General features: G+C 65.0%; 61 protein-coding genes and 1 tRNA gene (1 of these 62 running past the window's edge). 34 read left to right on the plus strand and 28 right to left on the minus strand.

Annotation, left to right across the window (positions count from 1 at the left end; genetic code table 11):
- The 6 genes from nadD to AB0L70_RS36355 all read left to right on the plus strand — a co-directional run.
- On the plus strand, positions 1 to 531 hold a 531-nt coding region (gene nadD, locus AB0L70_RS36330; RefSeq protein WP_363691380.1), incomplete at its 5' end, for a nicotinate-nucleotide adenylyltransferase.
- A gap of 7 nt (positions 532 to 538) precedes the next feature.
- A complete protein-coding gene (gene rsfS, locus AB0L70_RS36335) occupies positions 539 to 916 on the plus strand; it encodes a ribosome silencing factor (protein ID WP_360377414.1) in 378 nt (125 codons plus the stop codon).
- Positions 913 to 1,557, plus strand: a complete 645-nt coding sequence (locus AB0L70_RS36340) for a histidine phosphatase family protein (protein ID WP_363691381.1) — start codon at positions 913 to 915, stop codon at positions 1,555 to 1,557. Before rsfS ends, AB0L70_RS36340 begins: the two co-directional genes overlap by 4 nt.
- Positions 1,558 to 1,933: 376 nt before the next feature.
- Positions 1,934 to 2,009 (plus strand) — tRNA-Ala (locus AB0L70_RS36345).
- Positions 2,010 to 3,055: 1,046 nt separating this feature from the next.
- Positions 3,056 to 3,403, plus strand: a complete 348-nt coding sequence (locus tag AB0L70_RS36350; protein ID WP_363691382.1) for a hypothetical protein — start codon at positions 3,056 to 3,058, stop codon at positions 3,401 to 3,403.
- Positions 3,404 to 5,442: 2,039 nt separating this feature from the next.
- Positions 5,443 to 5,868 (plus strand): Lsr2 family protein, encoded by a 426-nt coding sequence (locus tag AB0L70_RS36355; protein ID WP_363691383.1) that lies wholly within the window; start codon positions 5,443 to 5,445, stop codon positions 5,866 to 5,868.
- A 191-nt stretch (positions 5,869 to 6,059) separates the two neighbouring features.
- On the opposite strand, the gene tgmC is transcribed toward AB0L70_RS36355, so the two are convergent.
- From tgmC to AB0L70_RS36375, 4 genes are all read right to left on the minus strand, one after another.
- Positions 6,060 to 7,190: an ATP-grasp peptide maturase system methyltransferase gene (gene tgmC, locus AB0L70_RS36360; RefSeq protein ID WP_363691384.1), complete on the minus strand. Its 1,131-nt coding sequence runs from the start codon at positions 7,188 to 7,190 to the stop codon at positions 6,060 to 6,062.
- A gap of 44 nt (positions 7,191 to 7,234) precedes the next feature.
- A complete protein-coding gene (tgmB, locus tag AB0L70_RS36365) occupies positions 7,235 to 8,185 on the minus strand; it encodes an ATP-grasp ribosomal peptide maturase (RefSeq protein ID WP_363691385.1) in 951 nt (316 codons plus the stop codon).
- A gap of 26 nt (positions 8,186 to 8,211) precedes the next feature.
- Positions 8,212 to 8,481 (minus strand): putative ATP-grasp-modified RiPP, encoded by a 270-nt coding sequence (tgmA, locus tag AB0L70_RS36370; protein WP_363691386.1) that lies wholly within the window; start codon positions 8,479 to 8,481, stop codon positions 8,212 to 8,214.
- Between the two features lie 324 nt (positions 8,482 to 8,805).
- Complete coding sequence (locus AB0L70_RS36375; RefSeq protein ID WP_363691387.1) at positions 8,806 to 9,129, minus strand: hypothetical protein; 324 nt, start codon at positions 9,127 to 9,129, stop codon at positions 8,806 to 8,808.
- A 512-nt stretch (positions 9,130 to 9,641) separates the two neighbouring features.
- On the opposite strand from AB0L70_RS36375, the gene AB0L70_RS36380 reads away from it, so the two are divergent.
- On the plus strand, positions 9,642 to 10,964 hold the full coding sequence (locus AB0L70_RS36380; RefSeq protein ID WP_363691389.1) for a helix-turn-helix transcriptional regulator: 1,323 nt from the start codon (positions 9,642 to 9,644) through the stop codon (positions 10,962 to 10,964).
- Between the two features lie 49 nt (positions 10,965 to 11,013).
- A complete protein-coding gene (locus tag AB0L70_RS36385) occupies positions 11,014 to 11,571 on the plus strand; it encodes a GNAT family N-acetyltransferase (RefSeq protein ID WP_363691390.1) in 558 nt (185 codons plus the stop codon).
- Here the strand turns inward: AB0L70_RS36385 and AB0L70_RS36390 are convergent.
- Positions 11,552 to 12,298 carry a DUF6338 family protein gene (locus tag AB0L70_RS36390; protein ID WP_363691391.1) on the minus strand — a complete coding sequence of 249 codons (747 nt, stop codon included), beginning with the start codon at positions 12,296 to 12,298 and terminating at the stop codon, positions 11,552 to 11,554. The genes AB0L70_RS36385 and AB0L70_RS36390 overlap by 20 nt on opposite strands.
- A 536-nt stretch (positions 12,299 to 12,834) precedes the next feature.
- On the opposite strand from AB0L70_RS36390, the gene AB0L70_RS36395 reads away from it, so the two are divergent.
- From AB0L70_RS36395 to AB0L70_RS36415, 5 genes are all read left to right on the plus strand, one after another.
- The gene (locus AB0L70_RS36395; protein WP_363691392.1) at positions 12,835 to 13,350 is read left to right on the plus strand and encodes a TIR domain-containing protein; all 516 of its coding nucleotides are present in this window, start codon (positions 12,835 to 12,837) and stop codon (positions 13,348 to 13,350) included.
- A complete protein-coding gene (locus AB0L70_RS36400) occupies positions 13,347 to 14,207 on the plus strand; it encodes a macro domain-containing protein (protein WP_363691393.1) in 861 nt (286 codons plus the stop codon). Before AB0L70_RS36395 ends, AB0L70_RS36400 begins: the two co-directional genes overlap by 4 nt.
- On the plus strand, positions 14,207 to 14,647 hold the full coding sequence (locus AB0L70_RS36405) for an HIT domain-containing protein (protein ID WP_363691394.1): 441 nt from the start codon (positions 14,207 to 14,209) through the stop codon (positions 14,645 to 14,647). Before AB0L70_RS36400 ends, AB0L70_RS36405 begins: the two co-directional genes overlap by 1 nt.
- Positions 14,648 to 14,736: 89 nt before the next feature.
- A complete protein-coding gene (locus AB0L70_RS36410) occupies positions 14,737 to 15,693 on the plus strand; it encodes a toll/interleukin-1 receptor domain-containing protein (protein WP_363691395.1) in 957 nt (318 codons plus the stop codon).
- 54 nt (positions 15,694 to 15,747) lie between these two features.
- Entirely contained in the window at positions 15,748 to 16,746 is a 999-nt protein-coding gene (locus tag AB0L70_RS36415; RefSeq protein ID WP_363691396.1) for a hypothetical protein, read from the plus strand.
- 12 nt (positions 16,747 to 16,758) lie between these two features.
- Here AB0L70_RS36415 and AB0L70_RS36420 read toward each other — a convergent pair whose 3' ends face one another.
- The 3 genes from AB0L70_RS36420 to AB0L70_RS36430 form a co-directional block, all read right to left on the minus strand.
- Complete coding sequence (locus AB0L70_RS36420) at positions 16,759 to 16,914, minus strand: helix-turn-helix domain-containing protein (protein ID WP_363691459.1); 156 nt, start codon at positions 16,912 to 16,914, stop codon at positions 16,759 to 16,761.
- 919 nt (positions 16,915 to 17,833) lie between these two features.
- Positions 17,834 to 18,415 (minus strand): dihydrofolate reductase family protein, encoded by a 582-nt coding sequence (locus AB0L70_RS36425; RefSeq protein ID WP_363691397.1) that lies wholly within the window; start codon positions 18,413 to 18,415, stop codon positions 17,834 to 17,836.
- A gap of 66 nt (positions 18,416 to 18,481) precedes the next feature.
- The gene (locus AB0L70_RS36430; RefSeq protein ID WP_363691398.1) at positions 18,482 to 19,321 is read right to left on the minus strand and encodes a helix-turn-helix domain-containing protein; all 840 of its coding nucleotides are present in this window, start codon (positions 19,319 to 19,321) and stop codon (positions 18,482 to 18,484) included.
- An 89-nt stretch (positions 19,322 to 19,410) separates the two neighbouring features.
- Here AB0L70_RS36430 and AB0L70_RS36435 point away from each other — a divergent pair, with 89 nt between their 5' ends.
- Both AB0L70_RS36435 and AB0L70_RS36440 read left to right on the plus strand, forming a co-directional pair.
- A complete protein-coding gene (locus tag AB0L70_RS36435) occupies positions 19,411 to 20,058 on the plus strand; it encodes an AAA family ATPase (protein ID WP_363691399.1) in 648 nt (215 codons plus the stop codon).
- 20 nt (positions 20,059 to 20,078) lie between these two features.
- Positions 20,079 to 20,543, plus strand: a complete 465-nt coding sequence (locus AB0L70_RS36440; RefSeq protein WP_363691401.1) for a hypothetical protein — start codon at positions 20,079 to 20,081, stop codon at positions 20,541 to 20,543.
- 79 nt (positions 20,544 to 20,622) lie between these two features.
- Here the strand turns inward: AB0L70_RS36440 and AB0L70_RS36445 are convergent, their stop codons facing one another.
- On the minus strand, positions 20,623 to 21,150 hold the full coding sequence (locus AB0L70_RS36445; RefSeq protein ID WP_363691402.1) for a DinB family protein: 528 nt from the start codon (positions 21,148 to 21,150) through the stop codon (positions 20,623 to 20,625).
- Between the two features lie 640 nt (positions 21,151 to 21,790).
- Positions 21,791 to 22,387 (minus strand): macro domain-containing protein, encoded by a 597-nt coding sequence (locus AB0L70_RS36450; RefSeq protein WP_363691403.1) that lies wholly within the window; start codon positions 22,385 to 22,387, stop codon positions 21,791 to 21,793.
- Positions 22,388 to 22,450: 63 nt separating this feature from the next.
- Between AB0L70_RS36450 and AB0L70_RS36455 the strand changes: the two genes are divergently transcribed.
- The gene (locus tag AB0L70_RS36455; RefSeq protein ID WP_363691404.1) at positions 22,451 to 22,831 is read left to right on the plus strand and encodes a MerR family transcriptional regulator; all 381 of its coding nucleotides are present in this window, start codon (positions 22,451 to 22,453) and stop codon (positions 22,829 to 22,831) included.
- A gap of 30 nt (positions 22,832 to 22,861) precedes the next feature.
- Here the strand turns inward: AB0L70_RS36455 and AB0L70_RS36460 are convergent, their stop codons facing one another.
- The 3 genes from AB0L70_RS36460 to AB0L70_RS36470 all read right to left on the minus strand — a co-directional run bounded on the left by AB0L70_RS36460 (position 22,862) and on the right by AB0L70_RS36470 (position 25,475).
- The gene (locus AB0L70_RS36460; protein WP_363691405.1) at positions 22,862 to 23,800 is read right to left on the minus strand and encodes an aldo/keto reductase; all 939 of its coding nucleotides are present in this window, start codon (positions 23,798 to 23,800) and stop codon (positions 22,862 to 22,864) included.
- A gap of 69 nt (positions 23,801 to 23,869) precedes the next feature.
- A complete protein-coding gene (locus tag AB0L70_RS36465; protein WP_363691406.1) occupies positions 23,870 to 24,448 on the minus strand; it encodes an AAA family ATPase in 579 nt (192 codons plus the stop codon).
- A 40-nt stretch (positions 24,449 to 24,488) separates the two neighbouring features.
- Positions 24,489 to 25,475 (minus strand): aminoglycoside phosphotransferase family protein, encoded by a 987-nt coding sequence (locus AB0L70_RS36470; protein ID WP_363691407.1) that lies wholly within the window; start codon positions 25,473 to 25,475, stop codon positions 24,489 to 24,491.
- Between the two features lie 51 nt (positions 25,476 to 25,526).
- On the opposite strand from AB0L70_RS36470, the gene AB0L70_RS36475 reads away from it, so the two are divergent.
- Positions 25,527 to 26,993 (plus strand): serine hydrolase domain-containing protein, encoded by a 1,467-nt coding sequence (locus AB0L70_RS36475; protein ID WP_363691408.1) that lies wholly within the window; start codon positions 25,527 to 25,529, stop codon positions 26,991 to 26,993.
- A 32-nt stretch (positions 26,994 to 27,025) separates the two neighbouring features.
- Here AB0L70_RS36475 and AB0L70_RS36480 read toward each other — a convergent pair whose 3' ends face one another.
- From AB0L70_RS36480 to AB0L70_RS36505, 6 genes are all read right to left on the minus strand, one after another.
- Positions 27,026 to 27,796 (minus strand): MerR family transcriptional regulator, encoded by a 771-nt coding sequence (locus AB0L70_RS36480; RefSeq protein WP_363691409.1) that lies wholly within the window; start codon positions 27,794 to 27,796, stop codon positions 27,026 to 27,028.
- 15 nt (positions 27,797 to 27,811) lie between these two features.
- The gene (locus AB0L70_RS36485; protein WP_363691410.1) at positions 27,812 to 28,573 is read right to left on the minus strand and encodes an ABC transporter permease; all 762 of its coding nucleotides are present in this window, start codon (positions 28,571 to 28,573) and stop codon (positions 27,812 to 27,814) included.
- The gene (locus AB0L70_RS36490; protein WP_363691411.1) at positions 28,570 to 29,328 is read right to left on the minus strand and encodes an ATP-binding cassette domain-containing protein; all 759 of its coding nucleotides are present in this window, start codon (positions 29,326 to 29,328) and stop codon (positions 28,570 to 28,572) included. The genes AB0L70_RS36485 and AB0L70_RS36490 overlap by 4 nt, the downstream gene beginning before the upstream one ends.
- A gap of 87 nt (positions 29,329 to 29,415) precedes the next feature.
- Positions 29,416 to 29,868, minus strand: coding sequence for a hypothetical protein (locus AB0L70_RS36495; RefSeq protein WP_363691412.1), 453 nt, complete (start codon positions 29,866 to 29,868; stop codon positions 29,416 to 29,418).
- Positions 29,869 to 29,964: 96 nt separating this feature from the next.
- Positions 29,965 to 30,540 (minus strand): dihydrofolate reductase family protein, encoded by a 576-nt coding sequence (locus AB0L70_RS36500; protein WP_363691413.1) that lies wholly within the window; start codon positions 30,538 to 30,540, stop codon positions 29,965 to 29,967.
- A gap of 106 nt (positions 30,541 to 30,646) precedes the next feature.
- Entirely contained in the window at positions 30,647 to 31,228 is a 582-nt protein-coding gene (locus AB0L70_RS36505) for a CGNR zinc finger domain-containing protein (protein WP_363691414.1), read from the minus strand.
- Positions 31,229 to 31,344: 116 nt separating this feature from the next.
- Between AB0L70_RS36505 and AB0L70_RS36510 the strand changes: the two genes are divergently transcribed.
- From AB0L70_RS36510 to AB0L70_RS36535, 6 genes are all read left to right on the plus strand, one after another.
- Positions 31,345 to 32,649, plus strand: coding sequence for an ATP-grasp domain-containing protein (locus tag AB0L70_RS36510; protein ID WP_363691415.1), 1,305 nt, complete (start codon positions 31,345 to 31,347; stop codon positions 32,647 to 32,649).
- Between the two features lie 83 nt (positions 32,650 to 32,732).
- Positions 32,733 to 33,875, plus strand: a complete 1,143-nt coding sequence (locus tag AB0L70_RS36515) for an MFS transporter (RefSeq protein ID WP_363691416.1) — start codon at positions 32,733 to 32,735, stop codon at positions 33,873 to 33,875.
- Complete coding sequence (locus AB0L70_RS36520; protein ID WP_363691417.1) at positions 33,865 to 34,374, plus strand: DUF402 domain-containing protein; 510 nt, start codon at positions 33,865 to 33,867, stop codon at positions 34,372 to 34,374. The genes AB0L70_RS36515 and AB0L70_RS36520 overlap by 11 nt, the downstream gene beginning before the upstream one ends.
- Positions 34,375 to 34,461: 87 nt before the next feature.
- A complete protein-coding gene (locus tag AB0L70_RS36525; protein WP_363691418.1) occupies positions 34,462 to 35,391 on the plus strand; it encodes an ATP-binding cassette domain-containing protein in 930 nt (309 codons plus the stop codon).
- Positions 35,388 to 36,137 carry an ABC transporter permease gene (locus tag AB0L70_RS36530; protein WP_363691419.1) on the plus strand — a complete coding sequence of 250 codons (750 nt, stop codon included), beginning with the start codon at positions 35,388 to 35,390 and terminating at the stop codon, positions 36,135 to 36,137. The genes AB0L70_RS36525 and AB0L70_RS36530 overlap by 4 nt, the downstream gene beginning before the upstream one ends.
- Positions 36,138 to 36,166: 29 nt before the next feature.
- Positions 36,167 to 36,997, plus strand: coding sequence for a DUF4097 family beta strand repeat-containing protein (locus AB0L70_RS36535; RefSeq protein ID WP_363691420.1), 831 nt, complete (start codon positions 36,167 to 36,169; stop codon positions 36,995 to 36,997).
- Positions 36,998 to 37,001: 4 nt separating this feature from the next.
- Here AB0L70_RS36535 and AB0L70_RS36540 read toward each other — a convergent pair whose 3' ends face one another.
- The 3 genes from AB0L70_RS36540 to AB0L70_RS36550 are packed head-to-tail and all read right to left on the minus strand — an operon-like array spanning position 37,002 to position 41,389.
- Positions 37,002 to 40,133 (minus strand): BTAD domain-containing putative transcriptional regulator, encoded by a 3,132-nt coding sequence (locus tag AB0L70_RS36540; RefSeq protein ID WP_363691421.1) that lies wholly within the window; start codon positions 40,131 to 40,133, stop codon positions 37,002 to 37,004.
- Between the two features lie 49 nt (positions 40,134 to 40,182).
- Complete coding sequence (locus AB0L70_RS36545) at positions 40,183 to 40,926, minus strand: DinB family protein (protein ID WP_363691422.1); 744 nt, start codon at positions 40,924 to 40,926, stop codon at positions 40,183 to 40,185.
- Between the two features lie 49 nt (positions 40,927 to 40,975).
- Positions 40,976 to 41,389, minus strand: coding sequence for a GNAT family N-acetyltransferase (locus AB0L70_RS36550; protein ID WP_363691423.1), 414 nt, complete (start codon positions 41,387 to 41,389; stop codon positions 40,976 to 40,978).
- A gap of 57 nt (positions 41,390 to 41,446) precedes the next feature.
- Here AB0L70_RS36550 and AB0L70_RS36555 point away from each other — a divergent pair, with 57 nt between their 5' ends.
- Entirely contained in the window at positions 41,447 to 41,827 is a 381-nt protein-coding gene (locus AB0L70_RS36555; protein ID WP_363691424.1) for a DoxX family protein, read from the plus strand.
- On the opposite strand, the gene AB0L70_RS36560 is transcribed toward AB0L70_RS36555, so the two are convergent.
- Positions 41,824 to 42,273, minus strand: coding sequence for a DUF1801 domain-containing protein (locus tag AB0L70_RS36560; RefSeq protein ID WP_363691425.1), 450 nt, complete (start codon positions 42,271 to 42,273; stop codon positions 41,824 to 41,826). The genes AB0L70_RS36555 and AB0L70_RS36560 overlap by 4 nt on opposite strands.
- Positions 42,274 to 42,368: 95 nt before the next feature.
- Positions 42,369 to 42,725, minus strand: a complete 357-nt coding sequence (locus AB0L70_RS36565) for a hypothetical protein (RefSeq protein ID WP_363691426.1) — start codon at positions 42,723 to 42,725, stop codon at positions 42,369 to 42,371.
- Between the two features lie 106 nt (positions 42,726 to 42,831).
- Here AB0L70_RS36565 and AB0L70_RS36570 point away from each other — a divergent pair, with 106 nt between their 5' ends.
- The 4 genes from AB0L70_RS36570 to AB0L70_RS36585 all read left to right on the plus strand — a co-directional run bounded on the left by AB0L70_RS36570 (position 42,832) and on the right by AB0L70_RS36585 (position 45,280).
- On the plus strand, positions 42,832 to 43,365 hold the full coding sequence (locus AB0L70_RS36570) for a GNAT family N-acetyltransferase (protein WP_363691427.1): 534 nt from the start codon (positions 42,832 to 42,834) through the stop codon (positions 43,363 to 43,365).
- Between the two features lie 20 nt (positions 43,366 to 43,385).
- On the plus strand, positions 43,386 to 43,895 hold the full coding sequence (locus tag AB0L70_RS36575; protein WP_363691428.1) for an NUDIX hydrolase: 510 nt from the start codon (positions 43,386 to 43,388) through the stop codon (positions 43,893 to 43,895).
- A gap of 70 nt (positions 43,896 to 43,965) precedes the next feature.
- Positions 43,966 to 44,412, plus strand: coding sequence for a MarR family transcriptional regulator (locus tag AB0L70_RS36580; protein WP_363691429.1), 447 nt, complete (start codon positions 43,966 to 43,968; stop codon positions 44,410 to 44,412).
- Between the two features lie 10 nt (positions 44,413 to 44,422).
- Positions 44,423 to 45,280: a haloalkane dehalogenase gene (locus AB0L70_RS36585; RefSeq protein ID WP_363691430.1), complete on the plus strand. Its 858-nt coding sequence runs from the start codon at positions 44,423 to 44,425 to the stop codon at positions 45,278 to 45,280.
- A gap of 48 nt (positions 45,281 to 45,328) precedes the next feature.
- Here AB0L70_RS36585 and AB0L70_RS36590 read toward each other — a convergent pair whose 3' ends face one another.
- From AB0L70_RS36590 to AB0L70_RS36600, 3 genes are read right to left on the minus strand one after another with little or no spacing between them, the layout of a single operon-like run.
- Positions 45,329 to 46,150, minus strand: a complete 822-nt coding sequence (locus AB0L70_RS36590; RefSeq protein WP_363691431.1) for a MauE/DoxX family redox-associated membrane protein — start codon at positions 46,148 to 46,150, stop codon at positions 45,329 to 45,331.
- A gap of 1 nt (position 46,151) precedes the next feature.
- Positions 46,152 to 46,754 (minus strand): cell wall protein, encoded by a 603-nt coding sequence (locus AB0L70_RS36595; RefSeq protein ID WP_363691432.1) that lies wholly within the window; start codon positions 46,752 to 46,754, stop codon positions 46,152 to 46,154.
- A gap of 13 nt (positions 46,755 to 46,767) precedes the next feature.
- Entirely contained in the window at positions 46,768 to 47,001 is a 234-nt protein-coding gene (locus tag AB0L70_RS36600; RefSeq protein WP_363691433.1) for a hypothetical protein, read from the minus strand.
- Positions 47,002 to 47,602: 601 nt separating this feature from the next.
- Here AB0L70_RS36600 and AB0L70_RS36605 point away from each other — a divergent pair.
- A complete protein-coding gene (locus AB0L70_RS36605; RefSeq protein WP_363691434.1) occupies positions 47,603 to 48,583 on the plus strand; it encodes a TerC/Alx family metal homeostasis membrane protein in 981 nt (326 codons plus the stop codon).
- On the opposite strand, the gene AB0L70_RS36610 is transcribed toward AB0L70_RS36605, so the two are convergent.
- Positions 48,567 to 49,835, minus strand: a complete 1,269-nt coding sequence (locus AB0L70_RS36610; protein ID WP_363691435.1) for an MFS transporter — start codon at positions 49,833 to 49,835, stop codon at positions 48,567 to 48,569. The genes AB0L70_RS36605 and AB0L70_RS36610 overlap by 17 nt on opposite strands.
- Before the next feature lie 333 nt (positions 49,836 to 50,168).
- Between AB0L70_RS36610 and AB0L70_RS36615 the strand changes: the two genes are divergently transcribed.
- The 5 genes from AB0L70_RS36615 to AB0L70_RS36635 all read left to right on the plus strand — a co-directional run.
- Positions 50,169 to 50,474: a metalloregulator ArsR/SmtB family transcription factor gene (locus tag AB0L70_RS36615; RefSeq protein WP_363691436.1), complete on the plus strand. Its 306-nt coding sequence runs from the start codon at positions 50,169 to 50,171 to the stop codon at positions 50,472 to 50,474.
- A gap of 12 nt (positions 50,475 to 50,486) precedes the next feature.
- Positions 50,487 to 51,023, plus strand: a complete 537-nt coding sequence (locus AB0L70_RS36620; RefSeq protein WP_363691437.1) for a phosphotransferase — start codon at positions 50,487 to 50,489, stop codon at positions 51,021 to 51,023.
- Between the two features lie 343 nt (positions 51,024 to 51,366).
- On the plus strand, positions 51,367 to 52,368 hold the full coding sequence (locus AB0L70_RS36625) for an ABC transporter permease subunit (RefSeq protein ID WP_363691438.1): 1,002 nt from the start codon (positions 51,367 to 51,369) through the stop codon (positions 52,366 to 52,368).
- On the plus strand, positions 52,365 to 53,309 hold the full coding sequence (locus AB0L70_RS36630; protein WP_363691439.1) for a carbohydrate ABC transporter permease: 945 nt from the start codon (positions 52,365 to 52,367) through the stop codon (positions 53,307 to 53,309). The genes AB0L70_RS36625 and AB0L70_RS36630 overlap by 4 nt, the downstream gene beginning before the upstream one ends.
- Positions 53,310 to 53,366: 57 nt before the next feature.
- A protein-coding gene (locus tag AB0L70_RS36635) for an ABC transporter substrate-binding protein (RefSeq protein WP_363691440.1) crosses the window boundary here: on the plus strand, positions 53,367 to 54,539 show its 5' portion. 486 nt of this gene lie beyond the right edge of the window; the window shows 1,173 of its 1,659 coding nt (coding positions 1–1,173); it begins with the start codon at positions 53,367 to 53,369; its stop codon lies beyond the right edge, outside the window.

A 54,539-nucleotide genomic window follows, 5' to 3' on the forward strand; every position in this document is an offset into this window, starting at 1 on the left:
GCCAGCGAGGTCCAGGCGTACTTCGATCTGGACGAGGTGATCTTCGTCCCGACCGGCCAGCCGTGGCAGAAGTCGGACAAGAAGGTGTCGGCGCCCGAGGACCGGTACCTGATGACCGTGATCGCCACCGCGTCGAACCCGCGGTTCTCGGTCAGCAGGGTGGACATCGACCGACCGGGACCGACGTACACGATCGACACCTTGCGCGATCTGTCCAAGCTGTATCCGGACGCCGAGCTGTTCTTCATCACCGGTGCGGACGCGCTCGCCCAGATACTCACTTGGCGAGACGTGGACGAGATGTTCAAACTGGCACAGTTCGTCGGCTGCACGCGGCCCGGGACGGAGAGTCTCGAGCTGCCACTGGACCAGCTGCCGATGGATCGGATCACCCTGCTCGAGGTGCCGGCGCTGGCGATCTCGTCGACCGAGTGCCGGGCCCGGGTCGCCAAGGGCAACCCGACCTGGTATCTCGTGCCCGACGGCATCGTCCAGTACATCGCCAAGCGTGAGCTCTACACCAACCGTTAGGAACCAAATGCCAGCCAGCGAACGCGCCATCGAGCTGCTCACCGCGGCCGCCGAAGCGGCCCACGACAAGAAGGCGGAGAACGTCCTCGCCTTCGACGTGTCCGAACAGCTCGCGATCACCGACGCGTTCCTGGTCGCGTCCGCCTCGAACGATCGCCAGGTGCGCGCGATCGTCGACGCCGTCGAGGAGAAGCTCCGGGTCGACTTCGACGCCAAACCGGTCCGCCGCGAAGGCGCCCGGGAGGGCCGCTGGGTGCTGCTCGACTACCTCGAGATCGTCATCCACGTCCAGCACGACGAGGAGCGCAGCTTCTACTCCCTCGAGCGTCTCTGGCGCGACTGCCCGGTGATCCCGCTGCCGTCCCCGATCCCTTCGGCTGAATGACCGCGGGGCGACTGATCGTCTGGCGCCACGGCCGGACCGAGTGGAACCTGCAGGACAAGATCCAGGGCCAAGCCGACATCCCGCTGGACTCGGTCGGCGTTGAGCAGGCCCGCGCCGCCGCCGCGCGGCTCGCGGCGCTGGCGCCGACCCGTCTCTTCGCCAGCGACCTCCAGCGCGCCGTCGCTACCGCCGGTGAGCTCGCCACGCTCACCGGCCTCAAAATCGAGTACGACGAAGCCCTGCGCGAGATCAACGTCGACGACTGGGCCGGCCTGACCATGGCCGAACTGGCCGACATCAACCCCGAAGCCGCCGCCCGCATCCGTTCCGGCGAACCCCAACGCCGCGGCACCGCGGGCGAGACGATCGAAGAGGTCGCCGTACGCTTCAGCGCCGCCCTGTCCCGCATCTGCGAACAAGGCACCGCCGAAGACACGATCGTCATCGCCACACACGGGCTGGCCGCTCGCGTGGGTATCTGCCTGTTCCTCGGGATCCCGCAAGCCAACTGGCCCGCGTTCGGCGGGCTGTCCAACTGCAACTGGGTCTCGCTGCTACCCGGCCGCAGCGGCTGGCGAATCGAAGAATGGAACGCCGGCTCCCTCCCAGAACCAGTAATGAGCGACGACCCCCAACGCTGAACCGGGGGAGTGGTCAGGGAGAGCGAAGGGGAAGGCCCAAGGACACCGCTTCGCGGCGACAGTTTTGTCAGCCGCCTCCGGCGGCGCCGCGAACTGGTGTCCCGGGGGCCGCACTCGGCGAGATGACTGAGTAGGGAGCGAAGCGGTCACCGCTGCGCGGCGGCTGCTCTTTACCGCCTTCGGCGGTTGTCGCGGACCAGTGTGAGGGTGTGCTGTGCCCGGCGAGTGTGCTGTGGTCTGTGTGACGTGTGAGGTCTGCAACACGCGTAAGAGCGGCGAGCTACGACCACCGCGTGGTCGCTCATCGACGGTGCGGTATCCGATTTTTCTTTGCTGCCGGGTATCCGCTAAACTTCCGGAGTCCGCAAGACACCGCGGGGCTTTGGCGCAGTTGGTAGCGCGCTTCCATGGCATGGAAGAGGTCAGGGGTTCGAATCCCCTAAGCTCCACCAGCAGTGACAGCAGGTCAGGAGGCACTTTCGCCCCTGACCTGTTCTCGTTAGAAGGGTCCGTGGGAGCGGTTTGAGAGCGAAAGTCCACTCCCACCAGCTTTGATGCGAGTCGCTCGGCCTCGCGCTGAGCCTCTTCGACGGCGTCCGAGATCACGGGCACCCACGTGAGCAGCTTCTCGCGCTCGTCGTCGTCCAGAGCCAGTACCGAAGTCAGGAAGCGTTCCTCCAGGGTCTCCAGGATCTGGCGTTCCATCTCGGGCGTTACGTGGTCGTACACGCGGTCCATGCCCTTCATCTTGTGTCCGAGCCGAGCTCGCCGCGCGACTTCCACAATGCCGTCCTCGGTCAGCCAAGTGGCGTGCGTATGCCGGCCTTCGTGGAAGGTGAAGCCGGACAGGATCGCTGGACGATGACGCTTCGAGGATGGGTTGTCCGTATCGACTCCGTGCCAGGCGGGTCGCCAGAACCGCTGCCGGAAGTTCGAGCGATACCACGGCTTGCCCTGCAACGAAGTGAATGCGAACGCGGTTCCTGACGGCCTGGTCGCCAAGAGCAGTTCGTACATCAAGACGGGCCCTCCAGGGCCCGAAAGCGCGCCGCCACACAGGGCTGGCCGCCTGCCTGCCGCTCCGCTTCGCTCTGGGCGCGTCCCTTGGCTTGGCGCGCACGTGCCAACAGAGTGCCGGGTCGAAGACAGCAGAACTCGCCATCAACGGTTGATACGGCCGGTTGCACCACTGCCCGAAAGGCCGGCCACTCAGCTGCGGCCGCTGGTCTGTACCGCCGGCTGATCCGTGTGTTCCCGCATCGCCCGCTAGCAATCGTGGAAGGGACGGTCCGGCACGCCACGCGTCAAGGGCGCCTACGGCGTCCCTCCGGGATCACGACCCTTGACCCGCACCGCATCTAAGGTCGGCAGCTATCGGGGCGATGCGGGAGGACTGCCCGGGTCCTTGACACGTAACCGTCAAGTGCAGAGGCCTGACTCGTAGGGGAGTGGGCGCTGGTCTGGTGCCAGCGCCGCCGAGGGCTCGACATGGGAATACATGCTCACGAAGCTCTGGCTTTCCTCGGTTTTCGCCCTCTCCATCGCGTCCAAAGTCGGGCTCGTTACCTCGCGGGCGATCAACGCGGCCCCAAGTATTCTCCGACGCCTCACGCATTTTCCTGAAGCCATCGCGGAGCAACCAGGGAGGCACGACCAGGAGCGCCAGCGCAAAGGGCGTCCAGGCGAATGCCAACATCACGGACAGAATCGACCACGGCCAAAAGATCGCCAGACGCATCTCGCCTTCGACCCTCAACCGGTCGATCTCAGCGTAAACCTCAGGAAAGCGCATCTTGATACGAACCTCAATCTGAGATTGTTCTCCTTTGATCTGGCTGACGAATAGGTCAGCCAGCTCATCGCGGAGATCTTCTTGCTCGCCAGCCGCAATTGGAAGCATCGACTCCGTTGAGAAGAACGCACGAAATCCGGTCGGGGCATTGCAGCCTCCACGGAATGACCGCATTACGGGCACTCGACCATCCGACATCAGACTCTGAAATTCGTTGTGCAACCAGGAATCGACGGCACCCAGTCTGCCGGTGCCGTTCTCTCCCAGACCACGCACCGCCCGAGCCAGTCGCGAGCACCGCCTGTGATGCCACAGCCGCCAAATAGGCCGGAAGCGCACGCGCTTGGGTCGGACGTCCATATCGAGCCGATCGGTGACTCTCGTGATGTTTGGTCTGATCCATGCCACCGGAGAACTGCGAACCACGAGCAGGCTTCCGATCAGATACACCATTAGCGCGCCGGCACCGAACCAGGCGGCGGACGGCAACGCGTCAAGGTGCAGGCGATGCACGAATGTGACCGTCGACTTGCTGTCGACGATCTTTGCGCCCAGGAAGATCCACGCGCACGCGAACCAGAGCGCCCCAGTAATCAGAGGCGTCCGGAACTCACGGACGCCCGGCAGGAGAGCGGCAAACACATCCTGAGCGTAGCGCCGACTGCCGACAAACTTTGGTTGACGCTTACGGGTCACTGGCTGCTCGTAGATGACTCGCGACGCACAGTCACTGAGACTGGCAGACTGATCGACGGATCCGGCGCGGCTAGCGACCCAGACCTTCGCCCGAGCCACAACGAGCAGCGGGATGAAAGGCGTCGGTAGGCCACCGGACCGTATGCCGTCATGGGAGGATTTTGCGAGCCGACCATGCGTAACAACGGTCTCGAAGAGGGTCCAACTCGCACCAACCAGGAACGCGAGAACCCCTTGCAGATAAGGCGATGAGCGCCATGCGGTGTGGCTGATCATTGCGACCCCCGCCCATGGCATGGAAGAGGTCAGGGGTTCGAATCTCCTAAGCTCCACCGCAGCTCAGAGGCTCCTTCCTGGATAGGGAAGGGGCCTCTTTTCATGACCTGAGGGTCGAACTGAGTGACTACCGGTTCTGAGTCCGTCCATCGTTTCGGCCCCCTCGGTCAGCACCGGCCGAAGCTCGTGCCGATGGACGATCTCCGTCACCTGCGTGCTCTTGTAACCAACCCTGCAGCGAGATCTTCTCGATGCTCACTCCGCTCTCACTGAGCAAGGACACGAAAGCTGTGCCGCATCTCGTGAGGCGTCCAGTCGGCACTGCTCAGGCCGGGCGTCCTGTCGACCACACGGCGGAAGTCTCGCCGGATATTGGACGCATTCAGTCCCGTCCCGAGCGAGGTACAGCAGACAACCTCCTTGGCCCGCTCGCACTGACGCCGCTGATGGCTTCGTACGTCGACACCATCGAACGATGCAGCAGAACGCCAGCGGCGCTGTCCCCGACAGACTCCTGCCGGTCGGTGCCAGCTATGCCGAGTTCACCGGCTGGTTACACCAAGACACTGGTGACTTGCGGGGCGCAACGGCTTGGGCGGCTCGTGCCCTGGAGTGGGCGCAAGGCGGCATGGACGATCGAATGACTTCGTTCGTGATGATGCGCAGAGCCGCTGCTGCCCTCACGGCCCGCCATGGGCCATACGCAGTTCGCTTCGCTCAGGGCCGCGCAACGCTTCGACTCGCCTGAGACCGGAAGAGTTCGGGTCATCGCTGCAGTGACTGAGCACACGGTCACGCCATCGCTGGCGACGGCGGGGAGTCCGACCATGCGCTAGATACAGCGACCGGCCTGCTGGAGCCGTACAACGGAGAAATCATTGATGGCAACCCCGCGGCCGATCGCTACTGCGAGCTCGGCCTGGCCCCGCTATTCCGCCGGAATGCTTTTGTCACCGAACCTGCGCTGACTGTTATGAACCGTTCCATCGCCTGAGGTATACCTGCAAGGGCCGTGTGCTTGAGGAATCGAGGTGACGGGAATTGCGAAACATTCGGGTTTGGCGGACTTGGAAGTAGATTCCGCGTTTAGCAGGTATCCAACTCCGAGAGGTTGTAGACAGATGGCTCAGCGCACTCAAACTTTCCTTACGGACGACATCGATGGCACCGACATCCCAACCGGCAAGGGCGAGACAGTCACCTTCGCCCTCGATGGCAACACCTACGAGATCGACCTCACGAACAAGAACGCTGGAGCACTTCGTAAGGCGTTCTTGCCGTACGTCGATGCTGGCCGGCGTGTGACTACTTCCCGAGGTGCCAAGGTCAAGCGCAGTCAGGTCGGGCCCGACGCTCGGACCGTCAAGGAGTGGGCGCGAGCCAACGGCTATGAGGTGGCCGACCGCGGCAGGGTACCGAAGGAAGTCCGCGAGGCCTTTGAAGCCCGCCAACTAGCTTCGCGGCCGGCGTTTCCGTCTCGACGGCTTGGTGCTCGCCGAGCTGATGATCCGATCGAGCAGCTCGTCATCCTGTGCGATCAGATCTGAACCTCCGTCGAAGGGCCGCGACAGCGCGTGCCACAGCGCCAACCATCGCGCCATAATCGCCTGGTCGACGTCGACCACCTGCGACGACTGCCGAGCCCGTTCCGCATAACGACACCGCATCGACTCGAAACCTCCCCCTCGACTGACTATCGGTGAGGGGGAGGAGATCGTTTCAGTGGTGCCGCGAGGGCCTAGCCGGTAGGAAGACTCCAGCTCGTCCCGCCGTGAATGTCTACTCGTTGTTCTTGCGGCGTCACCGTGACGCGGAAGTTCTCGATGCCCGGCTCGCCGGCCGCGCGCCACTCTGCGACAGCACGCTCCACCTCATCCCACAGTTGTCTGGGACCGCCTTGCTCAACGGTCCAGGTGCCCGCGGCGCCTCTGAGCGCGGCATACGACTCGTCCGGCTGTACGAGCAGATGCTCAGGTAGATCGCCGCCAGGACCGAAGGTGATGTGCTGGGCTTCGGGAACGGCCAGCTGCGCCACGAGTTGCGCCGGTCCGTAGGTCGTCAACACCTCCGGTCCGAGCGACGTCGATCGAGACGACGCAGCCTCAGACAACTCGGGGATGACCGCGGGCTCTGGGTTGTGCGCCCGAGACGGCATGAAGCTGACGTATCCCGGCAGGAACCGGCCTTCGGCTGTCCCGTCCCCGGTGACGGTCAGCTTGACCAGGCCCGTTCCGCCGAGCCATCCGAACAACGTGACCAGGATGATGGTGCCCGGCTTGGACTGCTCCAGCCACGCTTTCGGCACGTACCGGAAGGAGCACGTCGCGATGATCCGGTCGTACGGCGCGGTGCCCGGTGCACCTGCCTCGCCGTCACCGACCACCAGGTGGGGGCGGAAGCCGGCGCGGCCGAGAGCTCGACCCGCGCGAGCGGCCACCTGAGGATCGAACTCGACCGACGTGAGGTTGTCCTCTCCGAGTCGGTAGCAGCCGAGGGCCGCCGAATACCCCGTCCCCGTGCCGATCTCCAGGACGCGGTTACCGTCCTCCACCTCGAGGTCTTCCCACATCCTTGCCACGAGGCTTGGCATGGTCGACGACGAGGTGGGGTTGCCGTCGATCGCTTCGGGGACATCCGCCGCGGTGATCTCGCCATTGAGCTGGGTGACGTGCGAGATGTCTTCGTAGACGGCTCGAAGCCAGCCGTCGTTGCCGGACCGCGCGGGGGTCGGGTCCCACAGCGTCGGCCCGTCGGCGCGGTCCACCTTGGTGAAGAACTCCGGAATGAACTCTTCCCGCGGCACGCTCTCGATGGCCGCTCGCCACTCCTTCGAGCGGATATGGCCGGCGGCGGCCAGATCCGCGGCCATCTGAGAGCGCAGCTCTGCAGCATGCCAGCGGGGGTGGTCCGGCGTCACAAGTTTCCTTCCAAGGCATCTGCAAAGGCGGCGGTCATGGGGAGTCCGGTCGGTAGTTCCATCCATGCCCATTGCCCGTTGGGGTTGCACTCCAGAAAGTACGGCACGCCGCGGGAGTCGACGGCGAAGTCGAAGCAGCCGAACATGAGTCCGAATCGCCTCAGGTAGTGCTGCATCTGCTCGACCATCTTGGCGGAGAGCTCGACCATCTTGTAAGACAAGGTGTCGTAGTCCGAGCGCCAGTCCAGTCGCGCAACGGACGACTCGATGCGCACACAGAACACCTCGTCTCCGACAACCGTCACTCGCAGGTCGGCCACCTTTTCGGCAACCTCGGCTTGGAACAGGTGGGCCGTGCCGGCGATCGAGTCATCGAGTTCGTCGGGCTCGACGCGCTGTGTCCAGATCGCCTGCGGCCGCCCGTCGCGCATGAGGGCGGTCACCCGCAGCGGCTTGTAGATGATCGGGGCGTGCTTGTCGGCGAACGCCCGTGCCGCGGCCGGGTCGGCTGTGATGAGCGTCGGTGGCACGTCGAAGCCGAGCTCGGCGGCGACGCTGAGCTGACTTGGCTTGTACTCCGCGGCCCAGTTGCGGTGCGGGTGGTTGACGTAGCGAGCATTGGGCAGCGCAGATAGTACGCCGCCGAAACCTTCACGCGCCTGGGCCTTTGCGAACTCGGCGGCTTCATCGTCCAGGCCAGGGAACATGCTCGGCGTCGGCCGACGCCAGTAGACCGACCTGACATCGGCGAGGTCGAATTGCCGGCCGGGGGTCGTGATCGGTCCCGTCCACCGGCCCGACTCCGGATCGAATGAGGCTGACATACCGACGTCACGCGGGAAGCCGCCCGGGTTGACCCGGGCGACCTCACAGCGTCCACGTCGATTCAGTTCAGCGATGACGGCGTCTGCCGTGACGTCATCGGTCCCGGTGACGACCAGGACCACGGGCCGACGAGCGTGGATTGGAGTCATCAGTCGCGATCGCTGTCGTACCCGTTGTCGCTGTCGGGAGCCGGGCCGCCGCCACCGTCCTGACCGGTCGCCGTCCGAGGGTTGGTGGTGGTGCCGGAACCGTGCTTCGGGGAGGCCATCATCGGGTCAACGACCACGCCGTTCGAATCGAGAAAGCGGCCCTGCTGGGTCTCAGGGTCGATCTCGACGCTGGTGTAGCCGAGCGGTGCGGTGGTGGCGAAGTCGCTGGCGCGGCTCATGCCCCACGGCTTGATCACAGTCTCACTCATCAACATCACTCCTCAATCGGGATGTACTCAATATCGCTACGCATCCACGCTGATGCGGAGCGTGATCGTGCGTTTGCGCGTCGACCTTTCGGACGGCCTGCGATCCGAAGCCCTCGCCTCCGAGCTTCGGAAGTGGAACGGCTGCCCCGGCGCTGACTCGCTCTCAAGCGCCGGGGCAGCCGGCTCAGGGGATCTCCGGTCGAGCCCTCCACAGCGAAGGGGAAGGCTCGGCCGCAGACCAGTAGTGACGGGATCGGTGGGTGTGCAGACGACCCGCTGCACGTGAGGGGCTGAGGACGACGACTCCCCGCCGATCCCGCCAGATCATGGGGCGTCGTAGAGCATGAAGCGAGCCCCCGTGACCCGCTCGAACTCTCGTTTGACGCGTTCGGGATCGCCGATCAGAGCCAGATGCCGCCAGTCCGGGATGACGACGGCAGTGGGCTCGTAGCGGTTCAACGACTCCACGAGCGCGTTGAAGGCCGCCGGAGCCGTCTCTCGGTGCTCGACGTACGTCGAGCCCATGGCGAAGCCTTCGACGGCCGCGAACTTCGTCAGCTCGGCTTTCATTCGCTCGACGTGCTGATTGGACAAGTACAGATCGCGCCGGGCGTAGCCGAGGAGAAGCGGCCTGGTGTAGTCCGTCACCGCTCTTCGTCCACACACCGGCGGAACTTGGCGATGAGCCGATCCCAGAATCGGGCCCACCAACCACGGCGATGCTGGCCGTCCACGAGTTCGCAGCATCTTGGTTCACCACCGGATTGTCCGGCTCGATCGTCACCCGCAGGCCGTAGAAGCGCCGCGTCATAGCTGCCTGGTACCGGATCGCCTTGGCGGGCTCCGCCGTGTAGTCCGCGATGACATGCTCTCCGAACCAGACGCGCACGCGCCGCTCGGTCGGCTGTGGGGGCTCTGCGAGCGCCGTCATTCGCCGCGCACATCCTTTGCGATGTCGCGGACCATCAGGGCCGCGACGACGAGGGTTGCGACGATCAAGATCCAGCTGTAGACGTTCATTCGGTCAGATCCCCCTGTGGGTCGCTGATCACGGACAGTGAAACCATGTCTCACCTTGCCGTCACGATTTGTGTCGTGGAAGATGCGGAGTGTCCGGAGAGTGTCCATGGACACGCGGACGTCCAGAGAGGAATCGACGAATGCACGGGGAAACGTTCGGCGCCGGACTCCTGTTTTGGCGTACCAAACGCGAGTTATCCCTGCGTGGGCTGGCGAATCTCGCTCACTACAGCAAGTCGCAGATCTCCGACCTCGAGCGCGGTGTCCGTGCCCCTCGCCCAGACATGGCAGATCATCTGGATAGGGTGTTAGAGGCCGAAGGTGAGCTTCGGGCGCTGGCGGATCTGATGCCGCCTCCAAGCGCCGAGCCGCCCTTGTTGGATGCGCGCAGTTACACCGCTCTCGCGGTACAACTGCTGGCAGCCGAAGGAGACGCTGACATGCTTGATCGCCGCCAATTTCTTGGCCTCGGAAGTGCCACCTCACTCGGTGCGATTGCACCAGGTCTCGCGCTCGAAGCAACTCGTCATGGTCTGGCACTCAGTCTTGCCGAGGAGCGCGCCGACAGCGCTGCCGATGAGTGGCGCGAGATCGTCTGGGAGTACGGCTACAGCTACATCAGTATGCCGCCGCAGGAGCTGTTGCAGTCCTTAATGGTCGACATGCTGGGCCTCCAGGTCGCAATCGAGCGCGGCAGTCGGTCGACGCCGATGAACGAGCTCCGCCAGTACGGCGCAACTCTCGCCTCCTTGATGGCGATGACGATTGCCAACGTCGGCGACGTCCGCCAGGCGCGTCGTTGGTGGCGCACTGCGCGCAACCTTGCCGAGGAGTCCGGCGACCCGAGCACCATAATGTGGATCCGCGGGCGTGAGGTCGTTCGCGGCCTCTACGAAGCACGGCCAACCGCGGCCATCTTGCAGATGATCGAGCAGGCCGAGTCGTTCGCCAACGGCTCGAGCCCCACCGATCGTGCCGAGCTGATGTCGGGCAAAGCCCAGACGTTCGCCCTCGCCGGCCGCCGCGCCGAAGCTGAAGCCGCCCTGCACGAGGTCCGAGCGATCTACGACAGCCTGCCGCCCGAGACCATTGACAACCGGGACTCGATCTACGGATGGCCAGAGGACCGGCTCAGGTTCACCGAAAGCTACGTCTTCACCTACCTCGGAGACGCCAGCGAGGCGACCGCTGCCCAGGACCGGGCGATCAAGGCCTACCCGTCGACGTACCGGCGTGGTCCGGCGCAAATCGAACTTCAGCGGGCACTGTGGATGGTCAACACGGGTGATGTCGCTACCGGTGTGCAGCACGCCTCGGCCGCTCTTCATAGCTTGCCGAGTAAGGATCAGATCAGGCCGATCGTTGCTCTCGCCAAGGAAGTGCTCGGTGCTGTGCCAGCACCTCAGATCTCGAAGCCGGCCGTTGTCGAGTTCCGTGAGTGCCTTGAACTTAGCGCCGGTTGATTTCGGCTCCGAGAAGGGTAGTCAGAGCAGCATGAGCGACACTGACGGCTTGGTCATCGAGCGGCACGACGCAATCTCGACGGCGAAACTGCGGGACGACATCCTGCCGGTGTATGCCGCATCGCACGAGGACCAGATGCACGATTCATGGTTCCACCCGGACCAGTTCTGGGACCGTCTGATCGAGCTGTACCTCCCCAGCCGCGATTTCAAGCTGGTCGGCGCACGAATCGCCGGCACGATGGTTAGCTACGCCTTCGGCAGTCCGCGGGACCAGCACGGAGCGATCTGGGATGACCTGCACGCGACTTACCCGGACTGGGGCGTATCGGTGGAGTCCGTCCCGATGTACATGTTCCGCGAGTTCGCAACTCACCCCGATCACCAGCGGAAAGGTGTCGGGCGCCGAGTCCACGATGCGCTACTTGAAGGGCGCCCCGAACCGGTCGCGGAGCTGCTGGTGCGCAAGGACAACGCGCCGGCGCAGGCGGCGTATCGGTCATGGGGCTGGGTGCAGCTAGGGGAGAAGCAACCGTTCCAGGACTCACCGGTGTTCGATCGGCTAGTGCTGAAGCTCCCTTCCCCCTCTACCAAAGCAGCGCAATGAGGAGAAGAGCTGCGATCGCTAGGACGCTCGACAGCAGCGGCAGCATTCGCACCTGAACGAAGGACCGGACCATGCCGCTTCGGTCGTTCATCTGCTTCTCCTTCAGTAGAAGGACGCTGACGTGTTCAACTTCTCGATACGGAACGACGAGGCGGTCGAGTTGAACCTGTCCTGTCTGCCCATGTTCCGTGACTCGGATTGTGCCCGTGAGCGCGATCTCCCGATCATCGCCTAGGTCTTCGAGGCTAATCGAATGCAGCGCACCTTCCACAAGCTTGCCGCTCTTCATTTGGAGTCCGACGTACGGAATATGCCCCTTCGGTCGGTCGCTGATGGCGTATACCCATAGGCCACCCTCAGGGTGGAACTCGGGTGAGCGACGCAGTCGTTGGACGCCGTGAAGCAGTCCCGCGATCAGAACAGCCAAAACAAGCACTAGTACAACTGTCCGTGCAACAGTATCGAGGCTGTGCTCGATCCGCACTTTGCCAGCGATGAGTCCGTCGACGTCGACTATGAAAGGCCGGAGTGGCCGGCGAAGCGATATGACCGCCCACGTCGCTAGCCCGGTGGTGAAGAGACCGACCGCCACGGCCTCAAGTAACTCACTGAGAGCTGTGCTGCGCGCCCGCGGCCGAAGGCGCCGCAGGAGTTGCAAATACACCCACCCCGGCGTCAGCGCCAGGAGCAGGAGGAGCGGGCCAAGCTCTTTGGGCAGATCCGCCAACTACTCGCCACCACTGCTTGCGCCGCCCTGACCCGCGGCGCCATCCGGGGGCGTGGGTGGCGTGGCGCTGACAGCCGTAGAGGGCGGCTCGTAGCCATCAGGCAAGCCGGGAGAGATGATCACCCGCGCACCTTCTCGGATCTCCGTGGGTCCAGGAGCGATCATTGTCTGGCGATCAGCGGCGGCGGGGTGCGCCTTGTTGTCAGTCATAGCTAGCAGTATGACTCTGATGTCCGACAGTTCTCGGGAGGAAGAGCCAGACGACGAAGAACGCGTCGCAACGATCGTATGCTTCAACATGTTTACGGGTCGAGCTCATGCAGATACTTTCTGTCACGTCTAGCCTCCCGCCCCCCAAGAAGCGAAGCCTCCTCTCCGTCTAGGTCACGACACGCTCTCAGTGATTACTATGTGCGACCAGGGTCTTGGCAACAGAGCGTGATTGGGTGCATAGTCCTCTCTTGTAATGGGGTCGGGGATTTTCTTACCATCTGGCGCCAAGGATGGTAAAATTAATACAACATGGGGGAAGTTCCGTGGGTTATCGCAATAAGACATATGTCGCCTTCGCCAGCGAAGACATCGATCACTACTACATGATGAAGGCTTGGCGAGCGAACAAGAACATTGAGTTCGATTTCTACAACGCTCACGATCTGTATCCTGCTCGCGACGCGAGCCTAGATGAGTCGATCAAAGCGCAACTCCGCGAGCGCATGAAGAATGCGAAGCAGTTCGTTCTTCTTGGCAGTTCGTCCGGCAAGAAGAAAGGCGGGAACGGCACCTCGTTCCTCGCCTACGAAGTTAAGACGATGGTGAACCTCGGTCTGCCTGTCGTGGTGGCGAACATCGAAGGCAATCGGCGACGGGAGATCGACAGGAGCCTGATCCCGACACCCTTGCTTGACGCCGATTACTACACTCTCTCAGTTTCATTCCAGCCGGCAATCATCAAGTTTGCACTTGATAAGTACGCGCCGCAATTTGTTGGCAGTAAAAAAACGGGCCCGCACTACTACGAATCCGACATTTACGAAAAACTTGGCCTATGAGTCGGGCGCTCCTGCATGATTTGAGACGTTGGCGATTCTGGCGGCACTTTGCGATCCACGCGCTGTCGGCAATCGGGTTGGTCGCTCTCGTTGCGGGGCTGCTTGATGTCTTCTTCCCCGACATCGCTGAAGGGGCGGGAAGGTGGTTGACGATCGGCACGATCGTGCTCGCCCTGGTCTATGCGTTCGTGCGGTCTTGGCCGCGGCCGATCGAGCAGCAGTATGAGACGCCGAACGTGAAGATCACACTCGTGCGAGGTGACATCCTGACGCAGGACGCGGATCACCTGGTCATTGGCATGCAGACAACATTCGACACCGAAACGCCGAAGATCATCGAACGCAAGAGCCTTCAAGGACAGTTCGTTGAGAAGGTCTACGGCGGTGATGTCAAGCGGCTCGACACTGATCTCGAACAAGTGCTCAGTGGTATCACGCCGACGACCACCATCTTGAAGCCGGGCAAGACGAAGGTCTACGAAGTGGGTACGGTTGCCGTCTTGGAGCACCCAACCCGGTGCTTCTTTTGTGTGGCGTACTCGGAGATGGATGACAAGAACGTGGCGCGTAGTTCTATCGAGAACGTCTGGCGGGGTCTTGATCGACTGTGGCGCGAAGTGACTGACCACGCCAACGGTGGGACAGTGGCTGTGCCAGTGCTTGGTGGTGGCCTGGCGCGACTGTCGCAGATTCTGCCCGCCCAGGACTCGATTCGGTTCATCATCTTGTCCTTCATGTTCGCCTGCCGCCATGAGCGGGTGTGCGATGAGCTCAAGATCGTCGTACAGCCGGCGCAGTACGATCGACTCGATCGCCTAGAGATCCAGGCCTTTCTCATGTCGCTGAGGGCATCGTGATGTCAGAGTCGCTGCAACTCCCAGACGACGGCTCGTGCGCCTTCTGCGCCTACCTCAGCGGAACGCGCCCATATACGATCCTCGGTCGTGACGACGTGACGGCAACCTTGGTGACCCGAGAGCAACGAGGCATCGCCCATCTCTTGGTGATCCCGGTCCGCCACGTCGAGACCATCCTCGACCTCGAGGACGAGGAATCCGGCGGGCTGATGATCGCTGTGCGGGAAGCCGCTCGGTTCATCGACCGTGCAGAAGGTCGCCCAGGCATCGCGGTCTGGCAGAACAACGGCGTCCCCGCAGGGCAGTCGATCAGCCACATTCACTTTCACGTGGCTGGCACGCTGCCGGGTGGGCGCACAGAGTGGGGTGATGTTCCGGAGCTGTCAGTTGACGAGACGGACCGGCTTGCCAAGAGACTGCTTGGGGGATTTCGCTCGTGATACGACTGGGCACATAGGGTGAACTGAGAACTGTGAGCCCTAGCGCGTTAGGTTACTAGACTGAGGCCGCCCGGGAGAGATGAGCATTGATGACACACGACCTCTTTATTGCGTATTCTCGCCGGAACACTCGCTTCGTCAATCGGCTAGTAGAAGACTTGAAAAGCCACCACATTGATGTTTGGCTTGACACGATTGAGCTAGAGGTCGGCGATCTCTTCAACTTGAAGATCGAAGAGGCGATCGAGAACAGCCGCTACTTTTGCCTTGCGATTTCACCAGGAGCGCTTGCGTCGTACTACGTCCGTCAAGTTGAGTTTGAATCAGCATTTGCCATATTGGTTCGGGATAAGCGTGAGTCGTTCATCCTTCCTATACTGGTACAGCCAGTTACTTCGCCGCTCCCTGCGCGACTTCGCGGCCGACAATATCTCGATTTTACGAAGCGTAATTGCTATAGTGAGAATATGCGAAAGTTAGCTAGAAAAGTCGGTCTGCCCTCCGACTCATTCAGTGGCAGTCGGTGGTACAAATCACTTGAGATCTCGCCGCTCGGGCAGCCAACCGGCATCGGGTCGCTTACGCAGATAGCGCCGACCGGCTCGTCGTACTGCATATACTGGGAGGAAGGCGTCGTTCAGCGAGTCGACGTACTTCAGAACGCGAAGCTGATCAACTTCAAAGAATTCATCTACGACGCCAAAGGTCGGGTCGTCGAAAACCGTATGTACTCGCCAGATGGCAGCGGCGGGTGGCACATCGAAGAAGATGTGTGGTACTACACCTACGATCCAAAAACCGGCCGCCGATCCAAAAAGTATATGAAGTATCAAGGAGCGCGGAGCGGTCGCGAACTGACCTATAACCAAGACGGTCGCCAGATCGAAGAGAACATCATCACTGAGAGCGGCGAGCCGGACGCATCGTACGGGTACGCTCGCAAACTGTTTGAGTATACCGACAACGATGCCGTGATTGAACGCTGGTACGACTACGACGCAAACCTCATCAAGGTTGTCGATCACTCGCAATCGGAGTCAGTGTAGGCGGAAGTTGATCCGTTAGATAGAACCTCGCCTAATGTGTCACAATAGAGACTGATGAACGGTGACAAGGAAAGACGAGCGGGCAAATCGCTGGGCGACATACTTATCGAGGAATTGTCCCCAGAGCTGCAAAAGCGGCTGGCTGATGCGATAACGAAGGCTGTGCAACCTCACCTGGTTGAGGTCAATAAGGCTTTTGCGGCACGGATCGCGCCACAGCTCGAAGGCATGTTGAAGACCGTCGCAGCCAATATGCCGAAGCCCGACCTCTCGCACCTTGTACTTCCTGCACTGAAGATCGACTACGAGACGCTCTTTCCGAACCTCGCCGAGCTAAACCAGACGTTGCTCGAGGGGCTGAAGCCCGCACTTGAGGCGACACACCTCTTGCAGCGCGAGCAGTTCGGCAAGATCTTTGAGCGGCTCCGCCAAGTGGTCGAGTCGATACTGCCGCCGAATTGGCGTGGTGCGAGTGGTCTCAGTGTCGATCTGCTTGAGACACTGCTGCTGGATGAAGGTCTGCCGTTGGCATGGATCCCACCCACCGACGTACTAGAGAAAGTGTTTGCTGCGCCGACGCCGGCCAAGCGCAGAAGCGTCATTGGCAGAAACTGGAAGACTATAGGGGAGTCGTGCGTCCAGGTGCTGGATAGCATTGAGGACCCCGGCCTCAGTGAGCATGTTCAGTTCGCGCGCCTGTCAGCTGAGTCGCTGCTTGGCGCCAGCTCCGCACCGTCGCAGGCGCTCAGCGCAAACCTGCTTGACAGTGTGCTTCGTGCGGAGTTCAGCGACCATCGAGGTAAGGTCACCAACCAGAAGCAGCGTCTCAATATGGACGACTATCCCATTCGTGTGGCTATCGTCCTTGGGGCCGTCTGGTCTGCACACGGTACGTACTGGCCCGACAAGGGTGACAAGATACCCATTACCTTTAGCCGGCATGCGAGTGCTCACGGCGTATCGCGTCGCCAGTACACAAGGATCAATGCGACGCTGTCGCTCATGCATGTGACGGCACTACTCAAGATGTTGGACGTCGACACGTCTCGATAGTTAGTCACCCCGCTACGCCCGCCCGTGTGTGTCTCGCATCCTTACTCCCGCCCGCTTCAGAGCCTTGTGAATCGTCGAGTAACTACGACCCATCCGCTTGCCTACGTCTGCCAGCGACAGTCCCGCGGCGTACAGTTGTGTGGCTTGCCGAACCTCGGTCGAACTCATCCGGGGCAGCCGGACCTCTACGCCTGCCCCGCGCAGCACATCAAGCACATACCGCTTCGGCAACTGGAACAACTCTGCAAGCCGCCCGCTGGATTCGCCGGCCTCGTACAGCTCGACAAGCTTTGTAGCTGTCTGCTGGTCGAGACAATCCCGTAGTGATACACGTACTTTACGTGACGGCGCGGTGAAAGTTTCCGACTGCGGGTCACTCTCCGCAGCATCAATCACTTTTTGTAGCTGATTCAGGAGATGGGTCTGGTTTGAGTAACGAACTAGGACCTCCACCACAGGTCGGGGGTCCTTTCCCGGTCGGGAGAGGGCCTCTTCTGTTTGACTCGGGAGGCTAAAGACTCTCGGTTGCTGATGAGTCGTCGGCAGCCGTCCAACGGACCGCGCTGATCGCGGCAACCGGACGTGATGCGTGCATCGATGGGGCAGGATCGGCTAGGTGTTGATCAAGGTACTGATGGTTCATGACGACGAACCGGCGATCGTGCAATGTGAGACGCCGGTGGGCACTCTGACAGCGCGGTGGCGGAGTGAGGAGCTTCCAAGCGCCCGCGAGACCCACCATGTGGAGGTGGCGACTGTCGGCCACCTGGTCTGGGGCGAGAACCTCACGGTCTCAGCCGGATTTGCGCGAACAGAGGATGGACGTCATTGATCGGCGTAGTCGAGCACGTCGAGGGTGCTGTAGTAACGCTACGAGTGAGCGACTCCATCCTTCTTCTTGAGGCAGACGGGGAACCGCCGCCTGGCGTTCTCGGCGAGATGGTCTCGGTGCGACCGCGTGAGTTCGAACTTTGGCCGACGGGTATCTGAGCATGCCTGACATCGGCAGATCCGTCCGTTAAGACTGCCACCCTGCGTCGTCGAAGGCCGCGCAGAGTCGCACACCAGTTGTCGGACGACAGGGCGGTCAGTGGCGTACTTGGTAGCGGAGGTGGAGGACTCGGTTGGCCTGGATTGCTACGTCGGGGTCCTCTAGTAGGTGTTGGGCGTTGATCGGGCCGAAGTAGGGCTTGCCGGATCCGAAGATTACGGGGACGACGTCCATGCGGACCTCGTCGACCAGGCCTGCGGCAAGCATCTGGCCGCCGACGTCGCCGGCGGCTACCTCGACCATGCGGTCGCCTGCAAGCTCCTGGGCTTTGGCGACGGCTGCCTCGACGCCGTCGACGAAGTGGAACGGTGCCTCGGGGTCCCAGCCGTCGGGCGCCGGCCGGTGCGTTACGACGACCACGTGGTCGACCCCGCCCGGAGGTTTCCCGTCCCAGCCGTCCGTGATGTCGAAGACGTGGCGACCGGCGATTGTCGCCCCGAGCTGGTCCCAGTACGGCCGGGTGTAGTCGTACGACGTCTGCGACACCTTCACGACACCGCTCTCGTCCAACGGCACGTCACCGCTGAGCAACCAGTCGAACAGCGGTCCGGGCTGGTCGTTCTCGTCGGCTATGAAGCCGTCCACCGACACCGTTGCGTACATGACGACCGTGCCCATTGGGCCCTCCTCTGGTTTGGGGTGCCCACAAATTAGCGTCTCGTGGCCTTTCGCTCTTGTAAGAAATCAATCGGCCGGCAGCGACCAACCGTCCAGCGCGTGGCCGGGATGTTCGCGCAGGAACTGCCGCCGGACTTCGAGGTACCGGGTCGGCGTGAGCCCGGTGAATGCCTGGAACTCGTGGCCGAAGTGGGCTTGATCGAAGTAGCCTGCGCCCGCGGCGAGCTCGCCCCAGTCGACCGGTTCGACGGGGTCGATTGTCAACAATGTGGTGGCGAAGCGGTGGGTGCGGGCCAGCCGCTTCGGCGTGACGCCGATGAGCTCCTTGAACCGCTTCGCCAGATGAGTGCTGCTGACACCGGTTGCCACGGTCAGGTCGCCGACCGGCACCGCCCCGCTGGTCGCGGCGATGACGCTGCTCGTATGACGGACCAGCCCCAGGCCGGCGGTCTCGCACAGCCGTCGCATCATCTCCTCCTCGAGCAGCGTCAGCATCTCGTACGGTCCGTCCGCCGTGGCCAGCCGGTCTCGCAGCTCAGTAATGGCCGACCGGCCCCAAACCTGCTCTACCGTCACCGGCCGGTCGCACAGCTCGGCCGCGGGCATCGGCAGGAACGGCGCCAGCCCCCACGGCTTGAAATGCACGCCGACGGACCGGGTCCGGGGTGGGTAGCCGAAGTCCCACGCGCGGGTGGGCGTGGTGACGACGCAGCCGTCGGCGTACTCGGCCGTCTCGCTGTCGCTGCCGCTGCGGATGTGGAACGGCGCCCCGAGGTTGACGATGAGCAGCGCCATCGGCGCCGGCGGCAGCGTCAGCCGCGCGTACGGCGCCGTACCGTCCAGGTAGTAGAGGTCGTCGATCAGTCCGTCCAGCGGCGATCGCGGCACTCTGGACACATACTCCACACCCACAGCATCGCCGATGCCCCGCCGGCCTCGCGCGACGGATGGGGTGCTCTCGGCATCGTCGGGCGTGACTTGTCATCCACAAAACGATGAACAAGGATCGTCCGGTGGGCGCCAACGGGGATCAGTCGCAGGGGGCTTTGCTCATCACCGGGTCCGTGGGGGTGGGCAAGACCTCGGTGGCGGAGGCTGTGGGGGAGTTGCTTGCTGGAGCCGCGATTCCGCACGCTGTCATCGACCTCGACTGGCTGGCCTGCTACTGGCCAAGCCCGACAGATGACCCGTTCAACTTCGACCTGCAGTTGCGCAATCTTCGGAGTATGGCGCGCAACTACCTCGACGCGGGCGCGGAGCGTCTGGTGCTGGCCGGCGTTGTAGAGAGCCGAGAGGATCGGGAGCGGTACGCCGGAGCGATTGGCGTCGATGTCGCCGTGTGCAGGTTGAGCGCGGATCTGGAGGTCATACGGCAGCGGCTCATCCAGCGACACGGGACTGAGGAACGACGACGGCCTCCAATGGCACCTGCGCCGCGCGCCGGAACTCGAGCAGATCCTCGATCTCGCCGGGGTGGAGGACTTCACGGTGACCACCGATCGCCCGGTGGCCGACGTAGCAAAGACCGTGGCCACCGCGGCCGGCTGGCTGTAAACCCACACCGTCCCGACCGCCAGGCGCTTTCGGTGGTGCGCCCGGGGGAGCGAAGATCCGCTCCCGCCGCCTTGGTCGCGAGGATCTAGGGTCGTCGTACCGTTGTGGCGTGGAGATGATCCGTCGGTTCGACGCTGAGACGTTTGCCCGAGGGCTCGCCGATTGGGCCTGGCTTATCGGTGATCGAGACCTGCGGCCGATTGCCGCATCGATGTTCGGCGACGTCTTCCTGCAAGGGCCGGACGGAGTCTGGTTTCTGGACTCGCTGGAGGGCACGCTCACTCTGGAGTGGCCCGACGCTGAGGCGCTGCAAGGCGCTCTGAACACGCCCGAGGGGCAAGACCAGTACCTCCTTGGCGGTATCGCGATCGGCGCCCAGCAGCGCGGCGTCGTACCTGGTCCGTCCCAGGTGCTCATGTTCAGCGTGCACCCGGCGCTCGGCGGCGAGATCACGTCAGGCAACGTCGAAGCAATGGACTACGTGGTCGCGTCCTCGATCTGCGGTCAGCTTCGACGACAACTGAAGGACCTGCCGCCTGGTTCGCCGATCACCGAGATCTCGCTCAAGAAGTAGCCCCGAGCCGCCCTCACCTACCGCGATCCGCGCGAGGGTCACGAAGTCGGGGTTCTCGAGTGCGAACATGCGCTGGTTTCTAGGAGCGGGGGCGTGTGGGGAGTGGGTCGGTTAGGAGGTCTAGGTGGCCGGCGTGGCAGGCGGTTTCTTCGAGCATGTGCACCATTACCCATCGAAGGGTCACGGGACCTTTGCCGAATGATGGTCGGGGCGCGGTGGTGTCGAGGCTAGGGAGTTGACTTGCGACGTTGCGGCTGCGTGAGCAGGCTGCTCGGTAGAGCTCGGCGATTGCCTCGACGGTGTCGTTGGCTGCGGACTCGAAGTCCCAGTTCGGTTGGGTGTCGAACGGCGCGGACGCCCAGGGCTCAGGCAGAACGCCGCCGCCAACGCGCGCGATGAACCAGTGGTCCTCCACGTGCGCGAGATGCTTCACCACGGCGCCTGGGGTCAGGTTGGTTGCCGGTAGGGACTTGGTTTGCGCCTGCTCATCCGTCAGCCGCCCGAATCGGGTCAGCACCCGATGACGGTACTGATCGAGGAACTGGCTGAGGGTGGTGCGCTCGTCAGCGTCGAGGTCGGGGTAGAACTGTGCCTCGTCGACGGTCATCAGGCGTTGGTCCTTCCGTGATGGTTCCAGGTCGCAGCGCGCCAGGAATCAGCTGCTCAACGTGTCTGTTGGCACAACGATGGCCGTTGGCTCGGGACCTTCCGAGGGCTTGGCAGGCGGGGAGAATCAGGGGGCTAACGGGCCGCTGAATCCGGATGCTATGTATACCCGTTTGCTGCCTGTACACGGGTCAACATTGGCCCGGTCGGTGTCCACGGACCCTCCTCCGACCCACACCTCATCACCCAATCGCCGGGTCGGTTGGCCGGTGGCGTCGATCAGGACGATCTCGCCGTCGTGGATTGCGACGCTCCAGCCTGGGGGCCAAGCAACGTCGACGTCGACGAGCCTTTCGTCGGGGCCGACTGGAATGCGGACTACCAGGCAGTTGGTCGAGGTGTCGATCTCGAGAGTGCCGATCAATTGAGCCTGCATCGACACGCACGGGGCTTCACGCTGAACCGTCAAACCAGGAACTAGAAGATCATTGTCCCGAGCTGTATCCCCAGCGACCGAATCCTCTTCACGAGATCCCGGGTCATCAACCATCACGACCAACAAATGTAGACCTTGCAGAAGCAGTAGGACACCTGTCGTGTCGCCGGGCGGTCCGCACCTCGGTGTCCTGATTCGGCCGGGGCTACTTGGCTTGGTGGAGGAGGTGTTCGCGTTGGGAGATGCTCGTGGTGGCTGGTAAGCGCCACATGGTGTGGGCGGCGGACATGAGTTGGGCGGCTCGGGCGGGTGGTACGCGGCCGTAGCCGGTACCGAAACCAGGTGCGGCGACTCTCGTGATTGTGTTGGCGGCGGGATGGCGGTCAATGGCCAACAGGCCCGCCCAGAAGGCGTTGTGCACGGCGATATCCATCTCGCCTGACAGCGGCATCGGTACGCGCATGGTCGGTGCATAGACAAGCCAACGGCAAGGCTCGCCGCCGGTGGGAACCACACTCGCTGCCCCGACTGGCAGGTAACCGTGATGCTCGTCAGCTACCGCTGCCCAGACTGACCGCTGAACATCGGGCCAGTATCCGGCGAGTGCTCGATCGACACCGCCGTCCATCTGGCCGTAGCTGTTTCCTGCCGTCAGTACGGCGTCGACGGCCGGCAGCACGTCCAGCAACGATCCTTGGTGTACCTCGACCGCGCCTTCGTCGATCTGTGCGGCGAAGGCGTCTCGCCAGGCTGAGACGAGATCGGCGTCGAGGTCGACGAGCAGCAGTTGAGGCGGGGTCATGCAGCCGTCCTTGGGTGGAGCTGGAGCTGGAGTTGGGTCCAGGTGGGGTGTTAGGTTTTTGGGATGGGGTCTTATTCGCCGGCTGAGGCGGCTGCTGAATCTGGGTTCAGTATTGATACGTTGCGGTATTACGAGCGGGAAGGGATTTTGCCGCGGATCGAGCGTAGTGCTGGTGGGCGGCGGGTTTATAGCGACGGCGATCTTTGGATGCTTGGGTTTCTGCGTTGTTTGCGGGATACGGGTATGTCGATCGAGCAGTTGCGGCGGTACGGCGAGTTGAGCCGGGACGAGACGACGATGCCGGAGCGGGTCGCCTTGCTTGAGGAGCATGCCGCCTCGATCCGGGCGAGGATGGCCGAGCTCGACGCGACCCTCGCCCGGGTCGAGGAGAAGACGGACTGGTACCGCGCGGAACTGCGCCGTACGGCGGATGCGACGTCCTGACTCACATTCCGCAATTGAGGCTGTCGACGCCTAGGCGTCATTCAGCGTCGCCAGTTCGTCCTCGGTGAGGGTGGTGGATGCGCCTGCCACGGCTTGCTCGAGCTGTTCGATGCTGCTGACTCCGACGATCGGGGTCAGTGCCGGGCTGCCGGAGGCCAGCCATGCGAGCACAACCTGGCCCGGTCGGAGGCCGCGCGCGTCGGCGATACGCGACAGCGCCGCCAGCCGTCGTTCGGTGCCTGGGTGGCGGTACTCGGTCTCGAGTGGGCGGTCGTCGCGGTCGTAGCGGCCCAGGAGCGTGGCGGTGTAGACCCAGCCCTCGAACGACGGGTTGCGTCGCAGGAAGTCGAGGCCGTCCGGTGACAGCATTCCGAGCGGGATCGGCTGACCCTCCACCTCCATGCCGCCGGCGGGCTGAAGATACGAGTAGCGCTGCTGATAAGCGGTTGGTTGCGGGTGGCCGTTGCGTTCGGCGGTAGCTCGGATCCGTTCGAGCAGCCAGGACGGGTGGTTCGACACGCCCCAACGAGCGGTCAGGCCATCACGGACCAGCCCGCCGAACGTCGCGACCAGGTCCTCCACCGGGACGGCCGGGTCTTCGACGTGCGCCCAGTACAGGTCTACTGCGTCCACGCCCAGCCGCTCCAAGCTCTGTGCCATGGCTCCGCGTACGACGTCCTCGCTCAGCCCTTCGAGGTGGTCGGGGAACCCGCCGACCCGCGTGGGCTGAGCACCGACCTTGGTGCTGAGACGGACACGCACTCCGGAGTTCGACGCCAGCCAGCGGCCCAGCAGCGCCTCACTCTGGCCGCCGAAGCCGGTCTCGGAGGTCCAGAAACTGTAGTTGTTAGAGGTGTCGATGAAGGCTCCGCCCAGTTCGGCGTACCGGTCGAGGATCGAGAATGCGGTCCGTTCGTCCACCCTCGTGCCGAAGTACATCGTCCCGAGGGCCATCGTGGGTGTATTCATGGCTCCAGCCTCTGACCTGGAGCGCGCTCCAGGTCAAGCCACGAGTTCAGGGGAGCAGAGCCGGGTTGATCAAGGGGCCGTCAGGATCTGCTGGGCGGTGGCTTCTGGGGTTTGGGTGGTTGTGTCTACCCAGAGGTCGTACGGCATGCCTTCGTGGGATCGGTGTTCGGACCAGCGGGACAAGCCCCGGGGGTTCTTTCGGGCAAGTTCTCGGCGTTCCAGTTCTTTGAGGTCGCAGCGGACGCCTACGGTGATGGTGTCCAGGTCTGCGAGGGTTGTGAACCAGTGGTCTCTGGCCTCGGGGCCCAGCATCATTTCGTCAATGATTACGGGGTTTCCGGCTTGAACGAACTCGCGCACGGCTCGGTGGAAACCCTGCAGCATGCGCAGACCGATCGGGCCGTAGGAGATGCCGGTGACGGGATTGCCGTCCTCGGGCGGGAGATCGACGTACTGGAAGCCTTGGGCTCGATGGGCTCCCATCGGGCCGCCGGCCCATTGCGAGGGGACCATCGCGAAGCAGGTGTCCAAGCCCATCAGCAGATACGGCACGTCCAATGCGTCCTGGAGTGCTCTGCCCAGGGTTGTCTTGCCGGCGGACGAGGGGCCGTTGAGGAAGATGACTGAGGGGAGGGAGGTTCGCGGCATTGGATGAGTATCGTCCGCGATGCCGCTAGGCCGAACTCAATTACGGCCCGACGCTGGATGCGAGCTCACGTAGTTGGGCGAGCTTGGCGGGGAGGGCTCGTAGGTTCTCGCTGATGTTGGTCTCGATGGTTGCGGCGTCACCCATCCAGCGGGCCGGTGCGGCTTCTCCGAGCGAGACTCGGATCTGTTCGCTGAGGACCTGGATGTGGTTTCTGGCCACGCTGAGGAAGAGGTCGGGTCCTGGCCAGGCGAGGTTGCCGCCGGCTGCGGCGTACGCGGTGAGGATTTCCCTTGTCTGCTGGGGGTTTCCGGCTGCGAAGATGTAGGCGACGCGGGCTGCTTCGAGGGCGGCGCTGTCGGTGCGGACGCTGTCCCAGTCGACCAGGACGGGGCCGTCGGCGGAGATGACGAGGTTGTGCGGCTTGAAGTCGCCGTGCGTCGTCACCAGGTCTGGGACGTGGTCGCAGAGGTCGGCGATGCGTTCGGTGACGGCGAGAATGTGCGGAAGGCTGTCGGCGTACAGCTCCGCCCAGTCGCGATCATTCGTGGACCAGCCTTGCCAGGTCGCCGGCGGATGGATCGCCTGCCGCCACCATTGAGGTAGGCCGACCTCGTCGAGTGGTTGTAGTTGATGGACTTGCAGCATTGTGCGGGCAAGCCAGGTCGAGACGTCGCCACCAGAGCGGTGCTCGATCCATGGGTAGACGCGGAACAGTCGATCTTCGATACGCGTCAGCCAGCCCAGGACGGGATCGGTCGGCATGATCGGCTCCGGCATGTCCACGCCCGCGTCGAATGCCCTGCGCTCGAACGCCATCGCGGCAGCGAGTTGGTCGGTCAAGTGCTCGCCGTTGAACTGGGCAGTGGTCGGGAAATACCCCTTGACGAAGTAGCTGCCGGTGGAGGTGTTGAGCCGCCAGGCGTCGGTGTCGCCGCGCCGGACATGGATGAGGTCGCCGTCGGGGTCGCCCAGGTCGAAGGCGAGCGCGATTTCGTTGGGAGTCGGCGTGTACAAGCTTTCCTCCACGGTTGCTGTTGGGAGGCAGCCAGGGTAGCCGCGGCGGCGTACTGTCGAGAGATGAACCTTGGGGTGGGGTTTCAGGGGCGGGTGGAGGATGGGCTGTGGCCTCTGGTTGAGGGGTTTGTCGGCTCGCATGATGTGGCGGGGTTGGCCGTTGGGGTGGTGCGGGATGAGGTGGTTGTCTCGCGGGGGTTCGGCGTACGCGATGTTCGTAGTGGGGCCGACGTCACGCCGGAGACGATGTTTCATCTGGCTTCGGTGTCCAAGCCGTTTGTTGCTACGGCGATCGCGTCGGTCGTGGCTGACAAAGGGCTTGATCTGGATGCGCCGATTGCCGAGTGGGTGCCTGAGTTCACCTTGGCTGACGGACGCGCTGGGGAGGTTACAGCTCGGCGGCTGTTGAGCCACACGAGTGGGCTTCCGGATGTGATGGACTACGCCTGGCACGATCCTCAGCTCGGGGATGACGCGCTGAGCGAGTTCGCCCGGAGCCTGTCGGGCTGGCGATTGCAGGCGGAGCCGGGATCGGCGTTCTCCTATTCCAACGCGGGGTTCGAGCTGCTCGGGTTGTTGCTGTCGAGGGTGATGGATACGACATTCGAGGACGCCGTACGCCGACAAGTCCTGCAACCGCTCGGGATGCGGCAAAGCACCTTCCTGCGCGGCGAGGTGCCTGCGGACCTGGCTGCGTCACCACACGTGGGGATGCCGCTGTCGGTGCCCGGCGACGCCTATCCGTACACCAGGCGTCATGCCCCCAGCTCGACTCTGCACTCCAATGTCGTGGAGATGTGCCGCTGGATGGTGGCCCACTTCGAACCAGTCGAGAAATCTGACGAGCAGCGGGCGCGGCTGGATGCCGGTGTGCTCGACTTGATGTGGGAGCCGGTGCACTCGATCGGGCGCCCTCCTTGGATGGACGCGATCGGCCTCGGCTGGTTCGTGGGGAACTACCGCGGGCATCGAACGTTGAGCCACGCCGGTTCGGACCCTGGGTTCGGGTCGAGGTTCGTTCTGGTGCCTGAGTTGCGTACGGGCGTCGTCGTACTGGCCAACTCCAACAACGTCCCCGCTTCGGACATCGCCGCGGCGGCGCTCGATATCGCGCTCGCCGATGTCCCGCTCTCGGCGAAGCCTGACGGGACGGGCGACCTGGGCGCGTTCCCGCGCTCTGTCGTCGGGCCCGTCGCCGAGGTGCTGAGAGCGTCGGGGCCGGAGGCTGCCAAGGCGGAGTTCCACCGGCTGGCCGCGGTTGAGCCGGCCGAGTTCGATCTCGACGACGAGGGGTTCGTCGACGCCACGTGGGGAGCGATCGAGCTGCATCGCCCGGGCATGGTCTGGCCGCTCCTGCGACTGTGGACCGACTTGCGTCCGGACTCATCGCCTGCATGGACGATGACCGGATGCGCCCATCAGCTCGACGGGCAGCTCGACCTGGCCAGAAGCACCCTCCAACGCGCCAGTGACCTCGACCCCGACAACGACGATGCCAAAGAGATCCTGAGCAGACTCCCCTCGACCTGACCAGCCTCGCGGCGGGCCGGAGAGAGCCCGGCCTAACCGGCAGACCGAGGTACTTGGTGCAGGCGGGTCCAGCCTTGCCAGCCTCGGGCTTCGAGGATTGCCAGCAGGCGTTCGGCGCCGGGGGAGGAGTTGAGCATGGTGGCGTCGAGCAGGGCGGCGAACCCGTCGTCGAACGCGGTGGCGTCCAGTTCACCGGCCGCCGCGGCCCGGATCGCCAGTCGCTCGATGATGTCCGCGAACTCGACGATCCGTGCGTCGTCGGCCGGCATCTCGACGGCGCCGTTGAGTAGGCTGTAGAGCTTGATCACGTCGGGGTCGTTCAGATCCTCGTGTTTCCTGGCGATCACGGCCTCGATCGCGTCCGGTACCTGGGCCGCGACCATGATCCAGGCATCCCGCTCCAGCTCGATGTACTGCTCCTCGACGCCGAGATCGCGCAGCCGATCGAGGTAGTCCACGACGCACTCCGGGAGCGCGAGGTGCTGTCCACCGGCCAGCCTGGCAAGCCGTTTGCGAGTGCGCTGCACTCGCCGGATCTCGCCCCGCAGCTCCTTGTCGATCTCCTGCACGCCATCGGCGAACTCCTCCGGCCCGGCGTCGAGAAGCTCCTGCACCCGGGCCAGTGGCACACCCGCGTCCGCCAGCGCATGAATACGGATCAGGCGTACGACGGCGTCCGCGTCGTACGAGCGATACCCGGACTGGTCGCGCTCAGGCTCCGGCAGCAACCCGATCTGGTGGTAGTGGCGCACCGCCCGCGTCGTCACCCCGGCGTACGTCGCTAGCTGACTGATGGTGAGCATGTCCCTCAGACTGCCTCAGGCGATCTTGCGGCGGTAGGCGGCCATCGCGAAGAAGTACGCGACGACGAGGATGCCGACACACCAGGCGAGCGCGGTCCAGATGTCGTCGCCAACAGCCTGTTCGGCCAACAGCGCACGGATCGTGTCGACAATCGACGTCACCGGTTGGTTCTCGGCGAACCACCGCACCGGGCCGGGCATCGTCTCGGTCGGCACGAACGCCGAACTGATGAACGGCAGGAAGATGAGCGGGTACGAGAACGCGCCCCCGCCTTCGGCCGTCTTCGCGGAAAGGCCTGCGATCACGGCGATCCAGGTGAGCGACAAGGTGAACAGGAGCAGGATGCCGACGACCCCGAGCCACGCCAGTACGCCGGCTCCCGAGCGGAACCCCATGATCAGCGCGACGACCACGACGACCACGAGCGAGATCAGGTTGGCGGCCAGCGAGGTCAGCACGTGTGCCCAGAGCACACCCGACCGCGCGATCGGCAGGGACTGGAACCGCTCGAAGATCCCGGTGTTCAGATCTGTGAACAACCGCAGCGCGGTGTACGCGATGCCCGACGCGATCGTGATGAGCAGGATGCCCGGCAGCAGATAGTCGACGTACTCGACCGGGCCGGTGTCGATCGCGCCGCCGAAGACGTAGACGAACATCACCATCATGGCGATCGGCGTGATCGCGGTCGTGATGATCGTGTCCGCGCTGCGGGTGACGTGGCGCAGCGTTCGGCCTGTGAGTACGGCGATGTCGCCGACGTACTGCGCGCTCATGACCTGTCCCCAAGGCCGTCGCCGACGAGGGTGAGGAAGACGTCCTCGAGGGTGGGCTGCTTCTCGACGTACTCGATCTTCGCGGGCGGCAGGAGTTGCCTGAGCTCGGCGAGCGTGCCGTTCACGATGATCCGGCCCTGGTGCAGGATCGCGATCCGATCGGCGAGTTGCTCGGCCTCGTCGAGGTACTGCGTCGTCAGCAACACCGTCGTACCGTCGCGGGCGAGCTCCTTGACGGTCTGCCACACCTCGATGCGCGCCTCCGGATCGAGCCCGGCGGTCGGCTCGTCCAGGAAGATGACCGGCGAACTGCCGATCAGGCTCATCGCGATGTCCAGCCGGCGACGCATGCCACCTGAGTACGTCGAGGCTCTCCGCCCACCGGCGTCCGTCAGGGCGAAGCGGGCGAGCAGGTCGTCGGCGATCGCGCCCGGGTCCTCGAGGTGCCGCAGTCTGGCGACCAGTACGAGATTCTCCCGACCGGTCAGGATCTCGTCGACCGCGGCGAACTGCCCGGTCAGGCTGATGGACTCACGTACGTCGGCAGCCTGCGTCGCAACGTCGTACCCGTTGACCGTTGCCGTGCCCGCGTCAGCCTTGAGTAGCGTCGACAGGATCCGTACGACGGTGGTCTTGCCGGCCCCGTTCGAGCCGAGCAGGGCGAAGATGCTGCCCTGCTCGACCTCGAACTCCACGCCGCGCAAGACATGCAGCTCCTTGTACGACTTCTCCAGACCGTGCACGCGAATGCTCATCCGACTCCCTTGTGGCTGCTCCCGTCGCCTTCCGAGGAAGCTCTTGCCAGCAGGATGAAGCGTTGACGCAACGTCAAGGTCAAGTCGTTAGCAGGGGGCCGCGGTGAGCTTGATGTAGTAGACCGGGGTCCAGTTGTAGAGGTCCCGGACCGGAGGCGGCTCGCAGCCGATCTCCGCGCCGTTGGCACCGAGGATCCGCATCGCGGCTCCGAACCCCTGGGTGTTGTCGGTCACTCCGACGCCGTACCAGTTGTACAAGGTGTAAGTGCCGTACTTGTAGAACTTGAACCAGTAGTACCCGTTCCCGTAGGGCACCGAGGCACACGCGTAGCCGACGGAGCAGGTGACGTTGGGGCTGCCGGGCGGGAGATACACGCGGTACGCCGCGGCCGGAGACGTAGTCGGCGCTGCGGCCGCCACCAGCCCGTCGCCTGGCTCGTCCTGCTGAACCGCCTGGGCAGGTGTCACCCCTGCGCCGACCGCCAGACAACTCATCAGCAGCCCCAGTGCCGCCATGACTGTGCGCTTTCCGATTCCCATGAAGCCCTCTCACCTCTTGTCGACAATCGTCCGGTCGACAATCAGTCGAACACCGCCGGGTGTCAGGGCATCGACCTTTGAGTCAGGCTTGAAAGGTCAGGTGTGCAGGGTGGGGCGGTAGGTGAGTTCTTGGGTGTTGTTGTCGAAGGTGTGGTGTTCGATGAGTTCGAGGTCGAGGTCGGCTGCGCCCTGGAAGATCGGGGCCGCTCCCGTTTGGCCGGTGATCACCGGGAACAGGGTCACCTGGATGCGGTCGACCAGGCCGGCGGCGAGCAGTGCTCGGTTCAGCGACAGGCTGCCGTGGGAGCGCAGGGGTACGTCGGACTCGTTCTTCAGGCGGGCGACGATGTCGACGGCGTCGCCGCTCGCGATGGTCGCGTCCGGCCAGTCGAGTGGTTCCTGCAGTGTGCTCGAGATTACCGTCGCCGGCAGGTCCCGCATCCGGGCGACCCAGGGGTCGAGCGCTTCGAGTTCAATGCCTGCGGCAAGGATCTCCACGTTCGTCCGGTACGTCGTGGCTCCGAAGACCATCCGCGGGTTCTCGCTGTACTGGGCGAGGCGGTGTGCGAGGAATTCAGGGCCTTGCTTGCCCCAGTAACCGCCCCAGTCGCCGGTGTGGGAGCCGAAGCCATCGAGGCTGGAGAAGACGTCGAAGGTGTAGGTAGCAGTCATGATGATGCTCTCCTAGAAGTGTGCGATCTGGGCTCCGTCGTTGGCGCCCTTTACCTCTTCCACGAACCCCTCCACCCCGATCCGACACAATCACACGGATTTTCTGCTAAACCTTGCCGGTTCGTTGGCGGGCTCGGTAGGTGCGCGTCTTCTGGCGGTTGCCGCAGACGCCCATCGAGCACCAGTGCTTCGAACGGTTCTTCGAGGTGTCGTAGAAGGCCCACTGGCAGTCGTCAGCGGCGCAGACCTTCAGGCGGACCCAGGTGTCGTCGGCTTGTGCGTCGGCCACCGCTACGAGGAGTGAGGCCAGACCGCCTTTGACGCCACCGACGGCGGGGGTGAGTCGTGGCCGGGTGCCGTCGAAGACGATCCGGAGGGGCAGCCGGGTTGACGTCGCGTCGAGATCAGCGACTGGCGACGTGTCTTCGCCCTCGTGGTGACGCAGCATCGCGGTGCGTAGCCCGGATCGGAGCGTGCGGGCCAGGTCGAGATCGCCGGCAGTCGCGCGCTTGCCGGCCTCGAGTAGGTCGTGGGTGCGGAGCCAGTCGGCGAGCGCGGACGCATCGGTGAACGCGTCGAGCTGAGCGGCATCGACGTCGACGTCGTAGGTGTTGGCGAACGCGCAGAGCAGGTTGGCGTACGCCGGTGCTCCCGGAGCCGGGGCCGGATTGGGCGCCACGATTCTCATCTCCTCTTCTCAGAACCTCGCGACACCACCATAACGCGAAAGCTGGTTGCATTCACGCAGGTAACCGGCATAACCTCTTAACTGGTGTTGAGGTCCGAGACTGAGAAGGAGTGACGGTGTCCGAGAACGTCGTACCCAGTGGGCGGCCGCGGGTTCTGCTCGTCGGCGGCAAGCCCAAGCAGGTGCGGAAGGCCCATGAGCTCGGGTTGGACGTGGTTCTCGTTCAGTACCCGGACGCGTATGAGCGTGGCCATTGGCCGTTCGTCGAGCAGGCATTGCTGCTCGACTACGGCGACATCGACCGGCTGCTGCCGTTGGTGCGAGCGTTGTACGACGCGTATCCGTTCGAGGCGGCTGTGTCGCTGTTCGAGCTCGGGCTGTTGCCGGCGGCAAAGATCAACGAGGCGCTCGGGCTGCGTGGGGAGTCGGTCGCCACGGTGGAACTGTTGCTGGACAAGTGGCGGATGCGCCGGCACTTGGCGGAGCGTGGGGTCAGCCCGGTGGCTTCGGCGGTGGGGCGTTCTGGGGAGGACGTTCGGGAGTTCGTTGAGGCGCATGGGTTGCCGATCATCGTCAAGCCGGTCCGGGAATCGGGGAGCTTGGGGGTGTTCAGGGTGCAGGACCAGGCGGACGTGGACGCGGTGGCTGAGCGATTCCGGGCGCTTGATGACGGGCATTGGGTGACGGGGGATCTGGCCGATGCCGACTCCTTCGAAGAGTTCTTGATGGAGGAGTTCCTGGATGGGCCGGAGCTCAGTGTCGAGAGCTTGAGTTTCAACGGCCGGCATGTGCTGGTGGGCGTGACGGACAAGGAGATCCTGGTCTCTGGGTTCGTCGAGATCGGGCATTCGCAGCCGAGCGGCATCTCGGCCGAGACGCTGGGTGAGGTCGCCCGGTTGGTGATCGAGTTCCTTGATGCGGTGGGGTTGCGGAACGGGCCGGCGCATACCGAGGTGAAGCTGACGTCGCGCGGTCCGCGGATCGTTGAGTCGCACAACCGTATCGGTGGTGATCGGATCAACGAGCTCACCGAGGTGGTGTACGGCGTTGATATGGAGCGGTACGCACTCGGGGCGGGGTTCGGTGTGGTTGAGCCGCTGGTCGCATCGCCTGAGGCTCGGGGCGGGGCGGCTGTCCGATTCCTCACGCCCGAGCCGGGGCGGGTTGTGGAGGTGTCCGCGGTTGACGCCGTACGCGCGGATCCGGCGTACGTCGATCTCGAGCTCAGGGTGGGGCCGGGCGACGAGGTGTCACCGCTGACGTGGAACGAGGACAAGGTCGGCCTCGTCATCGCGCGCGGCGCGTCCGCCGCCGAAGCAGTAGCCCACGGCAAACGCCTCGCCGCAACAATCCACCTCCCCACCGAGCCGATCCACGAGCCCGCTGAGCCGATCCACGAGCGCGCTGAGCCGATCCCGTGAGCACCGGGTCGGGGGTTGGCGGGCCGAGCGAGCAGCCGGGGTTTTGGACGGCCGTGCGGCGGTTGCCGGGACGGGTTTGGGTGGTGAGCGTTGGGATCCTGGTCAACAAGGTTGGCAACTTCTTGCCTGTGTTCATCGTGTTGTACCTGACTGAGCGTGGTTACTCGGCCGGCGCTGCGGGGTTGGTGTTGGGGGTGTCCGGGCTGGGCAGTGTGCTCGGGAATGCCATCGGCGGGTATCTCGCCGACAGGCTCGGACGGCGGTGGACGATTGTGCTGTCCGGCGTAACTACGGCCGCGCTGACGGCGACCGTGCCGTACGTCGGACCGCTGCCGGTGATCGTCGCGGTGGTTGGCCTCATCGGCGTGACGTCGCAGATCTACCGACCCGCCGCGGCGGCGGTGCTGGTTGATGCCGTCGCGACCAATCAGGAACGGTTGGCCGCCTTCGCGGTGTTCCGGTTCGCGATGAACATCGGCGCTGCCCTGGGTGGCGTCATCGGCGGCGTGCTGGCGAGCACTTCGTATGCGGAACTCTTCCTGGTGAACGCCGCCGCCTGCCTGCTGTTCGGCGTGGTCGTGGCGGCCCTGCTGCGTGATGGCCGGCCCCAGCCGCAGGACGAGCCCAGGTCCGGCGTCCAGGCGGACAAGGGTGGATACCGACAGGCGCTGGCCGACCGGACTCTGGTCCGGTTCCTGGCGATGACCGTGGTAGCCGAGTTCGTCTACATCCAGACCACGGTCGGCCTCCCGCTGCACGTGAGCGACATAGGTCTGACCGCCCGCGACTTCGGCCTCCTCATCGGGCTCAACGGTCTGGTGGTGCTGGTCCTCGAGCTACCCACCACAAGCCTCGTATCCCGCTACCGACCGGAGTACGTCCTTGCCATCGGCAACCTGCTCGTCGGCATCGGGCTGGCGGTCACCGGCGTCATGACCGGCATGGCGCTCCTGGCGGCGACCGTGCTGGTCTGGACGCTGGGCGAGATGATGTACAGCTCCGTCGCCGCCGCCCACCTCGGCACCCTGACCCCGCCCCTGCTGGTCGGCCGCTACCAAGGCCTGTACGGCGTCGCCTACACCATCGGCACCGGCGCCGGCCCGCTCATCGGCGGCGCTGTCTACGCGATCGGCCCCTGGGCTCTGTGGCTCCTGATCGCCGCAGCCGGCCTCCTGTCCGCCCAACTGTGCCTACCCCGCAGACATACTGTCCTCCGTGCAACTTGAGAAGGTCCGCGTCCACCACCGCACCGGCCAATGGTGTCCAGGCGTCCGGACCAGCGACAACGTCGTCGCGTACGACGTACCGATCCTCCCCAGATGGCAGGTACCAGGCCGGCCCACCGTCGACCGCTGTTACGTGATCGCGGACGAGGGGGTCCAGATCGCCCAGCCGAACACGTTCAGCGGGGTGCTCGAAGGCGGGTGGTACGTCGATCTCGTTGACGTGGAGGAATCGGAGCCGGGACTGCTGGTGATCCACGACCGGGACATCGACCTGCTGATGCCGCCGAGGAGTATCCGCTACGAGCTGCTCGACCTCGACGAGTTCGCCGACGCCCTGGAAGACGGCTCGATGGATGTCGCGACCGCGGTGCGGACCCTGCGCAACACCCAGCGCTTCATCGACGGGCGCCTGCGCAACCTGGACGAAGACCCGCTCAGCGAGTGGCCGGACTTCCCGCCCGCCGCGGTGCTGGAGCTCGCTCAGCTGCCGCCGTTCTGACACCTTCTCGAGGCTCTGACGCAGGCGGGACAGCCGTGTCAGGGCGATGTCAGGGACGTGTCTGGGAGGTCCCCGAAAGTTGGGGACATGAACAGATCAGCGATTGCAGTCTCCGGGCTGCGCAAGGCTTATGGCGACAAGGTCGTGCTTGACGGCATCGATCTGGAGGTTCCGGCGGGAACGATCTTCTCGCTGCTCGGGCCGAACGGCGCGGGCAAGACGACCACCGTGAACCTGCTGACCACCCTGCTGAAGGCCGACGGCGGTATGGCGCGAGTCGCCGGCCACGACATCGACACCGAGGCCAAGGCGGTCCGGTCGGCGATCGGGGTCACCGGTCAGTTCGCGGCGGTGGACGAGCTGCTGACGGGCCAGGAGAACCTGCAACTGATGGTCGACCTGACCGGCGCGGACGCCGGGATCGTCACCGACCTGCTGCAGCGGTTCGACCTGGTGGAGTCCGCGACGAAGCCGGTGTCGACGTACTCCGGCGGTATGCGCCGCAAGCTCGACCTGGCGATGACGCTGGTCGGCAACCCGGAGATCATCTTCCTCGACGAGCCGACGACCGGGCTGGACCCGCGCAGCCGGCGGACGATGTGGACGATCATCCGCGGCCTGGTCGCCGACGGCGTGACCATCTTCCTCACCACCCAGTACCTCGACGAGGCCGACCAGCTGGCCGACCGGATCGCCGTACTCGACCAGGGCCGTTTGGTTGCCGAAGGCACCCCCGACGAGCTCAAGCGGCAACTACCCGGTACGCACGTCCGCCTCCGGTTCACCAGCACCGACGAGCTCGCCGCGGCCGCCCGGATCTTCCCCGAGGCCACCCGCGACGACGAAGCCCTGGCCCTGCGGGTCCCCAGCGACGGCGGTACGAAGTCGCTGCGAGCGGTCCTCGACCGGCTCGACGAGTACTCGCTCAGCGCCGAAGAGTTCTCCGTCCACACCCCTGATCTTGATGACGTCTTCCTCGCCCTGACGGGCCACAACACGGAGGTAGTAGCAAAATGAGCGCCAAGTCCCCCTCGATGGTGATGCTGCGTCGCAACTTCAAGCACATCACCCGGAACCCGACCTCGGTGTTCAACGCGGTCCTGATGCCGGTCGTGGTCATGCTGATGTTCGTCTACATGCTCGGAGACGCCTTCAACGTCGGCGTCGACTACGTCGATTACGCGACGCCGGGGCTGATGCTGCTGGCCGTCTGCTACGGCCTCGGGGCCACCGCGACCTCGGTGAACTCCGACATGACCAAGGGCATCATCAACCGGTTCAAGGTCATGGACGTGCCCCGCGGCGCGGTGCTGACCGGCCACGTCATTGCCAGTCTGCTGACCAACCTGGTCGCCATCGCGGCGATCGTCGGAGTCGGGTTCCTGCTCGGATTCAGCCCGTCGGCGAGCCTGCTCGACTGGCTCGGCGTCATCGGTCTCGTCGTACTGCTCGGTTTCGCGGCCGGCTGGTTCACCGTTGCCTTGGGCCTCTTCGCCAAGACTCCGGAGACCGCAGGGCTGGCCGCCGTACCGCTGGTCATGCTGCCGTTCTTCAGCAGCGCGATCGTCCCGGCGGACAAGATGGGTGCCGGACTCAAGCAGTTCGCGGAGTACCAGCCGTTCACCCCGATCATCGAGACCCTGCGCGGTCTGCTGAACGGCGCACCGGCCAGCAGCGACGTCATCCCCGCCCTCGCCTGGTGCGTCGGGATCGCCCTGGTCGGCTACCTCTGGGCCCGTTCCACCTTCGCCAAGCGCGCCTGAAACCCCAGACCGCCAAGGAGAAAGTGATCATGCCTGCTTTCACCACCCCCGGACCCATCGCCGCGACCGTCCAGGTCGGCGTGGCCCAGGTCTGGATCACCGCGAGCGACCGGACCGAGACCGTCGTACTGGTCGAACCCATCGACGCCAACAACGCGACCGACGTCAAGGCCGCCGAGAAGACCAAGGTCGTCTTTGCCGACGGCAAGTTGTCGGTCAAGACGAAGGCCGCCGGCAGGAAGAGCGGTTGGGTTGCCATCAGCATCGACCTCCCGGCCGGCTCCAGCCTGGCTGCGGACCTGGCCCACTCGACCATCGAGGTCGACGGCCCGGTCGGGCAGTGTGAGCTGCAGATGGGATCGGGGCGGGTCCAGCTCGACCGCATCGAGGCACTCGAGGCGAGCATCGCGTCCGGTGAGGTCGTGGTCGGCCACATCGCCGGGCGCGCCGACGTCGACGGAGCGGCGTTCGCACTGCGGATCGCCGAGGTCAACGGGCCGGTATCCCTGTCCAACTCGGGCGGGCAGGTCTGGATCGGCCACGCCGTGGCCGACATCGACCTCGGAAGTGCGGCCTGCGACTTCGACGTCGATCGCGCCGACGGCAACGTCAGCGTGCGAACCGCGAGCGGTGCGGTCCGGATCGGCCGGCTCACCAACGGTACGACGAAGTTGATGAACGGCTCGGGAAACATCGAGGTCGGCATCAGCCCGGGCGTCGCGGCTTCCATCGACGCGAACAGCGAGCGAGGCGCGGTGCACAACTTCGTCACCTCGTCGGGGGACGAGCCGGACGGCAAGGTCATGGTCCACGCCCGGACCCGGAACGGCGACATCATCGTCCAGCGCGCGGCGAACTGACCGGCTATGAGGCGAGCGTGGCCTCGACCAACTCCGACCAGTCCAGCTGCGTACCTTCCTGCGTCACCTCGGCGAATCGGTCCTCGCCGAGGTGACGTCGTACGTCGTGCTCGATCCTGACCGCGTCCGGGTTGGCGAGATCGGGCAGTCCGCGCACGCGAACGGCGGCCGCGAGCAGCCGCGCCGCCTGCTCGTACTCTTCGCGGCGCAACGCCAGATTCGCGATCCCGACGATGACCTGCGCGATCATCGGCGCATGTCCAGCCTCGGTCGCCGCCTGGACGGCGGTGACCCAATGCTCGCGAGCTTGAGCCAGATCGTCGGCGAAGTTGCCGAGCAGCGCCTGGACATTCGCGCGGACGTTGGCCTGTTCCGCTGCGTCGCCCAGAACGGTGGTCGCGATACCGAGCTGCCGGCGCACCTCCTCGGCGTCGCGATTCCAACCGGCGACCTCCGCCTTCGACAGCGCCAGTACGGCGAGTGCACCCGGCCACGGAACCCGCTCCGCGTACCGCTGGGCCTCGGCCATCGCGGCGGCACTGGCCTCGTGATCGCCGAGCAGCCAGTAGAGCTCCGCCTGCCGCGAGTGCAATCGGATGACGTCGTCGACCGCACCGAATTCGGTGACGACCGAGACGGCCTGGTCGAGGTAGTCGCACGCGGCAGCGAAATCGCCGCGAGTGGCAATCCGGTCAGCGATCTCGGCCAGGGCGAACGAGATTCCGAACCGCTCGCCGACGGCGCGGAACTCGGCGAGGGCCAGCCGGAGATTCTCGTCCGCGTCGTGCCCCTCGCGGCCGAGCATGACCGCCATCTTGCCGAGCTGCAGGCGAGCCATCGCGCGGACCCACGGATCCTCCTGGTCCAGCAGCGATTCCCACGCGGTCAGCACCTGATCCTGCGCTTCCAGCAGCTTCACGAGCGGGGCCATCAGCGCCAGCACCGGATGCGGGTTTTCGCTGAGCTGGCCGAAGCGGTAGGCCTTGTGGATCCACTCCGCTGCCTGGTGCTCGTCGCCCGGTCCGGAGTTCAGGAACTGCACGACGAAGGCGTAGACCATGGCGCGGATCTCGTCGGTCACCTCGCCGGGCGTTTGGGTGGCCGCCATCACCAGTTCGCTGCCCTCGGTTTTGTGCCCGGCGAGCCACCAGTACCAGCCTGCCGACGCGGCCAACCGCATCGCCCCCTGCGCCTCACCGGCCGCGATGGCAGCACGCATCGCGGCGCTGAGGTTGTCGTGTTCGGCGGCGAGTGCGGCCAGCCATTCCAGCTGCTCGGCGCGGCGAAGATGCGGCTCCGCGGTCTCGGCGAGTTCGGTGACGTAGGCGAGATGCGCGTGCCGGGCCTGCTCCGATTCACCCGCCTCTTCGAGTCGCTGAGCGGCGTACTCCTTGATGGTGCCGAGCATCCGGTACCGCGGCGCCTTGTCGGTGTCGGCGACCACCAGCGACTTCTCGGTCAGTGCGGTCAGTAGCTCGAGCACCTGCCAGGACTCGACCGTGTCGCCGGCGCAGACTCGCTCGGCCGCTTCCAGGCTCGCGCCACCGTAGAAGACGGACAGCCTGCGCAGGACCGTCCGTTCGGCGTCGCTCAGCAGTTCCCAGCTCCAGTCGATCACCGCGCGGAGCGTCCGCTGCCGGGGCAGCGCCGTACGGCTTCCACCCGTCAGCAGCCGGAACACGTCGTCGAGGCGGTCGGCGAGCTGATCGAGGGACATGGTGCGGAGCCTTGCCGCGGCCAGCTCGATCGCCAGCGGCATCCCGTCCAGCGCGCGGCAGACCCGCGCCATGGTCGCCAGCGTGGGCGCATCCACCGCGAAATCCGTGCGTACGGCGGCGGCCCGGTCGCGTAGCAGTTGCACGGCAGGGGAGGACTCGATCTCACTCAGATCAGCGTTGCCTGCGGGTAGAGCCAGCGGTACGACGTGCCATAACGCCTCACCGGTGATGCCGAGCGGCTCCCGGCTTGTCGCGAGGATGCGCAGCCGGCGGCACTCGCCGAGGACGCGATGGGCGAACTCTGCCGCCGATTCGATCACGTGCTCGCAGTTGTCCAGGACCAGCAGCGCCTCGCGTTCGCGCAATGCGGTGATGACCCGGTCCGTCGGCTCCGCCTCGGAGGCCTCGCCCAGCAGGCCGTCCCGGAGGCTGAGTGCGGCGAGGGTCGCCTGTGCAACGTCGCCGTCCACGCCGATCGGCGCTAGCTCGACCAGCCAGACGCCGTCCGGGAGATCGCCGACGAGCGTACGCGCGGTCTCCGCGGCGAGCCTGGTCTTTCCGGCGCCGCCCGGGCCGACCAGGGTGGTCAGCCGGTGTCCGGTGACGAGTTCGCGGACCGTGGTGACGTCGGCGTCCTTGCCGATGAAGCTGGTCAGCTCGGCCCGGAGGTTGTTCGTCCGGGTCTCCTCGCGTCGTCCGAACTCGCCTCGCAGCAGTGCCACGTGGACGGCGGACAGCTCGGGGGACGGGTCGACTCCTAGCTCGTCGGCGAGTGCCTCTCTCGTGCGCTCGTACAAGAGCAGTGCATCGGCGTTGCGGCCGGCCGCGGCGAGAGCACGCATCAGCGCGGCGACGAGCCGCTCCCGGACCGGGTTTGCGGCCACGACGTCGGTCAGTTCCGTAACCAGTTCCGCGCCGTTACCGAGAGCGATCTCCGCATCGAACCGGTCCTCCAGGGCGGTCAGGCGCAGGCCTTCGAGCCGGGTGACGGCTGCGTCGTACGCCGCACTGTCCTGCAGGCCGACGTCCTGCAGAGCGGCGCCGCGCCACAGGCCCAGCGCCTCCCGGAGCAGCCGCGGGTCCTCGTTGGCGCGGGCCCGGTTGAGGAGGCGTTCGAACCGGATGGCGTCGACGGCGTCGGGGTCCACGATCAGGCGGTAGCCGTCGGTCTGGCCTTCCACCGACGCGCCTTCCGGCAGGACCTTCCGGAGCCGGGAGGCGAGGCGCTGTAGGGCGTTCGCCGCCTCGGCCGGTGGATTCTCGCCCCAGATCCAGTCGATCAGCGTCGCCTTCGGGACGATCTGGCCCGGGCTGAGCGCCAGCGCGATCAGCAGGCCACGCAACCGGGCGCCCGGTACGTCGGCGACGACGCCGGCGTCCGAACGAACCTCGAATGACCCAAGAATCCCGATCTGCACGCGCCGATCTTGCCATGTGCGCCTGGGCTACCGGCGCGCTGGAGTGGGGTCAGGCGTCGGACCTGGCCTCGATCGCGTCGAGGTCGCGGACGGCGAAGCGGTGGTGTTCCCACGCTTCGTCGAGGAGGACGTGCAGGCAGGAGCGCACGGTCTCGGGGCGCGCGGGGGAGTGCGGATTCTTGCGAGCCGCATCCAGCTCCTCCGGCGTGACCGAGGCGATGAAGTCGCGCACCAGTGCGAGCCGATCCGCCCGAACCTCGAGCACCTCGGCGTACGGCGGTATTGCCGAAGGGGCCGAGCCGGCCTCGTCGGCGGTGTACGCCTGACCGATCGGGTGGAACGGCCGGTCGAGCTCCAGGATCGCCCGCCCCATCCACATGTCCGTGCCGTGCACCAGGTGCCGCAATGTCTGCGCGAACGACCATTCGCCGTCCACCGACACGTCGACCGACCCAGCGGGCATCGCGGCGGCACGCTCGAGGGTGCTCGCCCAGGTCGCCTCGACGGCAGCCCAGGCCGAGCGCAGTCCCTCCGGATCCTGTGCACGCCGCTGAGACCGCCCAGGAAACCGTCGATCGAGCTCAGCCTCGACGAACGCCGACACGTCGACCCCGTTGACCCGCAGATAGCTGTCCTTGTCCGAGATCCACGGCGCGTCGATGTCCATGTTCCGGGCGTCAATCCCGCGCATGACCACTTCGCTCAGATCGGACTCGAGAAACCGGGCCCCCCGCAGATTGACGTCGACGAACCGAGCTTCCTTCAGCTCGTCCGACCGCCCAAATGTCGCCATAACCCCTCCTTGTCGAAGACGCGACGACACTATCCGCCCCCACGGACAATCACCGCGACGCCCAGAAAAGCCACGGCCCGGTACAGCGTTCGAACCCCGCGGACTCATAGAACCGCGCAGCATCCTCATCAATCGCAGAAACAAAGACGACCCCAGCCCCCAGCCCACCAAGCCACCTCCGGCACTGATCCAGCAAGCTTGTGCCGATCCCCAGGCCACGGCTAGTCGCGTCCACGACGAGCTCTTCGATCGTCCCGTAGGGCTCCCTGCCGTAATCGGTGAAGGTCGCGACCGCCATTCCGACGACTGCTCCGTCGTTGGTGGCAATGAAGGTCTCAGCCTGCTGTCGTACGGCGGGCAGCGTCACGGAGTCGGCGCCGTCCGGGTGCAGTGCGGCGAGGACACGTTGGATTCCAGCACGGTCTGTTGTGGTTGCTGGGCGGATGGCGAGGTGGGTGGGCACTTGTTACCTCCTGGGGGCGGGGCTCGTCATGGGTGGTGACGAGACTAGGAGGAGATCATGGATCTGGCGTTGTGGATTGTTGCCGGGTTGCTCGCGCTGGTGTTTTTGGTGGCGGGAGGCAACAAACTGTTCATTTCCCGGGCGACGTTGGCCAAGGCGCCGGGCGGGGGCTGGGTGATGGACTTCAGCCCGGGCTTCGTGAAGGGGCTCGGAGCCCTCGAGATCCTGGCCGCGATCGGGTTGATTCTGCCCGCAGCGCTGGACATCGCGCCGATCCTGGTCCCGATCGCCGCGGTCGGGCTGGCGATCGTGATGATCGGCGCGGCGGTGGTGACGTCCCGCCGGCACGAGCCCAAGCACGCGCTGCTGAACCTGATCTACCTCGCACTGATCATTTTCGTGGTGATCGGCCGCTTCGGCCCGCAGTCGTTCTCCTAGCCGACAGCCTTCTGGATCAGCGCCGCGATCTGCTTCTCGCCGGCCGGGGTGAGTTCGGTGATGGCGTACGACGTGGGCCACATCGGGCCGTCGTCAAGGACGGCGACGTCGTTGAAGCCGAGAGTTGCGTAGCGGGTGTTGAACTTGTCCGCGCTCTGGAAGAAGCACAGCACCTTGCCGTCCTTCGCGTACGCCGGTTGCCCGTACCAGGTCCGCGGGGCCAGCTCGGGCGCGTTCTCCTTGACGATCGCATGGATGCGCTCGGCAATGACACGGTCGACGTCCGACATCTCGGCGATCTTCGCCAGCACCTCGGCCTCCCCGTCCGCCTTTCCCTTGGCTGCCTTGAGCTCCTTGGCCCGCTCCTTCATCGCATCGCGTTCCTCGCTGGTGAAGCCGTCGTACGACTTGGCCTTGGAGGATGTGGTCTTCCGGGTCGCCGCCATCAGAGTGCCTTTCGGTGTGGTCTGCCTGAACACTTCTCAGGCTAGAGACCACCCCGCACCGACGCTTCTCGAAAACTGATCGATTCCGCGACGACCTAGTGGGACTGCAGCGTCGGGTCGTTCTTCGCCAACGATCCGGCGATGCCTTCGACGAGATTCTTGGAGCGGGATCCCAGGCCGCGGGAATGGTCGCGATCGAGGACGACCTCGCGGTGTTCGCCCCGGTCGTAGACCCGCACCTCGCAGGAGGCGCCGCCGCGCTGGTTGCTCGGTGTGAAGGTCACCCGCGCACTCCAGACCGGCTTCTCGCCGTCGGCGGCAGGCAGTGATTCCCAGGTGACCATGGCTCTGCCCATCAGGAAGATCCGTGGAATGCGCGCCGGCGCGCCCTGCCGGGCGCAGGTCATGATCGAGTCCACATCGAGTCGCGTGCTGCCCGACCAGGCGCTCATCGAAGCTTGGCCATATTCATGGTGTGTTCCCTCCCTGGCCGACACATCGCGCTCCGTCGCATGGACGTTACATATCCTCACCAGATCACCTCGACTGGAGATCTAGATGGCGACCTACCCGGACCTCCCCGCCGAACTCGAGACCGAGCGCCTGCGGCTGCGGCGCTGGCGTCCGTCGGATGCGGAGGAGTACCGCGGGCTCTGGACCGAGCGAGATCCGCGCGCACTACGCCGGATCGATGCCGACGGGCATCCGACGGTCGACGAGATCCGTGGCTGGCTGGTCGGCAATCCACTCAGCGCCGAGCCGGGGTTGGGGCTGCTCCCGATCGAGCGGCGGGACAACGGCGAGTTCATCGGGTACTGCGGCCTGATCGTCGGCCAGGCGTCCTTCGACGAACCGGAGATCGCGTACGAGTTGGCCCAGCGCGCCCACGGCCATGGGTATGCGACCGAGGCCGCCCGGGCGGTCGTCCAGGCGGCGACCCAAACGGGTAGGCAACGACTTTGGGCAACGGTACGTGAGTGGAACACAGCCTCGTTCCGCGTACTGGAGAAGCTCGGGTTCTACCGCAGCGGTCGCGTCACCACGGATCCCGAACGTGGCGACTCGATCTGGATGACGCGCGAGCTCGAGTAGAGGTGTACGAGACTAGGGGCGTGAATCGACAGGATGATCTGGTCGCCGAGGGTGAGCCGGAGCGGGAGTTCAACCCGGGGATCGCGGCCCGCTTCCCGCGCAAGACCGTGGCCGGGGGCGCCCTGATCCACGACCGGTCCGGCCGCATCCTGTTCCTCGAACCCACCTACAAGCCGACCCTCGACATCCCGGGCGGCATCGCCGAGCACGACGAATCGCCGTACGACGCCTGCCGCCGTGAGGTCCGGGAAGAGATCGGCCTCGACCGCGAGATCGGCAACCTCCTCGTCGTCGACTGGGTCCCGGCCCACGGCCCGTGGACCGATTCCCTCGCCTTCGTCTTCGACGGCGGCACCCTCGACGACGAACTCCTGACGCCCGACCCGACCGAGGTCCGGGCGATCCATTTCCTTACCCTCGCCGAGGCCACACCCCGCCTCCGCCCGTCCATGGCGCGCCGCCTGACTCTGGCCGAGAACGCTCTGGCGCAAGGCTTCCCGACGTACGCCGACTTCGGCCGAGGCCGCTGACCGGCCTAACCGGTGGGGACGTTCTGCAAGATAGTAGCCATGTACTTAGTAGCCATGTACTGTATTTGTCATGAGTGAGGTCAAGGGCGCGACGCCGGGGCATCTGGTGTGGCGGTTGTCGATGAAGTGGCGGGTGGCGGTGGATCGGGCGCTGGCGCCGGTGGGTCTGACGCACGCGCAGTACGTGATGCTCGCTTCGCTGTACGGCATCGAGCGCGCCGGTCACGTGCCGAGTCAGCGAGAGCTGGCCGACCACACCGGGCTCGAGGCGCTGTATGTGTCCAAGCTCGCTCGCAGTCTTGATGCCGACGGTCTGATCCAGCGCACCCGCGACACCGTCGACACCCGCACCATGCGCCTCGAGCTCACCGACCGCGGGCGCGCGACGATCGAGCCCGCCATCGCAACGGTCGCCGGCCTCCTGGACACGATGCTGGCACCACTCGGCGGTCGCCGCGGTGCGCGCACGCAGGACTTCGTCCGCGACCTCACTGAGCTTCTCAACACTCCACTCTGAAGGATCCGCCATGCCCGAGATCGAAGTACACGACTCGACCATCCACTACGAGGAGACCGGCAGCGGTACGCCGATCGTCTTCCTGCACGGCAATCCGGCGTCGTCGTACGTCTGGCGAAACGTCCTGCCGTACGTCGGCACCGGCCGACTGCTGACCCCGGACCTGATCGGGATGGGGCGCTCCGGCAAACCCGGTATCGCCTACACGTTCGCCGATCACGCGCGGTACCTCGACGCGTGGTTCGACGCGCTCGAGCTCGATCAGGTCGTCCTGGTCGGTCACGACTGGGGCGGTGCGCTCGCGTTCGACTGGGCGTCCCGCCATCCCGATCGTGTCATCGGCATCGCGTTCTTCGAGAGCATCGTGAAGCCGATCGGCTGGGACGAAGTGTCGCCGCAGGCGCGTGCGCGCTTCGAGTTGATCCGAACCGAAGGTCCTGGCGAGGACTTTGTGCTCGAGCAGAACCTCTTCCTCCGCCAGGCCTTCACCGGCGGCGTGCTCACGCCCGTCAGTGCTGACGACCTGAACGCCTACCTGGAGCCGTTCCCGACCCCCGAGTCGCGCCGGCCGATCCTCGCCTGGGCGCGGCAGTTGCCTTTCGGCGGTGAGCCGGCCGAGCTTGTTGCCCGCATCAACCAGTACGACGAGTGGCTGGCCGGCAGCACCGCCGTACCCAAGCTGCTGATCACCTTCGAGGGCTCGCCCACCTTGCTGATCGGCAAGGAAGTGGCCGAGTGGTGCGGGGCCAACCTCGCCGCGCTCGAGATCGTCCACGGCGGGGAAGCGGGCCACCACGCCGCCGAGGATCGCCCGAAGGAGATCGGCAGCGAGATCTCCGCCTGGCTCGACCGGCACACACTGCGCTGACCCGCGGCCCCGCGGAGTGGTGGCTCCACGGGTCCTCGGATGTACTGGTCAGGCGGGTGCCAGCACGGTGGGGCGGTAGAGGGTCTGACCCGACGTCTCGTCGACGACGGCGACCCGGACGGACTCCGGAGTGGTGTCTTGATGCGGTACGGCGAAGACGGCGGTCGCCGGGCGGCCGTCGTACCTGGCGGTGTAGCTGACGAACCGCCAGTCCTCGTCGTCCCAGTAGTCGCGGATATCGGATCGCAGCAGCCCGTTGACCGCGCGGTACGCCGGGCTGAGCAACAGCCGTCGTTGCGTGGCCGCGAGGGGCGTCTGGTCGCTCGCCGTACCCGCGAGTGGATGGCTGAGCCGGATGCGCAGGCGACGCAGCGGCAGCAGCCAGTACCGATCCAGCTCGGCGGACAACGCTACGAACACGGCGGCTTCGGCAACTAGTAACAGCATGCCCGGGCCGGCCGACCACCATCCCACATCGGCTGAGATCGCCACTGCTGCAGTTGCCAGCAGCAACAAGGCTCGTCCGATCGCCCGCTGTCCAACGGGTTTCTCGGACTTGCCGAGGCACCCACACGATGCCTCCGGTACGACGATCTTGGCGTAGACCAGGTATCCGGTGAAGCCGATGGCCAAGGCAACGGCCGCCACCGCCTCGACCGTCCGGACCGGGGGCAGTAGGAGGGTCAAGGCAACGATCGCCTCGATCGCGCCGACAATCCGGTACGCCGCGGTCGCCCGTGATTCGCCGACCAACCGCGGCAACGCCGTACGTTCCGCCTGCTCCGGGTTGGCGAACTTGCCGTACGACGACCAGAGCAGAACGACTCCGATGAGCAGCGGCTGGGCCGCCGCCACTTGGTGGGCGTCCATGTCAGTTCGACGCGTAGACGGTCGCGAGGTCGATCTCGTTCGTCCCCGGCCGCCAGGCGCCGATCACCTGGGCGTGCCGGCCGACCTTGAGCATCGACAGGTCCGACACCGCGGGCGTCCCGTTGTAGACAGCCGCGGTGAATCCGGGCTGCACGAACCCGACGACCTTCTGGCCGTGGTGGTCGAGTTGCAACACCGAGCGCCCGATCGAGGTGATGCTCACGGTCAGGTTGACGATGTTGACCCAGACCGACTCGGCCGCGAGTACGCCGTCCGGCATCTTCACGCCGCGGGCGTACAGGCCGTCGCCGATCCGGGCCTGGTCGATCGTGGTCGGCCGGAGCTTCCAGACACTGGTCACGCCGGTGAGCTGGATCCGGTGCAGCCGGCCGTCAGATCCCTGCACCTGCAGGAGATCCTGGTTCCGGCCGGTGATCAGGCCTTCGGCGAAGTTCGGGTCCGGTTGGCCGGGCTCCGGGTACTGCGCGGCCGCGGCGAACGCGGTCTCCGGAGCGAGTGAGCCCATCGCCGTGGCGGCGACCAGGCCCGTTGCGCCGAGCGCGGCGCGGGTGAGCAGAGAACGGCGGTCCATCGTGGAAGTCATCTCAGCTCACCTCTCAGCCGACGTCGATCGAAGCGGGGATCAGACCGGCATTCAGGCTCGTGATCGCGGAGAACGCGGCCGGAGTGAGGTCGAGGATCCGGTTGGAGGCGCACGACCCACCGCAGCAGGCGCGTTCGCCACAGAACAGGTCGGTCTGCGGACCACAGTCCGCGATCGACGTGACCACCCGTTTTCCGGTGCACAGGTGCGTCGTGGAATGCCGGAAACCACAGGTGCGCCGCGACATTGCGGTCACCCCACAGGTGTCCGGGTGAGTGATGGCGTAGCACGAGTCCGACGTATTCGGCCACGCATGCTGGAAGTTCGCCGAGTTGCACGTTCCGCAGGCGCCGTGCCCGGCACTCCCGCAGGGTCCCCATGCGTTGCCGCAACAGAACCATGAGACTTCGCCGTTGACTCCGGCCATGACAATTTCCTCCTAGGTCTAGGGGCGGTAAGACCTACAGATCTCCTGTTGTACTCCGATCCGGCGGAAACTCCCACCCCTCACCAAGAAACGGAAACTTTCTGCCTAATCCTGGCCGCTCGACCTCCCCGCACGTTGGGGATCCGCTAGCATTGCAGGCAGTATTCGGTATACGATCCAATTGAGCACGCCGATTGTGACCTGGTGCACGGTGGGTTTCATCGCATCTGGATATAATTGGGTGTTTGTGGAGGGGAGTATTCCTCTTCGGGCCGCTACCGTGGCCTGATTACGGCAGTGTCGTCATCACGGGAGGCCCCGGCGGCCGAACCGGTGCTGCTGGCCCGATCTCGGGTGGGAGAGACCTCCGGACCGAGCTTGCTGTACGCCGTCGTCCGGAGGATTTGTCATGGTCTCAGTCATGCCCCCTGTCGTGTGGGTGCTCACGATCGTCGGGCTCCTCGCGATCGTCGCGTTCGACCTGATCGTGATCGCGCGGCGCAATCACTCCGTGACGATCAAGGATGCGACCCGCTGGGTGCTGTTCTACGTCGCGCTCGCGGGCCTGTTCGCGATCGGGCTGTTCGTGTTCAGTCCGGGGCAGACCGGTGGTGAGTTCGTCGCGGGCTACATCACCGAGTACAGCCTGAGCGTCGACAACCTGTTCGTGTTCGTGATCATCATGGCGCGCTTCGCCGTACCGACTCTGGCGCAGGACAAGGTGCTCTACATCGGCATCGTGGTGTCGATGTTGCTGCGGGCGATCTTCATCCTGGCCGGCGCCGCGGCGATCTCGGCGGCCAGCTGGGTGTTCTACATCTTCGGCGCGTTCCTGGTGTACACGGCGGTCCGGCTGGCGCTCGAGGGTGAGAACGACGAGGCCGACTTCCAGGAGAACGTCGTACTGCGCGGTCTTCGCCGGATCCTCCCGTTGTCGCACGACTACGACGGCTCCAAGCTGACCACCCGGATCGACGGGCGGCGGATGGTGACGCCGCTGGTGATCGTGATCTCCGCGATCGGGATGGCGAACGTGATCTTCGCGCTCGACTCGATCCCGGCGATCTTCGGCCTCACCCAGGACGCGTACATCGTGCTGACCGCGAACGCGTTCGCACTGATGGGCCTGCGCCAGTTGTACTTCCTGATCGGCGGCCTGCTCGAGCGCGTCATCTACCTGAACGTCGGCCTGTCGGTGATCCTCGCCTTCATCGGTGTGAAGCTGATCATCGAGGCGCTGCACGGTTCGCACATCGACGACATCGGCGCGATCCATCTGCCGCACATCGGCATCCTGACCTCGCTCGGCTTCATCATCGGCACGCTGTTCGTGACGACGGTCGCCAGCCTGATCAAGTCGTCGTACGACCGTCGCCAGGTCGAGGTCAAGGTCGAGGACTGACCGGGTCGGGCTCCTTCTCCTTGGCGGGAGCGGGGCGAAGCCGGAGGTAGAGCAGCGGGATCGGCACCAGCAGCAGGCCGGAGCTCAGCAGAGCGGTCCGGAGCGAAGAGCGGCCGACGGCGCCGAGCGGGGGACCGCCGACGACCTGACCGATCGCGTTGGCCTGCGACACCATCGAGATGACGGTCGCGCGGGACCGCGAGTCGACATTCCGGTTCAGCCAGGCGGACTCGATCGGCCACGCGAGCGTGCCGACGATCGCGTTGATCCACATCGCGGCCAGCGCCAGCCAAAGGTGATCCAGCAGCGCGAACGCGATCACCGCGCCCACCTGCACCGCGGCCAGCACCGCGAGTACGCCGTTCGGATGGGTAGCGCTCACCCGTTCCGGCGAGAACCGGTTCAACGCGAGTGAGCTGACCAAGGACAGCAGCGTCCCGATCAGCGCCAGTACGGTGAACCAGAACGCGGGGTCCGACGTACCGAAAACGGTCGGGAAGTCGAAGTGCAGGATCTTCACCGACCACAACCGGTCGAACGCCTCGCTGGACAGGCCGGAGATCAGGCTGATCAGGACCAGCGTGCGTACGACGGGACGCCGCCGGGCGACCGCGAGTCCGTGCTTGAACGTGTCGGCCATCTGCTTGAACGTCTCGCGCTCCTCGCGGGGCGTCCGGTGGAAGTTCTCCTCACGCATGAAGAGCGCCAGTACGAGCGCGAGCAGGATCATCCCGATCCCCGACAGGGTCAGCGGCAGCGGAAGGCTGATCAGGCCGAGTGCGCCGGCGCAGACCGTGCCGGCGATCTTCGCGGCCAGGCTGAACTGCTGGCTGCGCACGAAGACCTTCGCGGCGCGGTCGGTGCCGACCTCGTCGGTGATCCAGGCCTGGTCGGCACCGGAGGTGAAGGTGTAGCCGAGTCCCCAGAGCACCTGGGCGGCCAGGATCGCCAGGAACGCGGGTACCAGTCCCTGGAGCAGGAAGCCGGCGCCGATCAGGGCGACGCCGATGATGATGGACAGCCGGCGACTGTACAGGTCCGCGACGAGGCCGGTCGGTATCTCGAAGACGAAACAGGCCAGCTCGAGGACGGTCCCGACCAGGACCATCTGGAGTGGATTCAGGCCGGCGTCGCGGACGTAGTACACCATGCTGAGCGTGAAGGTCAGCGTGGAGAAGAACGCCCAGGCGCCGTTGTAGGCGTAGTAGGTCCGGGCCGGATCGGCGGACCGGAAGGCAGGCAGCAAGGCCATTGCGGGTCTCTCCCGAAAGCGTGTGCGGGCATGACGAAGCGCGACCCGTGAGGTGGGTCAAACGCTTGACGTGACGCACTACGGGGGCCGGACGGATCAGGCCGCGGTGGTGCGCTTTCAGGAGCTACGTTGCATGGCGTCAGAGTAGGGGAAACCGCGGCGAGTCCGCCTCCGAATTAGCGACCACAACGGGTCATCAGGAGTACCATCGAAGAGCCTGGCCCGGCCGTTCCCCCGTGATGGTCGGGTCAGGTTTTCGCCGCATTGCGTAAGTAAATTCTTACGCGTAACGTCTGGCTTACGGATCCGGTGAAATCGGTCTGGGGGAGAGGTGTGGCGATCGAGGTCGGCGACGTTCTCGCCGCGTTGGCGGACGGGTCGCGGCGGCGCATCGTGGGGCGGCTGGCGCAGGGGCCGGCGACGACCGGGCAACTGGCCGAGCTGTTCCCGATCAGCCGACCGGCTGTGTCACAGCACCTGAAGATCCTGCAGACCGCCGACGTCGTCCGAACCACCCTGGTCGGCCGCCATCGCTGGCACGAACTCAACCCCGACGCCCTCCACGCCATCGCCGATTGGGCCGTTGACCTGGCCGCCCGTCACGAGAAGGCGCCCTCAACCAGTCGGACGCCTACCTGACAGCATGTCCGAATGCCTCATCCCCAGGTGACAGCAAAGCTCGGACTCGACGTGACTCGGCTCGAGCCCACGCGGGCTGGGGATGAGGAGTCGCTGGGTAACGGCAACTGGCACTTGTGGACCGGCGACGGCGAACACCACATCCTTCGGCGGTATCACGTGTTGCGGACCGAGGAAGATCTTGTGTTCGAGACCCGGGTGCTGGATCACCTGACCGATCGGGGCTGGTGTGTGCCGGCGCGCGTAGCCGGGCCGGTTTGGTACGACGATCGGTTGTGGGCGGTCACGCGGTTCGTGCCGGGCAAGCCGCATCGCGGCGAGACGCCGGAGCAGCGAGCCGAGCGAGGCGCCGTACTGGCGCGACTACACGAGGAGCTGCACGACCTGGAGCGGACCGGGCCGCTGAGCGAGGATGAGCTCGCCGCGATCGAGCCGCTACAGCTCGTGTTCCGGGTCCTGATGGTGATGGCCGCGCTCTGGAACGGGCAGCGGAACGGTCGATTCGACATGGCGGAGATCGACCACCAGCTTGGCCGGATCAGGTCTTGACACAGACCGGCCGGGCGGGTTGACTGCCATATAGTTCACAAAGGAAATAAATTGTGGTTCGGACCGGTGCCGTTGGCTCAGAGCGACCCCGGGCTGGATCTGTCGGTGCCCGGATCCGGTGGCTAGCCATCGGATCATTCGCCGTTCCCGGGGATCAGTTGCTCTAGGCAACGCGGGAAAACCCTTGTCTGCAAGGGATCTGAGCACATCGGTCACCGTCCGGTCTCGACCCGGGCGGAGAGTCTTCCGCTGCCGGAGGTTCTGTGTCATCCTCCGGGGTAGCGAAACCCGAGATCCTATCGGATATCGGTTCCACTCCAGCGCGTGAGGGAAAGGATGCGGAGTGAGCGCAACCTTCGAGGTCAAACCGGCGCCGCCGGCAGCGGCGTCCCGGGAGCAGGTGACACCCAGCCGGAAGCCGCCGAGAACAAGTCGCCGAACGGCGGCTCGCCGGAGCTTTCGCCGGCACTGGCAGCTCTACCTGCTGATCGTCGTACCGCTCGCGTACTTCGTCATCTTCAAGTACATCCCGATCAGCAACGCGGTGATCGCGTTCAAGAACTACAGCCCGATCAAGGGGCCGTGGGGCAGCGACTGGGTCGGCTTCAAGAACTTCGAACTGTTCTTCCAGAACCCGGTGTTCTGGACCCTGGTGAAGAACACGTTCTTCCTGGCCGCCTACACCGTGCTGGCCAGCTTCCCGATCCCGATCGTCCTGGCGATCGCGCTGAACGAGATCCGCAACGGCCGGTTCAAGAAGACCGTCCAGCTGGTCACGTACGCGCCGTACTTCATCTCCACGGTGGTCGTCGTCTCGATGACGATCCTGGTGCTGTCGCCGCGGCTCGGGTTCGTCAACGACGCGATCGGCCTGTTCGGGGTCCCGTCGGTCGACTTCCTCGGCCGGCCTGACTACTTCCGCCACATCTACGTCTGGTCCGATGTCTGGCAGACCACCGGGTACTCCGCGGTGATCTACCTGGCCGCGCTGTCCGGGATCGATCCGGCGCTGCACGAATCGGCCCGGATCGACGGCGCCAGCCGGCTGCAGCGGATCCGGCACGTCGACCTGCCCGGGATCATGCCGACCGCGGTGATCATCCTGGTCCTCGGCGTCGGCAACATCATGTCGATCGGGTTCGAGAAGGCCTTCCTGCTGCAGAACCCGCTGAACACCGCGCAGTCCGAGATCATCGCGACCTACGTCTACAAGACCGGCCTGCTGAACGCCGACTTCAGCATGGCGACCGCGATCGGGCTGTTCAACTCGGTGGTCAACCTCTTCCTGCTGCTGGCCGTGAACTTCGTCGCCAAGCGCATCACCGGGAACGGACTCTGGTCATGAGCGTTACTTTGCAAGGCTTCCGGCGTACGTCGACCAAGCGGTCGGAGCGCACCACGATCGAAGAGACGCGGACCGACAAGATCTTCCTGCTCGGCGTCAAGGTGATGCTCTGGCTCGCGCTGATCATCGTCGCGGTGCCGTTGATCTACATCGTCGCCAACTCGTTCAGCAGCGCGTCCGCGGTGAGCGCCGGCCGGGTCCTGCTCTGGCCGGTCGAGCCCAGTATCCGTGCGTACAAAGAGGCCTTCAGCGATCCGCTGATCATGAAGGGCTACCTGAACTCGTTCATCTACGCGATCGGCGGGACCCTGATCAGCGTCACGCTGACCATCGCGATCGCCTACCCGTTGTCGCGCCGGACGTTCTTCGGCCGCAACGTGATCATGAGCCTGCTGATCTTCACCATGCTGTTCTCCGGCGGCCTGATTCCGACGTACCTGGTGGTGCAGGACCTGGGCATGCTGAACACCCGGTGGGCGATGGTGATCCCGAGCGCGATCGGGGTCTGGCAGGTGATCATCGCGCGAACGTTCTTCCGGAGCACGATCCCGGACGAGCTGTACGAGGCGGCCACCATCGACGGAGCAAGTGACCTGAGGTTCCTCTGGTCGATCGTGCTGCCGCTGTCCAAGCCGGTGATCGCGGTCATCGCGCTGATGTACGCGATCTTCCAGTGGAACAGCTACTTCGACGCACTGGTCTACCTCAAGGACCCGGGCCTGTATCCGCTCCAGATCGTGCTGCGGAACGTGCTCATCCTGAACACGATGACGGGGTCGACCACGACCACCAGCTTGGCCCAGCAGCTCGAACAGCAACAGCTGGCCAACGTTCTCAAGTACGCGCTCATCGTCATCTCGAGCCTGCCCGTACTGATCATCTACCCGTTCGTCGCCCGCCACTTCACCAAGGGCGTGATGGTCGGCGCGGTCAAGGGCTAAGGGCCCAACTCACAGCGGTCATGGGCTAACGGGCCCACTTCAGAAGGGAACACAGCAATGCGCTCATCCGTGAGCAAGGTCGTCGCGCTGGCCGCGGCCGGTGTGCTCGCCCTGGCAGCATGCAGTTCGGACAAGGACAAGGGGGCGGCGAACGAGACCGGTGCCGACGGCAAGGTCATCATCGACACGTTCACCCCGTCCGACTCGAGCACCAACCTGGACACCAACCAGGTCACCAAGATCATGAGCGACAAGTTCAAGATCCAGTTCCGGTGGCAGACCACGACGTACGACGCCGGGCCGGCCAAGGAGAAGCGGCAGATCTCGCTGGCCAGTGGCGACTACCCGGATCTGTTCTTCCTGATCCCGTGGGTGGACGCGTTCACCCAGGCCGAGGTGCTGAAGCTCGGTCAGCAGGGTGTCGCCGTACCGCTCGAGGACCTGATCAAGGAGAACGCGCCGAACATCCAGAAGGTGCTCGACTCCAACAAGGAGTACAAGGAGATGTCGACCGCGCCGGACGGTCACATCTACGCGCTGCCGCAGTGGGCGGACTGCTACCACTGCACGTACCCCGACAAGCTGTGGATCAACAGCACCTGGCTGAAGAAGCTCAATCTGCAGGTGCCGAAGACGACCGAGGACCTGCGCAAGGTGCTGCAGGCGTTCAAGACCCAGGACCCGAACGGCAACGGCAAGGCCGACGAGATCCCGATGACCACCGACGTCCAGGACAGCAGCCTGATCGCGTACCTGATGAACGCGTTCGCCTACGACCCGGTCGGCGCCAACAACGGTCAGCGCTCGCTGCTGACGCTGAACGGCGACAAGGTCGTCACCCCGGTGAGCAGCCCGCAGTGGAAGGAAGGCCTGAAGTACATCGCCTCCCTCTACAAGGAAGGCCTGATCGACCAGGCCGCGTTCACCCAGAACGCGCAGGCACTGCAGGCCCAGGGCAACAACCCGAAGGCGGTCACGCTCGGCTCGGTGCCGGTCCTGTGGCCGGGCATCTTCGTCCAGCTCGACTCCAAGGACGGCCGGGACAAGCAGTACGACTCGGTGCCGCCGCTGACCGGTCCGGAGGGCAAGAGCTACACCGGGTACAACCACCCGACCTCCACCGGCTACACCTTCATGCTGACCAACAAGGCCAGCAAGGAAGCCCAGGTCGCCGCGGTCAAGATGCTCGACTACATCTTCAGCGACGAGGGCCAGATGATCTCCAACATG

Origin of the sequence: Kribbella sp. NPDC051952 (assembly GCF_040680855.1) — a bacterium.
In the GTDB taxonomy this organism is placed as follows: Bacteria; Actinomycetota; Actinomycetes; order Propionibacteriales; family Kribbellaceae; genus Kribbella.

Excerpts from the sequence above, each read along its gene's own strand:
- rsfS (WP_360377414.1), top strand. The coding sequence starts at position 539 with ATGCCAGCCAGCGAACGCGCCATCGAGCTGCTCACCGCGGCCGCCGAA.
- AB0L70_RS36340 (WP_363691381.1), top strand. The coding sequence starts at position 913 with ATGACCGCGGGGCGACTGATCGTCTGGCGCCACGGCCGGACCGAGTGG.
- AB0L70_RS36350 (WP_363691382.1), top strand. The coding sequence starts at position 3,056 with ATGCTCACGAAGCTCTGGCTTTCCTCGGTTTTCGCCCTCTCCATCGCG.
- AB0L70_RS36355 (WP_363691383.1), top strand. The coding sequence starts at position 5,443 with ATGGCTCAGCGCACTCAAACTTTCCTTACGGACGACATCGATGGCACC.
- tgmC (WP_363691384.1), bottom strand. The coding sequence starts at position 7,190 with ATGGCCGCGGATCTGGCCGCCGCCGGCCATATCCGCTCGAAGGAGTGG.
- tgmA (WP_363691386.1), bottom strand. The coding sequence starts at position 8,481 with ATGAGTGAGACTGTGATCAAGCCGTGGGGCATGAGCCGCGCCAGCGAC.
- AB0L70_RS36380 (WP_363691389.1), top strand. The coding sequence starts at position 9,642 with ATGCACGGGGAAACGTTCGGCGCCGGACTCCTGTTTTGGCGTACCAAA.
- AB0L70_RS36400 (WP_363691393.1), top strand. The coding sequence starts at position 13,347 with ATGAGTCGGGCGCTCCTGCATGATTTGAGACGTTGGCGATTCTGGCGG.
- AB0L70_RS36405 (WP_363691394.1), top strand. The coding sequence starts at position 14,207 with ATGTCAGAGTCGCTGCAACTCCCAGACGACGGCTCGTGCGCCTTCTGC.
- AB0L70_RS36410 (WP_363691395.1), top strand. The coding sequence starts at position 14,737 with ATGACACACGACCTCTTTATTGCGTATTCTCGCCGGAACACTCGCTTC.
- AB0L70_RS36415 (WP_363691396.1), top strand. The coding sequence starts at position 15,748 with ATGAACGGTGACAAGGAAAGACGAGCGGGCAAATCGCTGGGCGACATA.
- AB0L70_RS36420 (WP_363691459.1), bottom strand. The coding sequence starts at position 16,914 with ATGAGTTCGACCGAGGTTCGGCAAGCCACACAACTGTACGCCGCGGGA.
- AB0L70_RS36425 (WP_363691397.1), bottom strand. The coding sequence starts at position 18,415 with ATGGGCACGGTCGTCATGTACGCAACGGTGTCGGTGGACGGCTTCATA.
- AB0L70_RS36435 (WP_363691399.1), top strand. The coding sequence starts at position 19,411 with ATGAACAAGGATCGTCCGGTGGGCGCCAACGGGGATCAGTCGCAGGGG.
- AB0L70_RS36445 (WP_363691402.1), bottom strand. The coding sequence starts at position 21,150 with ATGACCGTCGACGAGGCACAGTTCTACCCCGACCTCGACGCTGACGAG.
- AB0L70_RS36450 (WP_363691403.1), bottom strand. The coding sequence starts at position 22,387 with ATGACCCCGCCTCAACTGCTGCTCGTCGACCTCGACGCCGATCTCGTC.
- AB0L70_RS36455 (WP_363691404.1), top strand. The coding sequence starts at position 22,451 with ATGGGGTCTTATTCGCCGGCTGAGGCGGCTGCTGAATCTGGGTTCAGT.
- AB0L70_RS36460 (WP_363691405.1), bottom strand. The coding sequence starts at position 23,800 with ATGAATACACCCACGATGGCCCTCGGGACGATGTACTTCGGCACGAGG.
- AB0L70_RS36465 (WP_363691406.1), bottom strand. The coding sequence starts at position 24,448 with ATGCCGCGAACCTCCCTCCCCTCAGTCATCTTCCTCAACGGCCCCTCG.
- AB0L70_RS36475 (WP_363691408.1), top strand. The coding sequence starts at position 25,527 with ATGAACCTTGGGGTGGGGTTTCAGGGGCGGGTGGAGGATGGGCTGTGG.
- AB0L70_RS36480 (WP_363691409.1), bottom strand. The coding sequence starts at position 27,796 with ATGCTCACCATCAGTCAGCTAGCGACGTACGCCGGGGTGACGACGCGG.
- AB0L70_RS36485 (WP_363691410.1), bottom strand. The coding sequence starts at position 28,573 with ATGAGCGCGCAGTACGTCGGCGACATCGCCGTACTCACAGGCCGAACG.
- AB0L70_RS36490 (WP_363691411.1), bottom strand. The coding sequence starts at position 29,328 with ATGAGCATTCGCGTGCACGGTCTGGAGAAGTCGTACAAGGAGCTGCAT.
- AB0L70_RS36495 (WP_363691412.1), bottom strand. The coding sequence starts at position 29,868 with ATGGGAATCGGAAAGCGCACAGTCATGGCGGCACTGGGGCTGCTGATG.
- AB0L70_RS36500 (WP_363691413.1), bottom strand. The coding sequence starts at position 30,540 with ATGACTGCTACCTACACCTTCGACGTCTTCTCCAGCCTCGATGGCTTC.
- AB0L70_RS36505 (WP_363691414.1), bottom strand. The coding sequence starts at position 31,228 with ATGAGAATCGTGGCGCCCAATCCGGCCCCGGCTCCGGGAGCACCGGCG.
- AB0L70_RS36525 (WP_363691418.1), top strand. The coding sequence starts at position 34,462 with ATGAACAGATCAGCGATTGCAGTCTCCGGGCTGCGCAAGGCTTATGGC.
- AB0L70_RS36530 (WP_363691419.1), top strand. The coding sequence starts at position 35,388 with ATGAGCGCCAAGTCCCCCTCGATGGTGATGCTGCGTCGCAACTTCAAG.
- AB0L70_RS36535 (WP_363691420.1), top strand. The coding sequence starts at position 36,167 with ATGCCTGCTTTCACCACCCCCGGACCCATCGCCGCGACCGTCCAGGTC.
- AB0L70_RS36545 (WP_363691422.1), bottom strand. The coding sequence starts at position 40,926 with ATGGCGACATTTGGGCGGTCGGACGAGCTGAAGGAAGCTCGGTTCGTC.
- AB0L70_RS36555 (WP_363691424.1), top strand. The coding sequence starts at position 41,447 with ATGGATCTGGCGTTGTGGATTGTTGCCGGGTTGCTCGCGCTGGTGTTT.
- AB0L70_RS36560 (WP_363691425.1), bottom strand. The coding sequence starts at position 42,273 with ATGGCGGCGACCCGGAAGACCACATCCTCCAAGGCCAAGTCGTACGAC.
- AB0L70_RS36565 (WP_363691426.1), bottom strand. The coding sequence starts at position 42,725 with ATGAGCGCCTGGTCGGGCAGCACGCGACTCGATGTGGACTCGATCATG.
- AB0L70_RS36570 (WP_363691427.1), top strand. The coding sequence starts at position 42,832 with ATGGCGACCTACCCGGACCTCCCCGCCGAACTCGAGACCGAGCGCCTG.
- AB0L70_RS36580 (WP_363691429.1), top strand. The coding sequence starts at position 43,966 with ATGAGTGAGGTCAAGGGCGCGACGCCGGGGCATCTGGTGTGGCGGTTG.
- AB0L70_RS36585 (WP_363691430.1), top strand. The coding sequence starts at position 44,423 with ATGCCCGAGATCGAAGTACACGACTCGACCATCCACTACGAGGAGACC.
- AB0L70_RS36590 (WP_363691431.1), bottom strand. The coding sequence starts at position 46,150 with ATGGACGCCCACCAAGTGGCGGCGGCCCAGCCGCTGCTCATCGGAGTC.
- AB0L70_RS36595 (WP_363691432.1), bottom strand. The coding sequence starts at position 46,754 with ATGACTTCCACGATGGACCGCCGTTCTCTGCTCACCCGCGCCGCGCTC.
- AB0L70_RS36600 (WP_363691433.1), bottom strand. The coding sequence starts at position 47,001 with ATGTCGCGGCGCACCTGTGGTTTCCGGCATTCCACGACGCACCTGTGC.
- AB0L70_RS36605 (WP_363691434.1), top strand. The coding sequence starts at position 47,603 with ATGCCCCCTGTCGTGTGGGTGCTCACGATCGTCGGGCTCCTCGCGATC.
- AB0L70_RS36610 (WP_363691435.1), bottom strand. The coding sequence starts at position 49,835 with ATGGCCTTGCTGCCTGCCTTCCGGTCCGCCGATCCGGCCCGGACCTAC.
- AB0L70_RS36620 (WP_363691437.1), top strand. The coding sequence starts at position 50,487 with ATGCCTCATCCCCAGGTGACAGCAAAGCTCGGACTCGACGTGACTCGG.
- AB0L70_RS36630 (WP_363691439.1), top strand. The coding sequence starts at position 52,365 with ATGAGCGTTACTTTGCAAGGCTTCCGGCGTACGTCGACCAAGCGGTCG.